We start from the raw sequence: 46,814 nt of genomic DNA on the forward strand, positions 1-46,814 counted from the left end.
CTGTCTCGAGTGGTGTCATGCATCAATTCAAGGGCGCGTTTTTGTTCTGGTGTCAGATGAATTTTCATGGTCGCAAGCATGATCGGATTAGGATAAAAAATCAAGCATCTTCAATGACGATTGGTATATATCAGAAATATGGTATAGTACGCCCCCTGATTTTCCCTATCCGTCGGAATGTTATGTCTTATCAATGTCCTTTATGTCACACACCTTTACTGTTTACTCACCACCAATGGCGTTGCGAGAATAATCACCAATTTGATTGTGCAAAAGAAGGGTATGTCAATTTACTGCCCGTTCAGCATAAACGCTCAAAAGAGCCTGGGGATAGTGTGGAGATGATGCAAGCGAGAAGGGCATTTTTGCACTCAGGCCATTATCAGGCTCTGCGACAAAAAACGGTTGAGTTGCTTGGTGAATATTTACCAGAAGGCGCCAAAACTTTGCTGGATATTGGTTGTGGTGAAGGTTATTACACCGCTGCTGTTCAGGAACAGCTCAATCTTCAGCGGAAATTGACCGTGTTTGGATTGGATGTGGCGAAAGTCGCAATTCGCTATGGTGCCAGGCGTTATCCCGATGTTAATTTCTGCGTAGCATCTAGCCACAGGTTGCCATTTGCGGACAGTTCGCTGGATGGTATTTTGCGGATTTACGCTCCCTGCAAAGCGGCAGAATTGGCCAGGGTAATGAAAACAGAGGGGATCGTCCTGACAGTAACACCAGGGCCTCGTCATTTGTATCAATTGAAAGAGCTTATTTATCAGGAAGTGCATTTACATCCTGAAAATCAGGAACAATGGGGAGAATTTGAATTAATTGCAACCGAAACGTTGGCCTATACCATGTCATTAAATGGTGAACAAGCACATAATTTATTGCAGATGACCCCTTTTGCCTGGCGAGCATCAGAAGAAGTTAAAACACATTTGATATCGAGAGAACAGTTTGCTTGTGAAGCAGATTTTACATTAAAAGTATATCGACGTATTTGATAATAAGATGATTGCTGTCATCTTATAACCCCTGGAAGTATGGTGACAAGGGAACAAATCTCCGGAATATAACGAACTATACCAATCTAACTTCAAGATGCGTATATATATCCGGAGTAAATTGAGTTAATAAAACGACAACGTGAAAAACGTTAAATAATAGCCTTATTCCGCATACCAGAATAATTTAAGATGCTCGAATAATATATTGAAGCCAATGGCAATTAAGACCAATCCCCCAACCAACTCGGCTCTTTTACCCAATAGCGGGCCAATATAACGACCAATTAACATGCCTAATGTGGCCATAATCATAGTCATCAGGCCAATTGTCATGGCTGTGTGGAGAATATCAACCTGTAAGAAGGCAAGGCCGACACCTATTGCCATAGCATCCAGACTGGTTGCAATTGCAGTGAGAACCAATGCCGCTGAACTATGGCGTTGAGGGGTAGCTTGACAAGAAGTTTCAGGTTCACGTTTGAAGCTATCAATTATCATGCGGCAGCCAAGGAGCAGGAGCAAGAAAAAGGCAATCCAATGATCCCATTCCATAATATATTGGCTGGCATACAGGCCCAATGACCAACCGATTAAAGGCGTACAGGCTTCGACCAAACCAAAGATGATACCAGTGCGGATGGCCTCACGAAAATGAGGGCGGTGAAGGGCGGCACCTTTTCCTACAGCAGCGGCAAAAGCATCCATGGAAAGGGCAAGCGCGAGAATAAGTGTTGCATAGAGATTCATCAAAATAGCCTCGGTTGGGTGATTCCATACACACACAACACACCCCCAACCAACGGCGCTGTTATGTGTCTATGGTCTTGCCAACCGATTTATCCCCGTATCTTTCAAGCTGCGACTTTGTTAATCGTCACTTGAAATATAACGGGAATATAAAAACCTGGATGTTATTAGGTTCTTTAGGTATTCGTACCACGTTTTATTTTAAACGAGTATGTTGATACGAATTTTCCAGAGATTTTCTGGAACAGGCTACTCCCCAATGACTGCGACGGACAATATCATATTAAGAATAAAAGGCAAAAAATATTTTGCCACAATTTAAATATGAAAATGATAATGCTTATCGTTATCTGTATCTGTTTTAGGAGGGAAATAAGACCAATATGAATTATTGATCTTATTTAATCGAATCTGCCAATTGCAATCATCTGTTGTTAACCAGAAATTGATAAATTTTTTCTAAGTCATCCAGTTTTGTGACGGATACATATATTTTATTTTGCCCTAAATCCATCATCAGAATGCCGTCTTCAGATAAATTCATTGCGTTAATGCTTTCATAAGAAAAGAAACGGTTGGCATAATAAAAACCCTGTTTTTTGAATATTAGTTTTGGTGAGCGAATATAACCTAAATACAATGTCACCAGGATGATAAAAGTTAATAAATAGGTCGTGAACTGACTGCCATGTGATGTGACATTATTGTAAATAATAATAGCAATCAAAATGATAAATATCAGCGCATCAAGCCGCTGTTTTCTTTTGAGTTTGATATTTAACAGCGTTTTTCCTTTGAGCTGATTGATAATAAATTCATCATAAATCGCAAAAGCGAGCATTAATACAATTAAAACTATTAGAATAATATCATTCAAACTCATTTTTAATCTCTATTTTCTCACAAAGAAAGGGGAGGCAAAACCTCCCCCGAATATTCAAGTCATGCAGGAATATCAGCTCTAACCGAGGAAACCAAAACGGAAACCGACAATCCCCAGCACGAAAAAGCCGACGATAATCCATAACGGATTGACTTTCTTCCGCAGTAGCCACATACAGCCAAATGTTAACAACAATGGCATGAGGCCAGGCATTAACTGGTCAAGGATGGTTTGAACAGTAGTCACTTTCATCTCACCCGTGATTGGATCAGGCACTTCAGAAACCACGAGCGGAATATTTACTTTGGTCCATTTGTTGACGAGGGCACCCATGACAAACAAGCCGAGAATGGACGCGCCTTCCGTCATTTTCTGCAAGAAGCCACCTCCCATATCTTTAACGATATCTAACCCTTTTTTGTAGCCATAAGCGACACCCAAGTAACGGGTAAGTAATCGCACTAAATTAAACAGGATGAAAAACAGAACAGGGCCTAACAGACTACCACTCATGGCAATACCTGCTCCCAGAGCGGCAAATACCGGACGAACAGTTCCCCAGAAAATAGGATCACCAACCCCCGCTAAAGGCCCCATCAAACCCACTTTGATACCGTTGATAGCCCCGTCATCAATGTTGGCTCCATTGGCCCGTTGCTCTTCCATTGCCATAGTGACACCCAGGATAGGTGCTGCAACATAAGGATGGGTATTAAAAAATTCCATATGTCGTTTGAGAGCTTGCTTCCTTTCTTCAGTATTCTCCGGGTACAGACGACGAATGGCAGGTATCATCGAAAAACAGAAACCGAGTGCCTGCATCCGTTCAAAGTTCCACGACCCTTGAAATAGGTTAGAGCGGAGGAATACACCACGAATATCGCTTTGTGTCAGCTTCTTCTGACCCATATTTGTTGCTTCTGACATGTTGTTCATCCTCTTAATCTAATTCGTTATCAAGGTCGTTTGGCGTATTGCCAGCAGAAGCGGCTGCCTGTGATTGATTATATTTAGGGCTAAGCTGGATATACAGGATTGCCATAACAATACCAATCACACCCAATGCCACAAGGTTGAAGTTAGTGAAGGCTGCCGTAACGAAACCAAGGTAGAAGAACGGCATCAGATAACCTGCGCGCATCATGTTAATCACCATTGCATAACCGACAACCACGATCATACCACCGGCGATATTCAGGCCGCTGGTGACCACTTGTGGAATGGAGTTCAACATATGCTGAACTTCAGATGTTCCTACTGATATTGCAACGATCAGGGCCGGGATGGCGATTCGCATAGCTTGAAGCAGCAAAGCTGAAATGTGAATGACGCTAATTGCACGAAGATTACCGTTTTCTGCGGCTTTATCGGCTGCATGTTGGAAACCCACAGTCAAGGTACGGACGATGATAGTCAGAACCTGGCCTGCTGCTGCCAGTGGAATAGCCAGTGCGATACCGGCACCGACATCTTGCCCACCGGCGATAACCAGGATGGTTGAAATGATGGAAGCTAATGCTGCATCGGGGGCGACTGCTGCACCGATATTCATCCAGCCAAGGGCGATCATTTCCAGTGTACCGCCGATGATAATGCCGGTTTTCATATCGCCAAGCACTAAGCCGACTAATGTACAAGCAACTAATGGACGGTGGAATTGAAATTCATCGAGAATTGACTCCATGCCTGCAATACAGGCAACGATGAATATCAACACAAGTTGAACAACGGTAATTTCCATTGTTTTTCTCCTGTAACCAAATGTAATTTGGTAAGAATTTTGTTATTGACTAATGGTTAATAAAATGACATCTGTTCTGATGGTTAAACTTTTTTCAGCAGATCCATCATGTTCAAACGGGTATCACTGGCAACTTTACGGGCTTCAAGTTCTATGCCGCGTGAGTTCAGTTTTTCAAAGGCTTCAATGTCTGTTTTATCAACGGAAATCGCGTTGTTGATTTGGGTTTTTCCTTGGCGGAAAGCCATGCCACCGATGTTGATGGATTCGATAGCGACGCCACCTTCGACAATACGCAGAACATCTGTTGGATTGGTAAAGAGCAACATGACGCGTTCGTTAGCATATTTGGGGTTGTTATAAACCCGAACGCACTTAGCAACATCTATGACATGTGCGCTAACGCCGGGAGGTGCAACTTGTTTCAACAAGGTAGAACGAACCGTATCCTGGGCAACTTCATCACTGACGACAATGATACGTTTGACGTTAGTTTCTTTAGTCCAACGAGTAGCAACCTGGCCGTGGATAAGGCGATCATCAATACGCGCGAGGGCAATCTTCATATGGCCGCCCGCAGAGGTTGTTGAAGCTGAAACAGCGGAAACAGGTGCAGCGGGTTGTTTTACGGGTTCAGGTTTGGCTGGCTCTTCATCTTGTTTTGCTTTAAGGGCTCGAATGCCTTCTTTGCCGGTTTCCAATGCAACAGCAACCAGCTCTTCCATCGTTGGATCATCGTCACGGCACATGAAAGCTTCAACCAGCATCGGAACATTGACACCTGTGACGATTTCGTAGTTGTCTTTATCAACCACGATGCGGTTTGCGGCATTGAATGGGCTGCCACCCCAGGTATCGACGAAAAACAGTATGCCTTGTTCTGTATCAAGCGATTCCAGCTTTTGGTTGTATTTCTCGAATAACGTATCAGCATTTTCACCGGGCACAAAGTCGATATAAGAAACATTTTCCTGCTCCCCAATCAACATCTCTGTGGTACGAAGCAGCTGTTCCGCCGCAGCCCCGTGTGTGCCAATCATAATGGCTATACTCACTTGTTTTCCCCTTTCTATAACAATTGCACTCAGACTACTGCAAATTCATACTCAATATTTCTAATGTATTTAACTTCCTATCAATCAATAGGATAGTCGTGAACATAAAACTGTCATGGTTTTATATTTTGTTACATAAGTAAATATATAGTTAGAATATCATTTGCTGCCTTCAAGAAAGTTGCTATCAGTCAGAAAAATTAAGATAGACTATTTTGATAGGTTAAAACAATATTTTATTCCACAATATAAGAATAATTTTTTAAAAAATTCTGATTATTTCTTATGGTTTAGTGTTTTCTTTTGTTTCCGGTAACATTTTCTTAATTTTATTATAAAAAAATTGTGATGTTTTTACCGTAGAATGGAAAATAATGTACTTTAGTAACTCGTTTCAGCCAAAAAAATATCCCTGCCAACTGGCAGGGATACGATTTCAGCTAAAATTTAAATGTAGAAAAAGGAGGCGATAATATCGTTTCTGTCTAATGAGTGAGCAATGCTTACATTAGTCACACTGAACTTTTATCGCCAAACCACCGCGTGAAGTTTCACGGTATTTTGCGTTCATATCTTTGCCTGTTTCGTACATAGTCTCAATAACTTTATCGAGAGAAACACGAGGTTCACTGGTACGGCGAAGTGCCATACGGGCAGCATTGATCGCTTTAACGGAAGCAATAGCATTGCGTTCAATGCAAGGAACTTGCACCTGGCCTGCAACCGGATCACACGTCAAACCAAGGTTATGCTCCATGCCAATCTCTGCTGCGATGCAAACCTGTTCAGGGCTTGCGCCAAATAATTCGGCAATGCCGGCTGCTGCCATCGAGCAAGCTACCCCAACTTCACCCTGGCAGCCAACTTCAGCACCAGAAATAGAGGCATTCATCTTATATAAGATACCAATGGCACCCGCAGCCAGGAAATAGCGGGTGTATAGTTCCGCTGTCACAGGCTCAATGCAATGGTTGTAGTAGGCCAAAACAGCAGGAACAATACCACACGCGCCATTGGTTGGGGCGGTAACAACACGGCCACCCGCTGCATTTTCTTCATTGACGGCCAATGCAAACATGTTGATTAAATCAACAACATTCATTGGGTCATTAGACAATTTGTTTGATGATGTCAGCATACGCTGCAATGCGGCGGCACGGCGAGGAACACGCAATGGGCCAGGCAAAACCCCTTCTGTATTCAGGCCACGCTCAATACAAGCTTGCATAGTTGCCCATACGTCTGCGAAATACTCAGCAATTTCTTCTTTGCTGTGTAAATCCAATTCATTTTTCATCATCAAGCCAGAAACAGACAAGCCGGTTTTATTACAGTTCATCAACAGCTCAGCCGCAGAGCTGTAAGGGTAAGAAACCGGTTTGGAATCCTGGGATGGCTTGCCAAAGTGTTCTTCATCAACAATAAAACCACCACCGATGGAGTAGTAGGTTTTGCTGTAAACCTTTTCGTCACCTGCAAATGCATGAATTTGCATGCCGTTTTCGTGCAGTGATAAGTTATCGCTACGGAAGTTCATACCGCCATCGCGAGGAAAATCGACTTCGTGTAAACCATTTGCCAGCGGCAAACGTTCAGTTTGCTCAACATCACGAATAAAACCTGGAATTGAATCAATATCAACAGTTGCGGGCATGTTACCTGCCAGGCCCATGATGATAGCGATATCCGTATGGTGACCTTTCCCGGTTAATGAAAGTGAGCCGTATACATCGACAGCTACACGCGTGATAGAGGACATTACTCCTTGGTTTACAAGATCATCGACAAATTGTTTGCCTGCTTTCATAGGACCAACAGTATGAGAGCTGGATGGGCCAATACCCACCTTAAACATGTCGAAAACGCTAATCACGCCAGACTCCTTTAAAGAAGAAAGAAATATAGTTATTTATATAAAGCGCGCTACTTTACTGTTATTTGGTAGTGTTGATAAAGGAGTTTACAGTTTTTTTTTAATTATAATAGCAATTGATATGATTATGGATAAGTAATGCACAGTTTTGTGGTGTTTTAGAACGTTTTTTGTACTTGCTGGGCTAAGCGATAAATAATAGCGGCGGTTAATCCCCAAATCATATGCTCTTGGTGCCAATAAAAATAGACTCGGCGCTGTTGATTACGGCGTTTTATATCCAGATACCGATAATGGGGAAGGGAAAGTGCCTCAAGCAGCGGGATTTCAAAAATGTTTGCGACTTCTGCGGGATTGGTGCGAAAAGAGATGGGTTCGGCAATAAGCCCAATTACCGGCGTGACACGATAACCGCCAATGCTATCCAAGGGGGCTAATTGCCCCAGTATTTGTACCTTATCTTGCGGTAGGCTGACTTCTTCTTCTGCCTCACGCAACGCGGTGGCAATCAGAGATGCGTCTTCAGGATCTGCCGCTCCGCCCGGAAAAGCAATTTGCCCGGCGTGGGAGCGGAGGCTTGCGGAGCGTTGGGTGAATAACAGCGTTGGTTCTGGCTTACATATAATCGGTAATAATACCGCCGCATTCCGTTGGTTGCTGGCTAAATATGCTGGTTTTGCAGGAAGCTGCAATTGAAACCGATGAATGAAGTCAGAGAGCGATGTCATGATAGAGCGAGTTCCCCTAATTGAGGTAAGATCCGTCCAAGTTTATCAAATGTTTCCTGATATTCTTTTTCAGCGATGCTATCTGCGACGATACCACCACCGGCCCAACAGTAAATTTTTCCTTTTTCTGTCAGTAAGGTACGAATAGTAATATTGCTGTCCATTGTACCGCAGAAACTAATATAGCCAACAGCACCACAATATCCATGTCTGCGATGTGGTTCCAGTTCTTCAATGATTTCCATGGCTCGAATTTTAGGGGCACCCGTAATTGATCCGCCTGGAAAACAGGCGCGCAGTAAATCTGTAGCATGATATGTGTCAGGCAGGGTTGCTGTGATGGTGCTGACCAGATGGTGTACGGCCGGAAACGGTTCAACCACAAATAATTCAGGGACTTTGACCGAGCCTGGCGTGGCAACTCGCCCAATGTCATTTCTCAACAGATCAACAATCATCAGGTTTTCCGCACGATCTTTGCGTGAGTTTGCCAATTTTTCTGCTTGTAATTGATCCTCTGCGGGGGCTTGCAATCGGGGCCGTGTTCCTTTTATTGGGCGCGTCTGAATGTGGTGATCTTTCAAAAGGATAAAACGTTCAGGTGAAACGCTGATAATGCAGTGCTCAGGCAAGCGGATAAAGGCAGAAAAGGGAGCCTGGTTGCTTTCATTGAGCTGGATAAATGCCTGCCATTCATCTCCCTTATAATTAGCATGGAACCGTTGGGATAAATTAACTTGATAGCAATCCCCTTCTCGCAGGTAGCGGTGGATATGAGCAATTTTTTCGTGGTATTGCTGTGCTGTCATATTGGATTGCCACGGACTTGTCAGGGAAAATCCTTCTTTCCTGTGTTCTCGCTGAGACTCTAACCATGTCAGCCGTTCGTCAATATTGTGGTAGCTCAGTAATGTCACCTTCTGTAACTGATGATCAATAATTAATCCCCAATCGTAGATCCCTATAGCCATATCAGGAAAGCTCAGTTCATGGGTGGCTAATTCAGGTAATTTTTCGATACGTCGTCCGAGATCGTATCCCCATATCCCTAATGCTCCTCCTTGAAAAGGGAGGTCCGGATCAAATTGAGCCTCAATATCCCAGGCGTGAAGATGGTTTTTTAATAGCTGGAAGGGATCTTCTTTGGAAAGAGAAACCTGACCATTGCAATGAATTTCGGTAGAAGCTCCTTGAGTGACAAGGGTTGTTACAGGTTCGGCGACAATAATATCAAATCGATTATGCGGATGTTCGGCGGTTCCAGAATGTAACAGCATGGCCCAGGGTAATGCAGACAGAGGGGCGAAATAGTGAATGGCGAGATCAGGAGAATACGGTAATTGTCGTTTTTGTAATGCAATTTTCATGGCGGAATCAATATTGGTGTTGAGCAATCCACAAGGAATAACATATTAATCCACGGAGATTATCACACAATCTTGCTCCTGACTTGAGATAAAACAGGCTATAATCGCCGTTTGCCATTAAGTGCTATGTTTTGTTTGAGGTTATAACGATGTTTTCAGGTATGCCAGCATTATCCCATGAAGAGCAACAAGCGGCCGTAGAGAGGATCCACCAGCTTATTTCCGAAGGAATGGGCAGCGGAGAAGCCATTGCTATTGTTGCTCAGGAATTACGCGAAAAGCACCGAAACCATGAGCAGATCCCTGTTTTATTTGAAGATGATGAAGACTAGTTGCAACGCATTTTTAACAAAACTCACATAATTGCTTTCTACGACATGTTAATTTATCGCAACTTTTAATCCATACTGTTTGAATGGTAATAGGAGGGTAACATGAAAGAAAGTCAATTTATTCGTCGTATTAGTTTATTGAGTGCGGGTGTTCTGTTGTCTGTTTCGTTTATTGCCAGCGCTGCTGATAATGAGCGTGTGGCGAAGTTTATTTCTTGTAAAAATTTAACCAAAGATCAAGTGGCAGCGCAGGTTAAACAAGATTTTTTACAAAATCGTATTAATCGTTGGGATAAAGACAGAAAGCAATTAGGCACGGCAAAACCGATTGCGTGGGTAAATGTCAATGATATTACGGGTGATAAGGACGCATTGCAGGTTCCGTTAATCGTCCGCGGTACGAAAAAAGATAAAAGTTACAATGTCATCATTGATTGTCAACAAGAAACGATCAGTTATGGTGAAATAAAGTAAATAATTTGTCATGCTATCTTTTCTTTAAATATGTACGGGATACTGGAGAGTATCCCGTTTTGTTTAAACACTGAGAGGGCTTTATGACGGAACAACGGAAACTCTATCCCGCTTATGATGCATATCAAACAGGGTATCTGGATACGGGAGATGGGCACCAAATTTATTGGGAATTGTGCGGTAATCCAAAAGGTAAACCCGCGGTATTCATACATGGTGGCCCTGGTGGTGGGATAGCAAACTATCATCGTCAGTTATTCGATCCTGAACGCTATCATATTATGTTATTTGATCAGCGTGGCTGTGGGCGTTCTAAACCCCATGCTAGCTTGGAAAATAATACAACATGGCATTTGATAGCGGATCTTGAACGGCTGCGCCATCTTATGGGCGTTGAAAAGTGGTTGGTTTTTGGTGGCTCATGGGGATCAACGCTGTCTTTGGCCTATGCTGAAAAACACCCGCATAGCGTGTCAGAATTAGTGCTAAGAGGGATTTTCTTGCTCCGTCCACAAGAGTTGCACTGGTATTATCAAGAAGGCGCTTCTCACTTTTTCCCGGAAAAATGGGAACGGACCTTGTCGATCCTGTCAGAAGAAGAGCGTAAAGATGTCATCGCCGCCTATAACAAACGGCTGACCAGTGAAGATTTGCAAGTCCGGTTGGAAGCGGCCCGTTTATGGAGTCTTTGGGAAGGCGAAACGGTAACACTGCTGCCTTCTGCAAGTTCAGCGACTTTTGCCGAAGATAATTTTGCTTTGGCGTTTGCACGCATTGAAAACCATTACTTTATCAATCATGGTTTTATGGATGAAACTCAGCAATTACTGGATCATATTGATGTGATCAGACATATCCCTGCGGTGATTATCCATGGTCGCTATGATATGGCATGTCAGATACAGAATGCATGGGATTTGGCAAAAGCGTGGCCGGAAGCAGAATTGCACATTGTGGAAGGTGCTGGCCATTCTTTTGATGAAGCCGGTATTTTACACCAACTTATTAAAGCGACTGATAAATTTGTTGGAAAATAAATTAGCTGGAATAAGATAACCACCAGAAAAGTGGTGGTTATCTTTGCTCATCGCATTCCCTTAGCGGTTTTTAGGCTCATAAGGCAGGCGTGACAGTACTCTTGATTGCTGGCGATAGTGCTGTAAACGTTGTTGGAAATATTCCCGCAGATGGGCTGGTTGTGATTGTTCAACCGTGTCAGGAATAACAGGCATGTTATAACGTTCTTTGAAAGCAACACCGGATGCTGCTAAATCAACATTGACTTTATCCATCTCATCTTTAGATAATTTGGCTAAGTTATGTTCCATTTTGGCCTCTCTGAAAACTCATTTTAACTTTCTCTAATAGAAAATTAATCGACTCTTTTTTGTTTAGCAAGTTGCAATCCGCAAGACGAGGCGGGGAAATATAACACGCATCTTGAAGTTGGATTGATATAATAAACATAAATAATATCAATTCTCATTTTTATTAAAAATGTTTTTTTTGAATAAAAAACTAATCAAATAAAACTGATTCTTATTTCCTGATATTTAATGAGATTTATTCTTGTTGGGATTGATAAATAAATTGTTATTTATCAATCAATTATGTGTTTTTATTTTGTTTTTGTATTATGTGATTTTAATTGGCATAATACGCCAAATTTAATAAATTATTAGGAGAGTTGGCCGATGTTAAAACAAGAAATGATCAAAAAATTAAATGAGCAATTAAATCTGGAGTTTTATTCTGCGAATTTATATCTGCAAATGAGTGCATGGTGTAGTGATAAGGGATATGAAGGCGCAGCAGCGTTTTTAAAGACTCACTCACAGGAAGAAATGCAACATATGCAACGCTTGTTTGATTATTTGGGTGACACGGGTTCAATGCCTGTATTAGGCGCTATTCAGGCTCCTCCTGTAGAGTTCAAGTCTATCTCTGATGTATTTAATCAGACTTATGAGCATGAAAAACTGATCACAGAAGAGATTAATAAGCTTGCCCATGTAGCGATGACGACACAAGATTACTCTACTTTTAATTTCTTGCAGTGGTATGTTGCTGAACAGCATGAAGAAGAGAAATTGTTCAAATCCATTCTGGACAAATTGGATATGGTGGGTGAAGGCGGAAAAGCGCTGTTCCTGCTGGATAAAGAGCTTAAGGGATTGTCTATGGCACCGGCACACGCCTGATATTCAATTTGATTGTTTTTCTACCGTAACACCCGTTTCTTTGCGTATTTTTTCATGCATTATGAAACTGGGGTTACGGCTCTTCCTTTTTTATCTCCATGATCTCCATTTTTTGCGTAGTGTCTCACAGGTCAGGACATTACTCGTCAATTACCGCAGATTAAACAGATTTTTTGGTATAGAATCTCCCTTCAAGCATAAAAATTCATCTACATATTAAAGGGTTATCTATATGTTTATTCTTAACCTCCGCTCATTCTGGACCAAATTATCGGCGCTTGTGGTTCTGTTTGTCGGCATATCTTGTCAGCAGGCTTTGGCCCATGCACATTTGAAAGATCAGACTCCCGCAGAAAATACAACGGTTGAAGCTGCTCCACAAACTATCACCTTGAACTTCTCAGAACGTATTGAACTGGGATTTAGTAAGGTAAAATTGATTGGTCCAGAAAAAGCTGTAGTTAAAACAGGTAAGTTGGAACTCGATCCTGAAACCAAAACCAAGTTAATCCTGCCAGTTGAAGGTAAACTTACTGCGGGAAAATACAATGTTGACTGGAGTGTACTCTCTGTCGATGGTCATAAAACCAAAGGCGTTTATAGTTTTACCGTAAGATAATGATCTCTCTAGAGGCGCTATACATATTCTGCCGTTTCTCTCATTTTGTGGTCGTCATGTTGATGTTCGGCCTTAGCTTATTCACCGTAATTGTTTCCGGGCATTTTTCGATCCTAATGGGAGAACGGTTAAAAATTGGAGTATTAATCAGCACCGTGCTGGCTTTGATAACTTCAATTATCTGGTTTATTGTGCAGACTGGATTAATGGGGGATGGCTGGCACGATATTTATGCTCTGGATATTTGGCTGGCAGTCTTGGGAACCTCTTTTGGGCAAGTCTGGAGATGGCAGTTATTAATAGCTGTACTGGCCGTGGGGGGATTGTTCCTTTCCAATATTAAGGTCAGAAATTTCCTGTTGTTAGGTTGCTCGATTATTTTACTTTCAAGCCATGCTTTCATTGGACATGCAGCTATGTATGAAGGAAGCATAGGGCTATTACTTCAAGCCAATCAGGTTATCCATTTACTCAGTGCAGGTTACTGGTTTGGCGGATTGTGGCCATTCGTAGTGTGTCTGCAATTCTTGCGATTACGGCCACCAGCAGAAACAAACTTATCGCCTAATGCGACTGACTTATATGCAGATAGTGTAATAGCCATGCGGAAATTCTCTCTTTATGGGCATTTTGCCGTGTTTCTGGTGATTGTGACAGGTATTGTGAGTAGTGTGATTCTTATTCCAGATTGGCCCATTTTCAGTCGGGATCTGTCAGAATACCAATCCATGTTATGGTTAAAAATAGTGCTGGTTATTGGAATGGTTCTTTTGGCTTTGATTAACCGCTATATTCTCGTTCCCAAATTAAAGCAGAAAAGGAGCTATCAGCAATTGATAATCAATAGCTGGTTGGAAATTATTCTGGGTACAACGGCACTGTTATGCGTAGCGATTTTTGCAACGCAACCGCCTGCGTAATGTTTGGTGCAGATCTGGGTACATAAACAGGAAAATTAACGATAAAATCGCGGCACGTATCTATCAGGGGAAAGATAATGAAACGACTATTTTGGGCTTTGCCTCTTTTGCTTCTCTCTTTTCAGGGAGTGGCTGCACCAATAAAAACCATTAGTAAGCTACAGTTTGGCAAACAGTGGGCATTTACTCGCGAAGAGGTCATGCTTGATTGTCGGGCAGATGGCGCGTTGTTTGTGATAAACCCCAGCACGTTGATGCAATATCCGTTGAATGATCGCGCAACACAACTGATGCAAGCTAATAAAGTGATTGCATCATCACTAGAGACAATCCTCTTAAATGACCCCGATCATCCCAATCAAAAAATGAGTGTTGAACCTTTCCAGAAAGCGGCATTGGCTCTATGTGACCATCCATCCCACCGATAATGGTTAAAATTTGGTAAATCATTGTATGTCAACTACGCTTTAAGTCGTAAGTTGTTCTACGTCTCAATAGCAACTTTTAGCGCAAGGCTCTTTAATAGAGCTATTTTCCCTGGGCCGAGTAGAGGAGTAAACTCGGCCTTTTTTTGCGTGTGCTTAAAGTCACAAGACACGATCCTGATCCTGGTGCAAGTCACGTTAGTTTTTAAATAAGCTGTGATATCTCCCTAAATTTTATCAGTGAATACTGGTAAAAATAATTAAAGAAAATTTAAATTCAGGAAGAGAGACGGTATTCTGAAAGAAAATTTAAATCATAGTGGCAGATTATGCTTAGAAATAGTCTGTTAAATATGGTAAAAATTTTGCGTGAAATAATTGTTTCTATTTTGTTAAATATTATCTATTGCGTAGGAGCTTATGGATAAGAATGAATTTTATCAAGAGCTAGCAGATAGTCTGATGGCCTTGCTATCAGGGGAATACGATCTTATCGCTTCTCTTGCTAACACAAGCGCGTTGTTATACGAACGTTTGAGTCATGTTAATTGGGTTGGTTTTTATTTAGTTGATGATGATACCCTAGTATTAGGGCCATTTCAGGGTAAGATCGCCTGCGTTCGTATTCCTGTAGGAAAGGGTGTATGCGGAACGGCTGTTGCAAGTAAGCGTATACAGCGTATTTCTGATGTGCATGCTTTCCCCGGTCATATAGCCTGCGATGCCACCAGTAATGCTGAAATTGTGCTTCCTTTAGAAGTTAATGGGCAAGTTATTGGCGTTTTGGATATTGATAGCACGGTTTTTGATCGGTTTGACGAGAATGATGAAAATGGCTTGAAAGCGCTAGTTATCAGGCTTTGTAACCATTTGGAACAATGTGTTGTGTCAAAATATCAACAACAGAACGTAACTTAACATACGTATAACGTGGCATTTATCAGCAACGCTATTATAATGTCGCCTGTTCATGCCTGCGCTGGTTGGCAAAACCGTTGTAATCAGGAAATTTCATGGAAAATCAACCTAAGTTGAACAGTAGTAAAGAAGTCATTGCTTTCTTGGCTGAGCGCTTCCCGCTTTGTTTTGTAGCAGAAGGTGAAGCACGTCCTTTGAAGATCGGGATCTTCCAGGACATCGTTGAACGTATTAAGGATGAGGAGTGTTTGAGTAAAACACAGCTTCGTTCTGCTTTGCGCTTGTATACCTCCAGTTGGCGTTATCTTTATGGTGTAAAAGAAGGAGCCCAGCGTGTTGACCTTGACGGAAACATGTGTGGCGAGCTGGAAATTGAACATATTGAACATGCGCGTCAACAACTGGCAGAAGCGAAAGCACGAGTACAGACTCAACGATCTGAACAGCGTGCCAAGAAACGTGAAACTGAAAACGTATCTGACAAGAAAACCGAACGCCCTGTGAATAAAAAGTCGGCTCCTCGACATCAAAAGAGAGCTGGTGATAGTGAAAAACGTCCAGTGCGTTCGCAAAATCGCTCGCAACAATCGCGTAAACCGGCAGATAAAACCATAAAAAAAATTGCACAACCTGAGTTAAACTCAGTCACTGACGTATCCTCTTTGACAGTCGGTCAGACTATCAAAGTAAACGTAGGAAAAAGCTTAATGGATGCATCTGTGCTTGAAATTGCAAAAGATGGTGTCAGAGTGCAGTTACCCACTGGTTTAGCAATGATTGTACGCGCAGAACACTTAAAGTTCTGATACGGAGGCCAACTTGGGCATGAACAAACTCATTACATTGGCTTTCGTTTTAGGTCTATCATTTTCTAGTATAGGTTATGCAGATACTATTAATGATAATGTTGCGAGTGGTAGCCACGCTACTAACGCCAATGACAATACGGCTGTTATCAGTCTGAGCCAACTGCCAGATTTAAAACCGGAACCACAGCATTCCACTGTAAGTAAGCGGATTGTTTCCCGCTTCCTTCGTTCTCATTATCGCCAGTTTTATCTGGATGCAGATTTTTCAGGAAAAATTTTTGATCGTTACCTGAATCAACTGGATTATGGACATAATGTTTTTTTGGCATCTGATATCGCTCCATTCGCGCCTCAAAAGGGAAAATTAGGAAAAGAGCTTGAAAATGGCGATCTAAAACTTCCTTATGATCTCTTTAATCTGATGCAAAAGCGCCGCTTTGAACGTTATCAATATGTGCTCTCCCGTTTAGAACAACCCGTTGACTTAAACGGTCATGACACTATTGAAACTGACCGCATCAAAGCACCATGGCCAAAGAGTGTTGAAGAGTTGGATAAGCTTTGGGATGCCAAAATCAAATTTGATTGGATAAACCTCAAGTTATCCGGCAAAAAAGATGATAAAGAAATTAAAGAAACCCTGACTAAGCGTTATCGGACGTTATTAAAACGCCTCACACAAACCAAGAGTGAGGATGTTTTTCAAAGCATCATGATGGCTTTTGCCCGTGAAATAGATCCGCATACCAATTATCTCTCCCCTCGTGAGACAGAACAGTTTAATTCAGAAATGAGCTTATCTCTCGAGGGCATCGGTGCTGCTTTACAATACGATGATGAGTATATTGCCATTAATTCATTGCTCGTAGGCGGTCCGGCAGCCAAAAGCAATTTATTGAAAGTTGGAGATAAAATCATTGGTGTTGGGCAAGCAGGTAAGCCCATTGTCGATGTTGTTGGATGGCGTTTGGAAGATGTTGTTGCTCTTATTAAAGGGCCGAAGGGGAGTAAAGTTCGCCTTGAAATCATACCAAGCACAAAAGGGGCAAAAAACCACATTGTCACCTTAACCCGCGAGAATATCCGCCTTGAAGATCGTGCTGTCAAGATGTCGGTGAAAACAGTAGGGAAAGAGAAGGTTGGTATTCTGGATATACCAAGTTTCTATGTCGGCTTGACTAACAATGTAAAAGTGCAGTTGCAGAAACTCTCTAAACAGAGGGTTTCCTCGATTGTTATTGATTTGCGTGGCAATGGTGGCGGAGCATTAACCGAAGCTGTATCGTTATCTGGCTTATTTATTCCTACTGGTCCGGTTGTCCAGGTTCGGGATAATACTGGTAGAGTGAAAGTGGAGGCAGATACAGATGAAGCCGTATATTATAAAGGTCCTTTAGTGGTTCTGATTGACAACAGAAGTGCTTCTGCCTCTGAAATCTTTGCAGCGGCCATGCAAGATTATGGCCGTGGACTGATTGTGGGAGATCCCTCTTTCGGTAAAGGTACAGTTCAGCAATATCGCCCTTTGAACCGTATTTATGATCAGATGCTACGGCCTGAATGGCCAGAAATTGGTTCTGTGCAATATACGATCCAGAAATTCTATCGGATAAATGGTGGTAGTACCCAGATTAAGGGGGTAACGCCTGATATCATTATGCCGACAGGAGAAGAACCTTCTGAAATAGGGGAAAGCCAAGAAGATAATGCGTTACCTTGGGACAGCGTTCAGCCTGCGCATTATACTTCCTTGAAAGTGATTTCAGAGTTAACGCCACTATTGACTAAGCTGCATAATCAACGGATTGCTAATGATCCTGAATTTAAATATATCAAACAGGATATTGCTTACTATAAAGTCATCAAAGAACGTAAGGGCGTTTATTCCTTGAACTATGCTCAAAGAGAGAAAGAAAACAAGGAATACGAAACGATCAAATTGAATCGCCTTAATGAACGCTTTAAACGGGAAGACAAAAAAACGCTCAAGTCGCTTGATGATTTGCCAAAAGATTATAAAGGGCCAGATCCTTATTTAGATGAATCTGTAAAAATTGCCCTGGATTTGGCGCATCAGCCTGCTGAAATGGCTGTAACAAGGTAGTTTTAAACTTCGTTATAGATAAAAGGTCGGCTTGTTAGTCGGCCTTTTTATCATATTGTAAAGTTATGTTGATTCTATCGCTTAACGTCTTAAAAAACTTGAATAATATGGGATGAATCCCCATTTTATGGCTTAACTCTTAGTTGAACTGTTTGATAATTAAAGGAAGCAAATTTATATGATGAGAATTGCCTTGTTCCTTCTCACAAACCTTGCTGTCATGGTGGTGTTTGGAATAATACTTTCACTTACAGGAGTTCAGCGGAGCAGTGTTGCTGGCCTCATGATTATGGCTGGTTTGTTTGGTTTTGGTGGAGCATTCATTTCTTTGTTGATGTCGAAGTGGATGGCTTTGCGTTCTGTTGGTGGTCAGGTTATTGAAAAACCTTCCAACGAAACTGAAGCCTGGTTGATGGAAACTGTACGTCGTCAGGCGGATCAAGTTGGAATTACTATGCCACAAGTGGCTATCTATGATGCCTTGGATATTAACGCATTTGCTACAGGGGCGCGCCGTAATGCTTCTCTGGTTGCTGTTAGTACGGGGCTACTGAACAATATGAGCCGTGATGAAGCTGAAGCCGTCATTGCTCATGAAATTAGCCACATTGCTAATGGTGATATGGTAACAATGACCTTGTTGCAAGGTATCGTGAATACATTCGTCATCTTTATTTCACGTATCATTGCACAGGCTGCTGCGAGTTTCCTTTCCAGCAGCGATGATGAAAGTGAAAGTAGCAATAATGGTAATCCCATCGTCTACATGGTGCTTTCCATGGTGTTGGAGATCGTATTTGGTATTTTGGCTAGTATTATTACTATGTGGTTCTCCCGTTACCGTGAATTCCATGCGGATGCAGGATCAGCGAAATTGGTTGGTCGCGAAAAGATGATTGCTGCATTGCAACGTCTTAAGACCAGTTATGAACCTCAGGAAGAGGGCAGCATGATGGCATTCTGCATTAATGGCAAAGGTAAGAGTTTCAGTGAGTTGTTCTTATCTCATCCGCCGTTGGATAAACGTATTGAAGCCCTTCGCAGTGGTGAATATTTAAAATAGGCCAAACTATACCAATCTAACTTCAAGATGCGTGTGATGTCTCCCCATGAAGCGGGGAGACATCACGTTTCATATCGTGTTTAAATGGCAACTTAAAGTTTAATGTGTATATATCTTAATTTATATGGTGGCATAAGCCGCCATATTATTTATATTTCATTGCCGCGATAACCGGTTAGAATCCGTTCCCATTCTTGTTGGGCGAACCAGGTTTGGGTTTCGCCATTATAATGCATTTCATCGGATAGGAAGACACCATATTCAGAAGCGATGCCCGTGTAATTTGGCGAATTCCTTGCATCAATTAAAGTACGATAGTTAGGTGCCGCGGCAATAACGTCTTTAATTGCTTCATGCACATAGCTGGTATTGATGGGATCAAAAGCGACTGAGAGTGGGTAATATAACCGCCACGGAATATTGTGCGAGCCGATGGCATTGTTAATACCGGTAATAATGCGGGTAAAATTCATCTCTGATGCTTTGGCTGCATCTAAACTCTCTGTTTCTGCTTCCCATTGATTCCAATGAATAGCCAAAATACGCGGTTTTTTGCCCATATTACGCAATGATTGAATTGCCATGCGTAAGGTTCTAATTGCACGAGGATAGAGGGATTCAACATCTCTGGCATCACGCTCCGGTGCCCAGCGGTTATCAGGGTAATTATCTAGATACATTCCTTGTCCTCCCCAGCCCATCAAAATCACGTAAAGATCGGGTAAATCCAGAGCATTGCCCTGATTGATATGATCTTGCCAAAATTTAGCAAAGCGGTTGGCCGCGTTATAAGGATGATCCTGATTACCGCGAGGTAAGCCAGCAGGAGCACCAATATTGGCGCTTCCGAAGCTGGTTAATCCTATCCAGTGAATTTTGGAAAAATGAGTGTTATAAACCTCTGGCAGGGATAGTGTGAATACATTATTTAAACCTTGAGTAATCCTTTTATTTGGTGGCAATTGTGTGCCATGACCATAGCTATTGGATTGTCCAAGGATAATAAATAATGGAGCATCATTGGATTTCCATGATGGATATTTTGGTTCGGGAGAGTGAAGCTGTTTGTATGTCATCATTTTCCCCTTAAAGTAGGCGAATTAATTAGGTATTGCGCTCCTTGCGAAAAAAATTATTTATATAAGATAAAGTGTACATGGTGAATCAATCTAATTTATTTTTTGCACCTAAAACAAGCATCAATATATATTCGATAAACTTCAGGGTTCATATCGTGTTGTAAATTGCAACTTGAAGTTTAATGCGTATATAAATAAGTACATTATATTTAATATTAAATAAGTAATATTTTATATTGTGGCTAACTAATATAATTTTGTTGAGGGAAGACGCTGGTATTTTATAGTAACCGGTAAGCTTTAAAAATATATCAATAAGGATAATAAAATGATTCGATTTGAGAATAAAGTTGTCATTATTACTGGCGCAGGCAGTGGTATTGGTGAGGCTACAGCGAAACGTTTCTCACAAGAAGGTGCCATTGTGGTGTTAGCTGGGCGGGACACAGAGAAGCTTAATCGTGTATTAAGTGAATTGTCATCAAACAAAGCGCTAGTGATTCAGACAGATGTCGCGGATCGGGAATCGGCTAAAAATATGGTTGATGAAACAATCAGGCATTTTGGCCGGATAGATATTTTGGTGAACAACGCAGGTTTGTATGTGGTTGGTGATTTATTGAGCACATCACAAGAAGACGGTAATGCCGCGCTGGCGACGAATCTCAATGGTGTACTCAATTGTAGTTATTTTGCTTTGCCTCATTTACTGAAAAGCAAAGGATGTATTGTCAATAATGCCTCGGTATCTGGCTTGGGGGGGGATTGGGGTGGCGCTCACTATTGCGCAGCTAAAGGCGCTGTCGTAAATTTAACCCGCGCAATGGCATTGGATCATGGTTCACAAGGGGTCCGTGTCAATGCTGTTTGCCCAAGCTTAGTATTGACGCCAATGGTTGCTCGCTTTGATGATGAAACCCTTGCGCATTTCGATAGCCGTATTCCGTTAAAAAGAGCGGGCCAACCTTCTGAAGTGGCAGCAGCCATTGCATTTTTGGCCAGCGAAGACGCCAGTTTTATTAATGGGGTGAACTTGCCGATAGATGGCGGGGTTAATGCATCCAATGGTCAACCTAATTTTAACTAAGTCTGCCGAAAACATTGTCTGTTAGATAATCGGCTGAAAAGTGGCTCCACGAGGTGTGGAACCACTTGATTTCGTTTTGGTCAATGGTATCAATTTGGGCTTATAACGCTGGCCAGTTCACACAGTGTAGGATGAGTGAACAAGGTTGCTAATGGAATTTCCATATCTTGCTCACGTATACGAGCCAGCAATTGTATTGCTATCAATGAATGACCTCCTAATGCAAAGAAATTGTCATAACGACTGATCTGTTCTCGTTTCAGCAATTTCTGCCAAATTTCAGCCAGTGCAGTTTCCACATCACCAAGGGGTGCTTCGTAACCGGAAGTTGTTCCAATAGTAGATTGTGATGTCAGTGCATTTTGCGGCAATTCAGCCTGAATAGCGTTGAAACCGGTTAATAGCTGCTGGCGCTCTGTGGCAGACAGGGTAGCAATACTCATGATTGGTTTTTGAGGTTCGGTTTCTAATGTTTTTACCAGATCTGCTAAAGCAGATGTCACATCAGCAATCAGGCGTGCCGGATCGATTTCCGATATCGTCTGAGCTGTCAACAGGAAGCCTTTACCCAAATCATCTATAGCCAGATAGATGGGATAGTTAGTCCTTTCTCGTCCTGTTACCAGACGTATACCTTCCCATAGAGTATTGGTAACATCCGGTTGGCTATGGCGATAATTGAGGAGTGTATTAAAAAGCGGCAGAGGATGTGCTACTCCGCTGCAACGTTGAGCCAGCGCCAGAGGCGCCTGTTCATGTTCAAGTAACTGCGTCAAACTGCGGTAAGTTGTTTGCACGGTTTCTTGTGTACTGTTCCCCGCAAGTGTGATCCGCACGGGCAAGGTATTGATAAACAGTCCCAGAATTCGCTCAATATCGGCACTTCCTTGCATACGCCCTGACAAAACTGTTCCGAAGACGACATCATCTCGCCCACTTATTTTTGCCAGCACTTGTGCTAACGCAACATGGAACAGGATCCCAGGGCTAACACCTTGACGGCGAGCCTGTTTGCGAATAGCGCGAGTCAGTGCTGCACCAAGTGGCTTGCTAGTCTCAGTGACTGGTCTGTCTCCACTGTGCACATCCAATATGCCGAACGGTGTTGTTGGCGTATCTACATCCGCGAGCACTTTCCGGAAATAGGCTGCGTGATCGGGCATCGGCATATGCAAGGATTGGGCGATAAAATGGCGGTACGGTAATACAGGCGGTAATCGCTCCGTACGATGATGCAGGAGTTCATTGATTTCGGCAACGATAATATCCAAAGAGATATGGTCATTAAGGATATGGTGACAACACAACGCTAACAACCACTCGTCCTGATCCGGATCATGTGCGATATCAGCAGAGAGTAGCGGAGCCTGGCTGATATCGAGGCGGTGTTGGTACGGATCTGTCTGTGCCAACAATTGAGATGGCACGTCTTTATCGTTATCGGGCACAAAGGTCCTGATGCGCAGAGAAGCCTGACGCCAAACCACCTGAACGGGCTGTGTTAAGCCCTGCCAGCAGATGGCAGTACGCAAAATATCGTGACGATTAATCACCTGTTGCAAAGCAGCCAGAAAAGCATCGAGACGCTCGCGAGTATTGAAAGCAAGCAGAAGATGTAACAGATAAACATCTCCTTGTGGTTGCAGTAGATGATGGAACAGCATACCTTCCTGTAATGGTGCAAGCGGATAGATATCCTGAATATTGTTGACACCATGAGGCGTAGTTGCAGCGATAATATCAATCTCGCGTTGTGTCAGAGAAACCAGCGGCAGCATATCAGGCGTGATGGCGGTGCAACCAGCCGGGATAAGGTTGGGCGGCACGGTGAGCGAAGGGGCATCATCCTGAATTACCTGTATTATTTTCGCCATTTCAGCCAGTGTTGGTGTGGAAAATACAGTACGAATATCAAGGTGGCAACCTCGATTGCGCAGCCGCTCAATCAGGTTGATAGCCATCAGAGAATGCCCACCAAGTTCAAAGAAATGATCATAACGCCCAACTTTTTTCAGTCCTAATAAAGCTTGCCAAATTTCAGCCAGGGCAATTTCCATTTCACTGAGCGGCTCTTCATAAGTATGGGTTGCAATGGATGTCTGATCCGGCATCGGTAGTGCCTGGCGGTTAATCTTGCCATTAGGAGCCAATGGAAAAGCATCCAGTGTCACAAATGCACTGGGCAACATATAGTCGGCGAGATATTGTGCGAGTTGCTGGCGCAGCTCTGTTGGTGCCAGTTTTATATTCGGTTCGGCGATCAGATAAGCAATCAGGCGCTTATCACCCAGCTTATCTTCACGGGCAAGCACGATAGCTTCACGCACGCCGTGGCATTGCATCAATCTGGTTTCAATTTCCTCCAGTTCGATCCGGTAGCCGCGTAGCTTGATCTGAAAATCATTGCGACCAAGGTACTCGATATTGCCGTCAGATCGCCAGCGAGCCAAATCCCCGGTCTTATACATGCGAGCGTTGGGATGTTCGCTAAAGGGATCGACAATAAATTTCTCTGCTGTCAGCGCCGGTTGGTTGGAATAACCACGGGCGACCCCCATTCCGCCGATATAGATTTCACCACTTACGCCAACAGGCACTGGCTGACAAAATGCATCCAAAATATAGATACGTGTGTTGGACAGTGGCCGGCCAATCGGAATATTGTTAGTGATAGGTGGAGCATATTTTTTATCTATCACCATTTCTTTATCTATCTGTATGGCCGTAGCAGTGATGGTAATTTCTGTCGGACCATAAGCGTTGAACCAGCGGCAGGATTGGGTTTCCGGGCACGACAGCCAATCTATTAAATAGCGGTATTCCACTTTATCCCCGCCAACAATCACAGTGTGTATATAGGGGCTGAAACCGACACGTCCTGCCTTCATTTCTTGAGCCCAATGATGCCAGAAAGCCGTCGGTATATTGATAATCGTCACTTTCTGTTCACGTAAAAAATCAACAAATGAGCTATTCGGTATTTTGATAGAAGGTGGACGCAAAACCAGCGTGGCACCCGATGCCAGGGTAGGAAAAATATCTGACACTGAAATGTCAAACGCGAAAGTCACAAATTGCAGAATACGATCCCCCAAACCAGGTTCACTGATCTGGCAATGAGCATGGATAAGGCTGACAACATTGCGATGTTCCAGCATGACGCCTTTGGGGTTACCGGTTGAACCCGAAGTGTAGATGATATAGGCCAAATGATGCGGCTGAACGCCTGTTTGCCTGCTGTCAGGGTTATAAACAGGCTGTTTTTGCAGATTATCTTGGTAAGTTTCATCATCCAGCAGCCAGATGGGAATATCTTGTATTGGTAAGCGTGTCTGTAAATGTTTCTGAGTCAGCAATATGGCAGGCTTGCTGTCTGACAATTGATAAATCAGCCGTTCGGCAGGATATTCTGGATCAAGCGGAATGTAACCGGCACCGGCTTTTAAGATCCCAAACAGCCCAATAATCATGTCCAAACCCCGTTCAACCTGAATTGCTACGCGGTCATCGGAACGTACACCAAAAGCAATCAAACGATGTGCCAGTTGGTTGGCACGGCAGTTCAGTTCTTCATAACTTAAGGTTTGTTCTTCAAAGATCACCGCCGTAGCATCTGGTGTGCGTTGTACCTGAGCTTCGAACAGTTGGTGAATCAAGGTATTATGCGGAAAATCAGCTTGAGGCGTATTGAAATCAACCAATAATTGTTGGCGTTCTGCAACGGATAACATCGGCAGGTGAGCAATAGCCTGTGTTTCATTCGTTGTCATAGCAGTCAGTACATTATTGAGATAACTGACCATGCGTTCAACTGTCGTCCGGTCGAACAGGCTTGATGCATATTCCAGATAACCACTGAGACTATCCTGGTTTTCGGTCAGTGACAGTGTCAGGTCAAAATACGCGCTGCGATGTGGAGGCACCATCTTCGAGACAGATAAACCCGGTAACTCAAGGGATTGAGTGGGGGTATTGTTCAGGGCCAGCATAACCTGAAAAATCGGGTTGTAGCTCAAGCTGCGTTCGGGTTTTAGGGTTTCCACCAATTGTTCAAATGGTAGATCTTGATGTGCATAAGCTGCCAGCGTCTGTTTACGAACGTGAGCGAGTAGATTTGCCACCGAGTTGCATTGTTCCAGTTCGATACGTACAGGCAGGGTATTGGCAAAAAAGCCGATCAAGCCTTCAAGTTCATTCAATGAACGGTTGGCAACGGGGGTGCCAATGACAATATCATCTTGTCTGCTCAAACGGGCAAGTACGATGCTCCAGGCTGTAAGCAAGGTCATAAATAATGTGGCATCCTGCCGTTGTCCGAGCGCTTTGAGAGCCGACAATAAATCAGCATTCAAGTGAACGGGCACATAAGCGCCGGTGTAACTTTGTTCTGGCGGGCGTGGGTGATCAATCGGGAGAGTCAGCAATGTCGGTGCGTTTTGCAGTTGTTTCTGCCAGAAATCCCGTTGTGCAGTCAGAGCCTCATCTCGTAGCCATTTTTGTTGCCAGACGGCATAGTCTGCATACTGGATAGGTAAGTGAGGTAAAGGATCGCCACATTTCCCTTGTGCGGTACGGTAGAGGGCACTCAGTTCGCGGAACAAGATCCCTACTGACCAGCCATCGGTAATGATGTGATGCTGGGTAAGGATCAACACATGTTCTTCATCAGTCAGTTGCAGTAAATGACCTCGAATCATTGGCTCATTAGCGAAATCGAATGGGGTTTGTGTTTCAAGTTCCGCTAATTCGTTAATACGGCTCAGACGAGACGTTTCGTCTAGCCTGCGCAGATCATGGCAGGTGAGAGAAAAACCCGTGTCTGCATTATCGATGTGTTGGTAAGGTTGGTCATCAAGCAGGACAAAACGGGTGCGCAAACTTTCATGCCGGCTAACGAGTTGGTCAAGTGCAGCCGTAAACGCAGTATAATCGAGCTTTCCGCTGAGATGCAGGATTATCGGAATATGATAGGCCAGATTGGCTTTGCTGTTGAGTCTGGCAAGGAACCACAAGCGTTGCTGGGAGAAAGAAAGCGGTAACGGTTGATTGCGATCGGTAACGGGAATAACGATTTGCGCTGTGACAGGCGTGTCGATGAGCAAGGCAGCTAAATCGGCCAGAACCGGATGGGAAAAAAGTTGCTGCAAGTGCAGTTCTCGCGCCAGTCTCTGGCGTATTCGTGCGGCAAGCTGAATGGCGAGCAAAGAATGACCACCAAGGTCAAAGAAATGATCATGACGACCGACTTGTGCCAGTTTCAGCAATTCTTGCCAAATTCCGGCCAGCGCTGTTTCTATGTCTCCGATGGGCGCTGCATAATTGCGTGTCGCGAGTGCTGTTTGATCTGGCATTGGCAGGGCCTGACGGTTGATTTTGCCATTGGGTGTTAATGGAAAAGCATCAAGCGTGACAAAGGCACTAGGCAGCATATATTCGGCAAGGTGTTGTGCCAGTTGCTGGCGTAGTTCTGCGGGGACCCGTGTCGCATTGGGTTCGGCGAGCAGATAAGCAATCAGCCGCTTTTCATTGGGTGTCTCTTCGCGGACAACCACAACCGCGTCCCGCACACCGCGACATTGCGCTAATGTCGTCTCAATTTCACCAAGTTCGATGCGGAAACCACGTATCTTGACCTGAAAATCATTACGGCCAAGATATTCAATATTGCCATCAGGCAACCAACGCGCCAGATCACCACTTTTGTATAAGCGGGCATCAGGATCTGAAGAAAAAGGATCAGCAAGGAAGCGTTCAGTGGTTAACTCTGGAAGGTTCAGATAACCGCGGGCAACACCGATGCCGCCAATGTAAAGTTCGCCTGTAACACCGATTGGCACGGGTTTTTGGTGACTATCAAGCAAATAAATTTGGATATTGGCTATGGGCTTTCCAATCGGTACTCGTCCGATATACCGTTCTGGCACGCATTGCCAGGCGGTGACATGGATCGCAGCTTCAGTTGGGCCATATAAATTGTGTAACTGGCAGTGAGCAAAATGGGACAGACATTTCTGCTGCAAGACATAAGGAAACTCTTCACCACTGCATAAAATATGACGCAAGGAAGGACAACAACCGGCAGGAATAGCATGGACAAATTGCTGGAGCATGGCGGGCACGAAGTAGATAAGCGTAATCCGATGTTTTTCTATTTCAGACCGTAAATAGTGCGGATCTTTATGACCATCGGGACGAGCCAGAATCAATTTGGCCCCAAACATCAGGGGCGGGAATAGCTCCCAAACAGAAACATCAAAACTAAATGGTGTTTTCTGCAAGATCCGATCCTGCGGAGTTAATTGATAAGTCTTCTGTGACCAGAGCAGACCATTCACGACACTACGGTGTTCGTTCATAACCCCTTTGGGCAAACCAGTTGAACCAGAGGTATAAATCACATAAGCCAGATGGTGTGGGGTTAGGCCAAGCACTTTGGGATCTGGGTTGCTACTTGGCATGTTTGTGGTAAGGAATGTAAGGTTACTGAGATCGACAATGGGTACGTTGGTCAGTTGATTAACTAACATTGTTTGACTGAGTAAGGCAACGGGAGCGGCATCTTCAAGTATATAAGCCAGTCGTTCGGCCGGATAGCCTGGATCGAGCGGGACATAAGCCCCACCAGCCTTAAGGATAGCGAGTAATCCCACCATCATGACGGGACTGCGATCAGCACAAATCGCTACCCGATCATCCGGACGGACACCCAAGGTAATCAGATAATGCGCTAAACAATTGGCTTGACGGTTCAGTTCAACATAACTCAATGATTGCTCTTCAAAGATGACCGCAATCGCATCGGGATTTTGCTGTACTTGCTTTTCAAACAGTTGATGAATAAATGTGTCTTGTGAGAAGTCGGTTGCTGTATTTTGAGAGAATACAAAGTCTGGAGACGGTGGAAGCGTGTTGAAATCCACCAACACTTGTTGACGTTCTGCGCTGGGTAAAATCGAAATAGCCAAAATGGGCTGGTGGGGTGAGGTTTCCAGCGCTTCGACCAGTCCCGTCAGGGCAGTCGTCATATAGCCGATCAGCCGAATCGGATCGATGCCCGATACGGTTTGCGCAACTAAACTAAATCCATCGCCCCAATCATCCACAAATAAACCAATAGGGTAATTGATTCTCTCTTCTACCATCAGCAGACGTACACCTTCCCATTTAGCCAGGGTCGTATCCGCCTGGCTATGCCGATAGTTGAGTAGTGTGTTAAAGAGCGGCAAAGGGGGGATCACGCTACTGCAATGTTGGGCCAGTGTCAGTGTCGCCTGTTCGTATTCCAGTAACCTCATCAAATTGAGGTAAGTTTCTTGAACGATCGCTTGTGCACTATTATCTGTCAGCCCGATCCGAATGGGTAATGTATTGATAAGCAGCCCCATCATTTGATCGACGCCGGTACGGCCCTGCATACGCCCCAACAATACCGTACCGAAGACGACATCGTCGCGGCCACTGGTTTTTGCCAGCACCAGCGCTAAAGCAACATGAAACAATATACTGGGGCTGACACCCTGACGTCGGGCTTGTGTGCGAATGGCTCTGGACAGCGCCATATCCAGTGGCTGTCTGGCCTCGGTTATCTGCTTATCCTCACTGTGAATATCCAGTATCCCGAAAGGTGCTGTTGGTGCATCTATGTCAGAGAGTACCTTATGAAAATAAGCTTCATGATCTGAAGCCGGCGTATGCAGGCATTGGGCGACAAAATTACGATAAGGCAATACTGGAGGTAATTTTTCAGCATGACAGTTGTCAGGATGTTCATTGTCGCTATGGTCAGGTAACAATGCATCAATTTCATCAATGATGCGTTCCAGTGCGACATGATCACAGACTAAATGATGGATGCACAAAACCAGTAACCATTCATCCTGATGCGGGTTATAGGCGATATCAGCGGAGAAGAGGGGGGCCTGACTCACATCAAGACGGTACTGCTGTGGATCGGTACGCGCCAGTAATTGGCAAGGGATATCCTGTTCGTCATTGGGTAAGTATGTATTAATGTTCAAAGCTGCTTGTCGCCAGACGACTTGGACTGGCTGTGCTAACCCCTGCCAGTAGATTGAAGTGTGCAGAATATCGTGACGGTCAATGACTTGTTGTAAGGTTGCCAAAAAGGTATCGAGCCGTTCGCAGGTGTTGAAGGCAAGCAACTCGCGTAACAGATAAGTATCGCCCTGTTTTTGCAACAGATGATGGAACAAAATTCCTTCCTGTAGCGGTGCGAGAGGATAAATATCCTGGATATTGGCCGCACCACCAGGGATCGTCGCGGCGATGGCATCAATCTCGTGTTGGGATAAGGACACTAAAGTCAACATGTCGGGGGTAATGGCAGTACAGCCGTCAGGGATAAGGTTGGGGGGTACAGTGAATATCGTGGTATTTTCTTGTTCTGTATTCCCTTGAACCGTGTCTTTTTGAACTGACAGTAGCGCTTTTGCCATCTCTTTCAAGACAGGTTTAGTGAAGATAACCTGAATATCAAGACACCATCCCAATTCACGTAGTTTTTCGATCAGGCTAACAGCTATCAGCGAGTGCCCGCCAAGCTCGAAAAAGTGATCGCAGCGGCTGACATATTTCACGCCAAGCAATATTTGCCAAATTTGACTCAGAAGGGTTTCTGCTTCACCTATGGGCGCCTGATAACTGCGTGTGACGATTGCCGTATGATCGGGTTTGGGAAGCGCCTGACGGTCAAGTTTGCCATTGGGTGTCAGTGGAAAGGCGTCAAGTGTCACGAAGGCACCGGGTATCATGTATTCTGCAAGCTGTTGTGCCAGTTGCTGCCTTAATGCCATGGGTTCCAGTTCAACACCGGTTTGCGGTAATAAGTAGGCAACTAGCTGTTTTGATACTGAACTGTTTTCATAAGGCAGCTTTTCACAAGGTAATACTACGGCTTCACGTACGCCGTGGCATTGCCGCAGTCTTGCTTCGATCTCTCCCAGCTCAATACGGAAACCACGCAGTTTGATCTGGAAATCATTCCGGCCGAGATATTCAATTTTGCCATCGGGGAGCCAACGTCCCAGATCACCGGTTTTGTACATACGAGCATTGTGCTCAGAAGCGAGCGGGTTGATGAGAAAACGTTCAGCAGTAAGTTCAGGACGGTTCAGGTAACCGCGGGCAACACCGACGCCAGCGATATATATTTCTCCTACAACTCCGCGCGGCACGGGTTGACCGTGCATATCAAGGATATAGATCTGAGTATTGGCGATAGGACGGCCAATCGGCGGGGCATGATTTCCCTGATTTTCACATCGACAAAGAGTCGCACAAACAGTGGCTTCCGTCGGGCCATAGGCATTGATCATCTGTCGTCCTTGTGCCCAGCGTTTGGTCAGCGTAGGCGGACACGCTTCTCCTCCCACGATTAAGGTTTGCAGGGTTGCCGGAAGCGAGTCCATAGTTGCCAGAGCCGTGGGGGATAAGAGGGCATGAGTAATGGCGTGAGTCTCTAAGTAGTGAGACAGCGTTGTTCCCGGCAGCAAGTTTTCCCGTCTGGCAAGATAAAGGCGAGCGCCCGCCAACAGAGCCATACAACATTCCCAAATACAGGCATCGAAACTGTTTGAGGCAAATTGCAAGATCCGACTGTCTGGAGAGATGGTGAGTATGTCTTGCTGAGTAGTAATCAAGTTACACAAACTGCGATGTTCGATCATGACGCCTTTGGGCTGCCCTGTAGAGCCTGAAGTATAGATAACATAAGCCAGATGACGGGAGGTCAGTCCTAAGGTTTGAACCTCTGGATTTACTTCCGATTTTTCATCCAAAACAGAATCGTCTGGAATATCAAGCAGAATGGTTGGCAGGTGACTATTCCCTATTTCTGTCATCGTTGTTTGAGTAATCAGCGCCACGGGAGCGGAGTCATTGAGCATATAGGTCAGCCGTGTGGCTGGATAAGTCGGATCAAGGGGAACAAAAGCTCCACCGGCCTTGAGGATACCTAATAAACCGATCACCATTTCCAGACTACGCTCAATACAAATTGCCACTCGATCATCAGGACGTACGCCGAGAGCAATCAGATGATGCGCCAGACGATTGGCACGTTTATTTAGTTCATCGTAGCTTAACGATTGCTCTTCAAAGACCGCGGCGATGGCATCGGGTGTGCGTCGTACTTGTGCTTCGAACAGTTGATGAATCAGAGTATCTTGCGGAAACTCGGCGTGGGTGGCGTTGAAATCCACTAATACCTGCTGATGCTCGATGTCGGGCAGAATTGGCAGATTGACTATTTTGGTCTGCGTAAGAGAAGGCATCTCCAGAGAAGTGAGAGCGGCATCAAGCAGGACAGCAAGACGGGAGCGGAGCGTCATAACTTCCGTGCTACTCAGATAATCAGGAGAATAATAGAACTCAATGGAAATCGGGGAACAGCTCTCTTCAGAACGGGCGGTGTTTGTGTATTGCTTCATTCTGATACAAAGAGGGTAGGGGACACCAGAATGTAGTTCTAATTGTTTGACGCTGACGTCTTTTCCTGCCATATGCAAATTGGCTTTAAAGGGTTCGAGAGATAAAGTTACATCAAATAATCGTGCATTTCCTGCTTGTTGGCGCGCGTGTATTTGTCGGTTAAGTTCTGCGATGGGAAAGCGTTGATGCTCATGGCAAAGACTCATTTCGGTTGCAGCTTTGCGCATGACATCACGAAATGTATCCTCTGGCGAAAGGGTGATGCCAATGGGGAGTACGGAGGCGAACATACCCATCGTGGATTTTTGTCGCGTATTTTTGCGGTTGTGTACAGGAATACCAATAACAATGTCATTGACATCTGCTGTTCGTGCAAAGTAGCAGGCCAGAATGGCATACATGAAATGCAGGAAAGGCAATCCCTGTCCGCCAGCTACTTTTTCGATACGTTTAAACAAAGCCTGGTCGATGGCCCAAATAACAGGTTTGGTTTGTTTATGGTTTGTCGTGTTATTGAAATTGGCCGGCTGGAGCAAGGGAGGAGGCTGGTTTTCATAGCGTTTTAACCAAAATTGCTGATCGTGTGAGTAGTGTTCAGAAGCCAGGTAATTGAGGTTATCCGTAATAAAATCCAGATAAGAGTGAGCAGAATTGTTCAGGATTTCTCCATTCATCAGGCGATTATAGGCATCGATAACCTGATTGATGAGTATGAACATACCTGTGCCATCAATGACTAAATGATGACAGCAAAATTGCCAGTACCGATAGCTATTGCTGACGCGCAATAAATTGGAGCGCCACAGTGTTTCATTCAGGCGAAATGGACGTATGAACTCGTCATCCATGTATTGCTTTGCTCTGGTTTCAGCATCTGGATGTAATGAAAAATCCTGTATATCCACGGCTACAGGGAGAGGACGAACAACCTTTTGCCTGGGTAAAGCGTGGGTGTTGAGAAATTGCAAACGCAGAGTGTCATGACAGTAAACAACAGATTCAAAGGCACGGGCAAATAATGTTTCATTCAATTCCCCTTCAATGCAGATAAAAATGCTGAGGTTGTAGTTGGAAGAATTGGGATGAATTGCCTGATCAAACCAGATGGCCTGCTGGGGAGAACTGAGGGGATAGGTAGACAAGGAGAGAGAATGGTTATTACAAGCGACTGAAGAAGTTTGTGAAGCGTTTTCGTGTAACATTTTCATGACTCCTTTGTGTAATTATTTGGTTTTTATTTGTTGCATCCGTTTGAAAATAAATGAAGTTATGCCTATAACTGTTTCTCTGTAAACATGAACGAGTTGTCGATGATTGGGTGTATTTCTGCGCTAAATACACACTTGATAGTAACATCTTGAAATTAAATTAACTGAAATAAATACCGTGTGTCGATATTTTTTTGTTACTTAAATGTTGATAATGAATGCGGGCGTTATAGCGGATGGTTAAAGCGGAATATCAGGACAAGATGGAAATTATCCCACCAGATTGGTGGGCTTATCAGAAAAATAACAGCTACCGTACCAGTTCATGAATAATTATCGCTAACTGGTCAAACATCTCTCCAAATAACCGCTCAGTGAATGGCACCAATGTTGGAAATAACAGGGAAAGCGTGAAAATCCCCACTGTCAGAGTTAATGGAAAACCGACTACAAATACAGAAAGTTGTGGTGTCATGCGGTTTAACATACCCAGAGAAAAGTTCAGGACTAAAAGCAGGGTAATCATTGGCATTGCCAACATCATGCCATTAATAAAAATCAGGCTGGCACTTTGGGATAGCAATAAAAACCCCTTTGGATTCAATTGGGTTGATTGAACAGGAATAGAATAAAATGTATCGGCCAGAATCGATAATAGCCATAAATGCCCGTCAAAAGCCAGGAACAGCAACATCATCATCATATTGAGGATGCGGGCTAAGATAGGCATATTCGGCCCACCCGTGGGATCAAAAAATATGGCGAATGACAGTCCCATTTGTAAACCGAGCACTTCACCAGCATGACGCACTACGGCAAAGGCGATCTGCATGGTCAATCCCAGGGCCATACCAATCAATACTTGTTGGATCAAAACCCAAATGCCGGCAACAGAAAAAATCGGAATTTGAGAGGAGGGAAGGGTTGGAACCAGTAACGCGGTGATCGCTAACGCCAAGCCCATTTTAACTTTTATCGGTATCTGTTTTTCACTGAAAATAGGGGCTGTGCTGAACAAAGCCAGCAGGCGCACCAATGGCCAGAAAAAATCACTGACGAGGCGGGAAAGTGTTTCGCTATCAAATGGGATCATAACTAACCGATAATAGCCGGAATACTGCTAAACAGGGTACGCATGTAATCCAGCAACAAATTTAACATCCATGGTCCGGCAGTGACGATAGTCACGAAAACGGCCAGGATTTTTGGAATAAACGATAAGGTCATCTCGTTTACCTGGGTTGCCGCCTGTAATAAGCTGATGATCAAGCCACTAATTAAGGCCGATAAGAGAGGAGGGGCGGCCAGTGCTAACGCCACTTTCATTGCTTCAACACCGAGGGCCATTACCGATTCTGGAGTCATAATTTCCTCAAACCGCTTTTTGATCTTTATTCCAATAAGATTTAGGTTTCACGCTAAACATAAAAACTTTGTGCTAATGAACCCAGCAAGAGTTGCCAACCATCAACCAAAACAAACAGCATAAGTTTGAACGGCAGTGAAATGGTCGCAGGCGGAACCATCATCATCCCCAATGCCATCAAAACACTGGCAACAACCAGATCGATGATCAGGAACGGAATGAAAAGCGTAAAGCCAATCTGGAACGCGGTTTTCAATTCACTGGTAATAAACGCGGGAACGAGCACGCGCATTGGAACAGAATCTGCGGTTTCAAATGCACCCTGATCGGCAAGGCGGGCAAACAGTGCCAGGTCATTTTCCCGTGTCTGGCGTAACATGAATTGGCGCAAAGGCTTGGCTCCCTGATCCAGTGCGACTTCCAGGGTGATTTTATCCTCACTGTAGGGCAGGTAAGCGTTCTGGTACACTTTGTCGAACACCGGCGCCATAATGAAAAAAGTCATAAACAACGCCAAACCCAACATCACCTGATTAGGGGGAGCTGAAGGTGTTCCCAGCGCATTGCGCAGCAAACCCAGTACAATGATGATGCGGGTAAAACTGGTCATCATTAGCAAGGCTGCAGGGATAAACCCCAGTGCCGTGATGAAAATCAGGGTTTGGACTGGCAATGACCAACTTTGTCCGCCATTGGCCAGAGGCTGACTGATGATACCAGGAAACTCAGCCGCCGCGTTCATGGGGAACAGTGGCAGCAGGAGCGCCATAAACAGAGTTGTCAAACGCATTGCGTAACGCCGTGAAACAAATTTCTTGCCTGTCATAAAAACGCTATTTTTCATCATCGTCCTTGTTATTTTCGCTTTTTCTGGAGTGTATTTTTTAGCATCTGCCCAAATGGTAGCGATTTGAGTGCAGTTTCCTTGTCCACGTTGTCAGGCGGTGCCGGCATTTGATGCAGCATACTGATCTGTTGGGCGGTGACTCCCAAAACCAGCCAGTTATCCTCGACTTCTACCACCACAACCCGTTCTTTCGGTCCAAGGGCGCAGCTTGCCTTAACGTTTAGCAAACGATGATTTCTGCTTTTGGCAGGGGAAAAACCCAAACGACGAACTAACCATGTTATGAAGAAAATCAGCAATAAAATCCCCCCCAGGGCACTGCTGACTTGCATCAACGTTTGGCTGGCTGGAAGAGGATCACTATTGCCGGTCTGTTTGATCATATTCACATGGGCATGGCTGGCTGCCGTGTTAACAGGTGCAGCATCAGATGCCGCACCCAGTTGAAAAGAAGTATGAACGGAAGGCTGGTTCGCCATCATAGTTAACGACTCAAGCGACGCATGCGTTCAGAAGGAGTGATGATATCTGTGATACGGATACCGTATTTATCCGATACGACAACCACTTCTCCCTGCGCGATCAAATAACCATTAATCAGAATATCCAATGGTTCTCCCGCTAAACCATCAAGGGGAACGACCGAGCCTTGTGACAGTCTCAACAGTTGTTTGATGGTCATTTTAGTACGGCCTAGCTCGACAGAGAGCTTGACAGGAATATCCATGATCAAATCAATATCGGAAAGTTGGGCCAACGCATCCTGCGCTTCCAGATTCTCAAATATTGACGCGCCGCCGTCAGAGGTTTGCTGTGCGGCCTGTTGTTCCAGCGCTTCTGCCCACATATCTTCAGTCGAGCTGGTATCTGTAGGTTGTTTAGCATCACTCATTGGGCTTTTCCTCATCCAGAGCAGTTAAAACAGGGTTAATCAGGTGTTCAACACGCAGGGCATATTGCCCGTTCAGTGTTCCATATTGACTGGTGAGCACAGGCACACCATCAACGTGAACGATCAGACGTTCAGGTTTTTCAATCGGCAAGATATCGCCTCTTTTCAATTGAAGGATTTTTGACAGCCGCAGAGGAATATCAACAAAGTTCGCCACCAGTTCTAATTCTGAATGTTGAACTTGCTTCACTAAACTTTCACGCCACTGGCTCTCTTCCTGACGCACATTTTCCACCGGGGGATTGGTCAGGCGCTCGCGCAGAGGCTCGATCATGGCAAAAGGAATACAGATATTGAATTCCCCGGTCAATGCACCGATCTCTACCTGGAACGGTGTTGTTACCACGATGTCATTCGGTGAAGTGGTGATATTGGTGAATTTCACCTGCGTCTCGGAACGCACGTATTCCACTTCAAGTTTAAAGATAGAATCCCAGGCATCACGATAGGCATCCAGTGCCAGTTTCAGCATCCGGTTAATGATCCGCTGTTCGGTATAGGTAAATTCACGACCTTCCACTTTGGTTGGAAAACGGCCATCCCCCCCAAACAGGTTATCAACGGCGATATAAACTAAGCTAGGTTCGAAAGCGAATAGCGCCGTTCCCCTCAATGGTTTCAGGTGAACCAGATTGAGGTTGGTTGGCACTGCCAGATTGCGGGCAAATTCGTGGTAAGGCTGAACCCTGATAGCGCCAACCGTAATATCCGGGCTACGGCGCAGCATGTTAAACAGCCCCATCCTGAATTGGCGGGCAAAACGTTCATTGATGATTTCCAGTGACTGCAAACGTTCGCGTACAACACGGCGTTGCGTATTGGGATCGTAAGGGCGAACCTCACTTTCTTGGGACGCAGTTTGTTCTACGTCATCAGCAGAGGCACTGTCACCATTGAGCAGAGCGTCGATCTCCGCTTGTGAAAGAATATTGTCACTCATTGTGATTATCGCAGAATAAACGTAGTAAACAATACATCGGTGATTTCCTGATCGGGTTCACCGGGTATTAGTGTCGGGTGTAGTGTCTGTTTGATATCTGCCACCAAATTCATTTTGCCGTCATCTTTTGCCAGATCAGCGGCTTTCTGACGAGATAATAACAGCAACATACGACTACGAACTTCTGGCAGATATTCATGGAAGCGCTGACGGATTTTCTCGTCAGTCAAACGCAATGTGATGCCAACGTAGAGAACACGATCGAAATGCTCTTCGTTGTCAATCAAATTGACGGTAAAAGGCTCCAAAGTCATAAATACGGGAGCATCAATGGCTTTGGTTTTTTCTGTACTGTTATTGGCTGACTGATTCATTACCCACCAGCTATACCCTCCGATGGCAACACCAAGAACAGCAATCAATACTAACAGTATCATCCAAATTGGATTTGTGCGTTTATGCTCGTAGCTATAATCAGACATGGACAGATAAATTCCTGTTTTCTGTTGCGAATAAGTCTCCGCGCATTCCGTGGCGAAACCCTTATCCATCAAATTCGAGATCAATTATCCCGCGTCTTTGTTTCGGCAATGGCTGGAACAAACGGGGAAAAAACCATTAACTCACACGTTTGTTATCGACCTGTTTTCGTTTTATGCGGATGTCTCACGAAATTAGGCGAATGTTTAGGTGGTAATTAGGCAAAAATATCAATACCTCCTCTGGCCAAGGTGAGTTGTTGAGGTGTCACCTTGATGGCTGGTACAGAGGAAGCGGTGATCTCGGTTGTAGCGGTTAAACCAGACTCTTGCGTTTCAGCATGGGGATCAGAATTGCTGTTCGGGTTATTGGCAAAATACGCTTGTTGGCCGTTTCCGTGAGCATCACTGTTAACACTGCTTTGTGCCAATTGAATACCATTTTCAGCCAGTGCATGGCGTAACCCGGGTAATGCCGCTTCCAGAGCCGCACGCACATTCTGATGGGCGGAAACAAAATGCAATTGTGCCTGATTGTCTTCAACGCTCATGCGGATATGCAACGCGCCCAGCTCTTGAGGATGTAAGCGAAGTTCTGCCTGTTGCAGACCGTTACGATGAAAGAACAGCACATGTTGATTGAGTTGTTGCTGCCACTCTTCGTTGCCAAGATGAGCATTTAATAAAGGCGTAGTGGTAGCGCTACTGTTGAGCTGAAACTGCTGTCCGGCTGAAAGCAGGGAAGGACTTGCCAATACAGGTGAGTCGATAGAAGCTGTTTCTGCCGTCGAAGATGGCAATGCAGACGCTGCTGGAATTGCCATCTGGAGCAGATTTGGATCTTTGCTATTGCCTGAAACTGTCTCTTTGAGAAGAGTCTTGTCAGATTCAACCTTATCATTGGTGGCAAGATGATTGGTCGTTAGTTTGAGTTGTCCAGTGAGCGGCGCCAATTCAGTTTGAAGGCTGACGGGATCCGCTGTCTTATTGTTCAGAGGGATCGCCGTCTGTTGAGCCGAGAGTTGGATGTTTTCACCTTGCTCACCCGCTTTAGACCGTTCAACAAAATTAGTGTCAGTTAATCTGCTATCTTTAGCGTTGCTAACCAGCAGTGTATTAGCAGGGCTGTTTTCGCTATCCAGCCAGAGCGTTTCCGACAAGGCGTCTTCTGGTGAAGGGTTTTCCAGCAATGTATTTTCTAACGCTCCCTTGCCCATCAAACCCGGTGAGTTTTCAGCAAGCACCGCGGAATGGGTATGAGAAGTCAGCAGTCCAGCAAGCTGGATGGGTATCGCCGCACTTAATGCTTCGGCTGATAAGAGATCTTCATCTTTTAATACAGCAAATTCAGCACGGTTTTCTTGCGGTGCTGCTTCTACCGATGATTTATCCTTGACCGTACTGTTATCTGACACTGCTGCCAATTGTGGCCAGCCGCTTTCTGCTGTTTGATCAGAAGTGGATTTTTCCTCTGTCAGACTATTTTTATCTGCCTGAGTAATGGGCCTGCGCATAGAGGCTGTTTCTGCATTGAGAAGTTGGCCAAATTGAGAAGAATTATTATTTAAAGTCGGCTGACTTTTATCTGTACCTTTGTCCGTGAGTTTTAAATCAGTAGGCAAAAGAGTGATATTCATTGTTTCATTCTCCGTTGTGCACCGCGTTGTGCGTACTCGTCCATTTGTTTTTGCTCCATGCGATTTTGGTGTAACTTCAAATTATGCTCTGCCCGCTGTTGCAGTGTGTCGAAGGCGTTCAGGCGTTGTTGTTTTTCCTGCCATTGTGACATGGCTTGTTCAAGACGCTTTTTCCATTGATTGAGTTGTAATCTGTGCTGTTCAATTGCCATTTCCAGCGTTTTCATAAACTGCTGGTAATTTTGCCAAGTCGAGCAGGACATACCATTGCTGAGCGTATCATTCAGGCGGGTACGATACTCATCCTGATAATTCATTAACGCTGTGAGTTGTTGCTCCATTTGTTGATGACTTTGCCGAATCTGCGCAAGCTGCGATGCTGCTTTTTCTGCTGCATCCTGGGCAAGTTCACGCAAAGTCATAAGAGGGGAGTGTTGTTGCATGTATTTCCTCGTGTTAATCACCAAACAGACATCAGCGTTACTGAATGACATTAATAGTAAACTTATATCGGCACCGTATTGATAAATGTTATACCTCTTGGCAAAAGTATTTTTGAGTTAAATTCCCATAGACAAAATATTATGTTGGCAATAATTGTTGAAGCTGAGTACAGGCTTCATCGTATTCGCTGCGCTCGTCAATACCTTGTTGCAGGAATTGGGACATATGAGGATAAAGCTCAATCGCTCTGTCAAGCAGAGGATCACTGCCCGCCGCATAAGCACCAACGTTGATCAAATCTCGGTTGCGTTGATAGCTGGAAAGCAACTGTTTGAAATGTTGCACTCGACGATAATGGGTATTGTCGATCAGCGCGGTCATGGCTCGACTGATAGATGCCTCGATATCAATAGCAGGATAATGGCCAGATTCCGCCAGTGAACGGGAGAGCACGATATGACCATCAAGGATGGCGCGTGCAGCATCGGCAATCGGATCTTGCTGGTCATCACCTTCTGTCAGCACGGTGTAAAATGCAGTAATGGAACCGCCATCACTGACACCATTGCCGGCTCTTTCCACCAGTGCTGGTAACTTGGCAAATACAGAAGGGGGATAACCTTTGGTTGCTGGTGGTTCGCCGATAGCCAGTGCGATTTCACGCTGTGCCATGCTGTAACGAGTCAGGGAGTCCATGATCAACAAGACATGTTTGCCTCTGTCGCGGAAATCTTCGGCGATACGCGTGGCATAAGAGGCACCTTGCATCCTCAGCAAAGGTGAAACATCGGCTGGAGCGGCAACGACGACCGAGCGTGATAATCCCTCCGCACCCAAAATATTTTCAATAAAGTCTTTAACTTCACGGCCACGCTCACCAATTAATCCCACAACGATCACATCGGCTTGGGTATAACGAGCCATCATGCCAAGCAGCACGCTTTTACCGACGCCGGAGCCGGCAAATAATCCCATACGTTGCCCGCGTCCCACTGTCAGCAAGGCATTGATGGCACGAACGCCAACGTCCAGTACATTGCTGATAGGAGTTCTTTGCAGGGGATTAAATGGCGTTGTTGTCAAGGAGGCACGATAACCTGTGTCGGGAGCAGGTAAACCATCAAGGGGGCGGCCTGCACCATCCAGAACCCTGCCGAGTAATTCCGCTCCGAGAGGCAAGCGGCGTCCGGCGCCCGCATCTTCGCCATAAGAACGGGCATAAACGCGAGCGCCTGGCACAATACCTTCCAATTCTTCCAGTGGCATTAGCAGCAGTTTTTCGCCATTGAAGCCGACGACTTCACTTTCAACCTCTTCAATAGTGTTGCCATTTTGCCGCTCGATCAGGCAGGTCGCGCCGAGCGGCATATGTAAACCAGTGGCTTCCAGTACCAGGCCAGTGGCGCGAGTCAGGCGCCCATAGCGACGTACTTTGGGGGTTTTTTCCAGTCGCTTTTCCAATGAATCCAAAGTTGCCAGCCAGCGGCCCAATCTTGCCGTCATCACAATTCTCCTGGTGCTGCCAGACGACACATTTCATGCCAGCGGGTAGCTAAACTGGCGTCCATATCCCCTTCATCGGCGCTGACTTTACAGCCGCCCGGATGCAGTTTGTTATCCGCAACTAAACGCCAGCCGTGCAGTGCTAAAACCTCCCCCAGTTGCTGCTCAACCAGCGGAATATTTTGGGGATGGATACGTAATTGGGGTTTACCGCTGAACATGGGTTCTTGCTGAATAAATTCGCGGATTTGATTCAGCAGGGCGGTGCCATCACAAACCGCAGGTTGCCCCAGAATATGATGAGCCGCAGTCAATGCAAGTTGCATCAGGCGGGAAGCAATAACGGTATCTAATCCATCCAGTGAATGGCTAAAATCCGCTAGCAAAGCTTTCCACTGATCAGTAATCACTTGCTGTTGTTGTTTGGCTTCCTGCAAACCTTGTTCCAGTCCGGCTTGGCGGCCTTCCTGAATCCCTTGCTCATAGCCTTGAGTCTGACCTTCTGCAAACCCCTGCGCATGACCAGCCTGACGTGCCTGCGCTTTTAGCTCGTCCAGTATTCTTGCCTGTTCCAGCAGCCGTTCTTGTTCGCTTGGCTCCTGTGCTTCATCTATGGGTTCGAGTTTTTCCCGCAGGGTTTCCCACTGAGTCAATTCGCCCGGCTGCCACGGCCGCCAGTTGCCATTATTCGACTTATCAGACATAGGTATCGTCACCACCGTTGAGGATCATTTCGCCACTTTCTGCCAGACGACGAACAACAAGCAAGATGGCTTTCTGTTCGGCTTCCACTTGAGACATCCGCACAGGGCCACGATTTGCCAAATCATCGCGCATGATTTCAGCAGCACGCTGCGACATATTGTTGAGGAAGTGATCGCGCAATGCCTGATCGCAACCTTTCAATGCCACCAGCAAGGAATCGGTGGAAATTTCCTGCAACAAACGTTGGATACTGCGATCGTCCACGTTGATAAGATTTTCGAACAGGAACATTTCATCAATGATTTTCTGCGCCAGTTCGTTATCGTAGGAACGAACCGCTTCAATGACACCTTCTTCCTGCTGACTTTTCATCAAGTTGATGATCTCTGCGGCAGTACGAACCCCACCCATTTTGCTGCGTTTCAGGTTCTGACCATCCAGCAGGTTATTCAGGACTTCTGTCAATTCCGCCAACGCCGAGGGTTGTACACCACCAAACGTGGCGATACGCAACATGACATCGTTACGCAGACGGTCATCAAACAGGGCGAGGATATCCGCTGCCTGACCACGGTTTAAGTGAACCAAAATGGTGGCAATGATCTGCGGATGTTCATCGCGGATCATATCGGCCGCCATTTGCGGCTCCATAAAGTTAAGCGTTTCGATGCCTGTTGTGGTGTCACGGGATTCAAGGATATCCTCAAGCAGGCTGGAAGCCCGTTCTTCTCCCAATGCCTTGATCAGTACGTTGCGCAGATAGTCGTTGGCGTTGATGCTGAGGGCAGCAAACTGCCCGGCATCTTCTTCAAATTCTGCCAGCACTTCAACCAGTTGCTGGTTGGAGACTTGTTTCATCCCCGCCATCGCGACACTCAGTTGTTGTACTTCACGGGAATTCAGGTGCTTGAACACCTCGGCCGCCTGATCTTCTCCCAGGGTCATTAACATGACGGCACTTCTTTCTGTTCCTGTCAGGCTCATTGTTCGTTACTCATCCATTGACGGATCACCAGCGCGACGACGCGAGGATCTTTTTCTGCAAGTTCACGCAGACGCTGGCTTTGAAGCTCAACATTGACACGTTGACGAGCTAGCTTACGGCGCATTTTTTCGTCCAATTCAGCATTGGTTTCTGTTTGCTGTTTCGGCGGGTTCTTTTGCGCTTCCAGCACAGCTTTTTCCGCAGCACGTTTTTTGGCGATTTGTGGCACGACCATCTTACGCCACAGTAGCCATGCAACCAGTACCAACAGTAACCAACGACCTGCTTCTAACAGTTTTTCCAGCAGGGTAGGGTGCTGCCAGAATGGCAAAGGCTCTATCACTTCGGTGGTGTCATTGAACAGTGTGTTAACCACATTCAGGCTATCGCCACGGTCAGCAGAGAAGCCCATGGCTTCACGAGTCAATGCTTCAATTTGTGATAGCTGTTCTGGTGTTAGCGCTTGTGTTTCAGGACCATTTTCTCCCTTCACGGTGGCATAGTTGACCACAACTGCAACCGAAAGGCGTTCCACTGCGCCAGCCTGCAATTGGGTATGACGAATAGTACGATCCACTTCATAGTTAGTGGTTTCGTCATAACGGTTATTGCGGTTGTTGCTTAACATACGCTCGTAGCTATTGTTTTTATTAGCGTTACTGCGCTGTTGGTCAGATTTTTCGTCACCGTTGCCTTTGGCATTTGCGTTCGGTTTCTCGATTGGTGCACTTGGTGCAGCACTTGGCTGATTTGACAACGCCCCCGGTACACCACCAACCAATGGCCCGCCGCTTTGCTCGCTGGTGCTGCTCTGTTTAGAGCGGACAGCAGCCTGATTCGGTGGCTGGTTAGGTTTATATTCTTCTGCGGTTTCTTCGCGACGGGAGAAATCAATTTGTGCAGTGACTTGTGCATGAACGTTGCCACGACCAACCACAGGAGCCAGAATGGTTTCAATTCGATGTTGGAAACGATTTTCTACTTCTTGGGTATATTTCAACTGCGTGGTATTCAAATCACGGCTGGTCGCATCGCTTTGTGTCAGCAAACGCCCAGATTGATCCACAATCGTGACATTACTTGCCGGTAAGCCGGCAACACTACTGGAAACCATATGCACGATGGCATTGATTTGTCCTTCATCCAGCACTCGGCCTTGTAACAATCCCACAGTCACTGAGGCTGATGGCGATTTCTGTTCACGGACGAACAAAGAAGGTTTAGGCAAGGCCAGATGGACACGGGCGCTCTGGACTGGACCAAGGGATTCCACGGTACGAGCCAATTCGCCTTCCAGCGCGCGTTGGTAATTAACCTGCTCACTGAACTGGCTGATACCGAATTTTTCTTTATCCAAGAGTTCGAAACCCGCGGCTCCCCCTTTGGGTAACCCTTGTTGTGCCAGTTTCAGACGCGTTTCATGTACCTTATCGGTCGGTATCATGATAGCCGCGCCGTTCTCAGCAAAACGGTAAGGGATATTCATTTGGGTTAATTGCGTAACAATCTCGCCACCATCCTTATCGCTCAGATTGCTGTAAAGCACCCGATAGTCGGGGCTACGCAAGTAGAGAAACAGGGCGATAACAATAGCGATGGCAGCAGAGCCAGCAACTAATAACGGAACTTTTGGATCAGCTTTTATCCTGCTGATGATAGCGTTGAAGCCTTTATTTTGGTTTTCAACGTCGGTTGTTGCTGCACTCATAGACGATCCTTGCCTTGCTGGTCAACATGAATACTAAAAGCGTGGCGTAACAAAACAGACTCCCCATACGCAAGCGAAAAGATTCTTCCTATTATTAATCCCATCATTATTCGCTGTTCACACCCCTTTTAATGGCACAATAAGCTTCGAATTTTTACTTCAATTACCCGCTTTAGTTTAGAAAGGCTATGTTACGGTGGCATCTCATAATCAATAGGGTGATTTAACGCGAGGTTTTTATGCCAATTCCGGCAATTGAAGGTGTACTGCAACAGATGCAGGTTCAGGCGTTACAAGCTGCAAATATTGCTAAGCCCATGCCAATACAAGGCAGTTTTGCCAGCCAGCTGACTACGGCAGTGGAAAAAATAAACCAAACTCGCTTACAGGCGACGAAGCAGGCACAGGATTTCACGCTGGGAGTACCTGGTGTGGAGCTAAATGATGTCATGGTGAATATGCAAAAATCGAGTATTTCCCTGCAAATGGGTATCCAGGTAAGAAATAAACTGGTTAGTGCCTATCATGAGATTATGAATATGCAGGTTTAGATATTTATCTATTTGAATTTAAATTAATATTTATTGTTCATTGCTATTTTCACTCATCCACGCACCGTAAACACTGTGAACCATTTGTGACGAAACATGTCCCATTTGAGTTGCAATAAATGAAGGATTGGCGCCAGCGGAAAGCATCCAGCAGGCGTATGTATGTCGTGTTTGGTAGGATTTTCTGTGTCTGACGCCTGACCTTTTGATTAGGAACTTCCAGATTTGCCCGAATCCCCCAGGGGAATAGAATTGCGTTTTTAACCCGTTGCAGGCGGTTACTGATGGTTGAAAAACGAATGTACAGGAATCTACACGTTTTCTGCCATATTCTCTGGTGGAAACCTCAACATCGACAGATTGAGTCATTTTTGTGAAAAAAGCTTGAGATCTAAGATCTCTCGATAACCGGGTCTAACATATGTATAGTTCTATTTGTGCCAGAGAATCTATCCTCAATGTAATAATATAACCCTGTAATGGGCTATTGTTTTTTTGGAATCAAGAAATATTATTCATTGCCAGAATGAAAGGGATAAAATGAAAAAGCTACTTATGGCATTAATGCTTATTTTAACAGGATGTGATACTGATTATAGCAAATATGACGGAGTATATACCTGTAAAATAGGTCGACTAATGAATTATGTAGCAACAGACAGAGGAAGTGAATATGTTTTTCCGTTGGGGATAGTAAACACCAGAATGACGTTTAGCAATGGGGTTATGATCATTCATGGAATGAAATCAGGTGATTATGTTGGACATGAAATGACTATGACCGTACCGTCAGTAACACCGGATGGCAGGAAGCTAATGTCAGAACCGATGTTTAAATATGATGATGGTGAATTCAATGAAACCTTTTTCCCTAAATACGCTATAGCTACACTTTCGGTTGGTAGCCCACGTGATGGCATAATGCAGCAGCTAACTAACTGCAAAAAAGAACAATAATAATTTGCTTGAAAGCCAAGAGAAGCCCCTTACGGGGCTTTTTTGTTGGTCAGGAACTGATTCTAGCGATTCACTATAATTAAGTAAAATCAGTGGTATAGTGAAATATGCACCTAACGAAGATGAATTGAGAATTTACAGAAAATACGGTCTAGGAACAGAGAAATGAGCAAACATACTGATAAGCGAACAAACCTGATAGCTTCCACTGATGAAGCATGGGATAACGGTGAGCTTGGTCGCAGTGAAGCTCACGTCAAAGTGTCTAATGATATAACAGATGAACTGATTAATGAGGCATTGGATTTGCAACCAATTTCAATCAGGTTGAATAAATCTCTGATTGAAGATCTGAAAATGATAGCTGACCTTAATGGCTTGGGCTATCAGCCATTAATCAGGCAAGTTTTAAATCGTTTTGCAAATAGTGAGAAAAAACGGATTCTGACAGAAGCTCACAAAAAGGCGATGAAAAGTGAAAATCAGCAAATAAGCGCCACAAGGCAGCTTGACTAAAGCAATAACTAACTCTAACCCGCTTCGGCGCTGAGGAATCCCCAGAAAATAGACAAGCATAGCGTTGTGTGATCTACTGATTGTTCCACCAAGTCAATAGGGTCACTGCTATGCCTGCACGTCAAGTATGCCATAACTTCT

41 protein-coding genes and 1 riboswitch are annotated in these 46,814 nt (G+C 44.8%); of the genes, 16 read left to right on the forward strand and 25 right to left on the reverse strand.

The genetic code is table 11. The annotated features are described in order from the left end of the window. The first annotated feature begins 182 nt into the window (after positions 1-182). Complete coding sequence (rlmA, locus tag IQ211_RS04650; RefSeq protein WP_189759220.1) at positions 183-998, forward strand: 23S rRNA (guanine(745)-N(1))-methyltransferase; 816 nt, start codon at positions 183-185, stop codon at positions 996-998. Between the two features lie 165 nt (positions 999-1,163). Here rlmA and mntP read toward each other — a convergent pair whose 3' ends face one another. The 8 genes from mntP to pabB all read right to left on the reverse strand — a co-directional run bounded on the left by mntP (position 1,164) and on the right by pabB (position 9,395). Beyond that, positions 1,164-1,748 carry a manganese efflux pump MntP gene (gene mntP, locus IQ211_RS04655; RefSeq protein WP_189759217.1) on the reverse strand — a complete coding sequence of 195 codons (585 nt, stop codon included), beginning with the start codon at positions 1,746-1,748 and terminating at the stop codon, positions 1,164-1,166. 129 nt (positions 1,749-1,877) lie between these two features. Further along, positions 1,878-2,020, reverse strand: a riboswitch (yybP-ykoY riboswitch). 152 nt (positions 2,021-2,172) lie between these two features. Then, entirely contained in the window at positions 2,173-2,631 is a 459-nt protein-coding gene (locus IQ211_RS04660) for a DUF986 family protein (protein WP_189759216.1), read from the reverse strand. Positions 2,632-2,709: 78 nt separating this feature from the next. Beyond that, on the reverse strand, positions 2,710-3,558 hold the full coding sequence (locus IQ211_RS04665; protein WP_189759215.1) for a PTS mannose transporter subunit IID: 849 nt from the start codon (positions 3,556-3,558) through the stop codon (positions 2,710-2,712). 13 nt (positions 3,559-3,571) lie between these two features. Continuing rightward, positions 3,572-4,372 (reverse strand): PTS mannose/fructose/sorbose transporter subunit IIC, encoded by an 801-nt coding sequence (locus IQ211_RS04670; protein ID WP_189759214.1) that lies wholly within the window; start codon positions 4,370-4,372, stop codon positions 3,572-3,574. An 83-nt stretch (positions 4,373-4,455) separates the two neighbouring features. Beyond that, positions 4,456-5,427, reverse strand: coding sequence for a PTS mannose transporter subunit IIAB (gene manX, locus IQ211_RS04675; RefSeq protein ID WP_189759213.1), 972 nt, complete (start codon positions 5,425-5,427; stop codon positions 4,456-4,458). 508 nt (positions 5,428-5,935) lie between these two features. Beyond that, positions 5,936-7,300 (reverse strand): L-serine ammonia-lyase, encoded by a 1,365-nt coding sequence (locus IQ211_RS04680; RefSeq protein ID WP_189759212.1) that lies wholly within the window; start codon positions 7,298-7,300, stop codon positions 5,936-5,938. 158 nt (positions 7,301-7,458) lie between these two features. Next, on the reverse strand, positions 7,459-8,028 hold the full coding sequence (locus IQ211_RS04685; protein ID WP_189759211.1) for a CoA pyrophosphatase: 570 nt from the start codon (positions 8,026-8,028) through the stop codon (positions 7,459-7,461). Then, on the reverse strand, positions 8,025-9,395 hold the full coding sequence (pabB, locus tag IQ211_RS04690; protein ID WP_189759210.1) for an aminodeoxychorismate synthase component 1: 1,371 nt from the start codon (positions 9,393-9,395) through the stop codon (positions 8,025-8,027). Before pabB ends, IQ211_RS04685 begins: the two co-directional genes overlap by 4 nt. 149 nt (positions 9,396-9,544) lie before the next feature. On the opposite strand from pabB, the gene IQ211_RS04695 reads away from it, so the two are divergent. The 3 genes from IQ211_RS04695 (at position 9,545) to pip (ending at position 11,238) form a co-directional block, all read left to right on the forward strand. Then, on the forward strand, positions 9,545-9,727 hold the full coding sequence (locus IQ211_RS04695) for a YoaH family protein (protein ID WP_189759209.1): 183 nt from the start codon (positions 9,545-9,547) through the stop codon (positions 9,725-9,727). A 102-nt stretch (positions 9,728-9,829) separates the two neighbouring features. Next, positions 9,830-10,201: a protein YebF gene (gene yebF, locus IQ211_RS04700; protein ID WP_189759208.1), complete on the forward strand. Its 372-nt coding sequence runs from the start codon at positions 9,830-9,832 to the stop codon at positions 10,199-10,201. An 83-nt stretch (positions 10,202-10,284) separates the two neighbouring features. Further along, positions 10,285-11,238 carry a prolyl aminopeptidase gene (gene pip / locus IQ211_RS04705; RefSeq protein WP_189759207.1) on the forward strand — a complete coding sequence of 318 codons (954 nt, stop codon included), beginning with the start codon at positions 10,285-10,287 and terminating at the stop codon, positions 11,236-11,238. 60 nt (positions 11,239-11,298) lie between these two features. On the opposite strand, the gene IQ211_RS04710 is transcribed toward pip, so the two are convergent. Further along, a complete protein-coding gene (locus IQ211_RS04710; RefSeq protein ID WP_189759206.1) occupies positions 11,299-11,529 on the reverse strand; it encodes a DNA polymerase III subunit theta in 231 nt (76 codons plus the stop codon). A gap of 366 nt (positions 11,530-11,895) precedes the next feature. Here IQ211_RS04710 and ftnA point away from each other — a divergent pair, with 366 nt between their 5' ends. The 8 genes from ftnA to htpX all read left to right on the forward strand — a co-directional run bounded on the left by ftnA (position 11,896) and on the right by htpX (position 19,260). Then, entirely contained in the window at positions 11,896-12,402 is a 507-nt protein-coding gene (gene ftnA / locus IQ211_RS04715) for a non-heme ferritin (RefSeq protein ID WP_189759205.1), read from the forward strand. 232 nt (positions 12,403-12,634) lie between these two features. Continuing rightward, positions 12,635-13,021 carry a copper homeostasis periplasmic binding protein CopC gene (copC, locus tag IQ211_RS04720; protein WP_189759204.1) on the forward strand — a complete coding sequence of 129 codons (387 nt, stop codon included), beginning with the start codon at positions 12,635-12,637 and terminating at the stop codon, positions 13,019-13,021. Beyond that, positions 13,021-13,941, forward strand: coding sequence for a copper homeostasis membrane protein CopD (copD, locus tag IQ211_RS04725; RefSeq protein ID WP_189759203.1), 921 nt, complete (start codon positions 13,021-13,023; stop codon positions 13,939-13,941). The genes copC and copD overlap by 1 nt, the downstream gene beginning before the upstream one ends. A 77-nt stretch (positions 13,942-14,018) precedes the next feature. Further along, positions 14,019-14,369 carry a YebY family protein gene (locus tag IQ211_RS04730; RefSeq protein WP_189759202.1) on the forward strand — a complete coding sequence of 117 codons (351 nt, stop codon included), beginning with the start codon at positions 14,019-14,021 and terminating at the stop codon, positions 14,367-14,369. 417 nt (positions 14,370-14,786) lie between these two features. Beyond that, positions 14,787-15,284 (forward strand): GAF domain-containing protein, encoded by a 498-nt coding sequence (locus IQ211_RS04735; RefSeq protein ID WP_189759201.1) that lies wholly within the window; start codon positions 14,787-14,789, stop codon positions 15,282-15,284. Between the two features lie 95 nt (positions 15,285-15,379). Next, entirely contained in the window at positions 15,380-16,090 is a 711-nt protein-coding gene (gene proQ, locus IQ211_RS04740; RefSeq protein ID WP_189759200.1) for an RNA chaperone ProQ, read from the forward strand. Positions 16,091-16,109: 19 nt separating this feature from the next. Continuing rightward, on the forward strand, positions 16,110-18,197 hold the full coding sequence (prc, locus tag IQ211_RS04745) for a carboxy terminal-processing peptidase (protein WP_189759199.1): 2,088 nt from the start codon (positions 16,110-16,112) through the stop codon (positions 18,195-18,197). A 178-nt stretch (positions 18,198-18,375) separates the two neighbouring features. Continuing rightward, positions 18,376-19,260, forward strand: a complete 885-nt coding sequence (htpX, locus tag IQ211_RS04750) for a protease HtpX (RefSeq protein WP_189759198.1) — start codon at positions 18,376-18,378, stop codon at positions 19,258-19,260. A 149-nt stretch (positions 19,261-19,409) separates the two neighbouring features. On the opposite strand, the gene IQ211_RS04755 is transcribed toward htpX, so the two are convergent. Then, positions 19,410-20,339 (reverse strand): sialate O-acetylesterase family protein, encoded by a 930-nt coding sequence (locus IQ211_RS04755; protein ID WP_223281660.1) that lies wholly within the window; start codon positions 20,337-20,339, stop codon positions 19,410-19,412. Positions 20,340-20,667: 328 nt separating this feature from the next. On the opposite strand from IQ211_RS04755, the gene budC reads away from it, so the two are divergent. After that, positions 20,668-21,426 (forward strand): meso-2,3-butanediol dehydrogenase, encoded by a 759-nt coding sequence (gene budC, locus IQ211_RS04760; RefSeq protein ID WP_189759197.1) that lies wholly within the window; start codon positions 20,668-20,670, stop codon positions 21,424-21,426. Between the two features lie 89 nt (positions 21,427-21,515). Here the strand turns inward: budC and IQ211_RS04765 are convergent, their stop codons facing one another. The 14 genes from IQ211_RS04765 to fliF form a co-directional block, all read right to left on the reverse strand. Then, complete coding sequence (locus IQ211_RS04765) at positions 21,516-33,083, reverse strand: non-ribosomal peptide synthetase (protein ID WP_399477972.1); 11,568 nt, start codon at positions 33,081-33,083, stop codon at positions 21,516-21,518. Positions 33,084-33,393: 310 nt separating this feature from the next. Continuing rightward, on the reverse strand, positions 33,394-34,176 hold the full coding sequence (gene fliR, locus IQ211_RS04770) for a flagellar biosynthetic protein FliR (protein ID WP_189759195.1): 783 nt from the start codon (positions 34,174-34,176) through the stop codon (positions 33,394-33,396). A 2-nt stretch (positions 34,177-34,178) separates the two neighbouring features. Further along, positions 34,179-34,448: a flagellar biosynthesis protein FliQ gene (fliQ, locus tag IQ211_RS04775; protein WP_047767907.1), complete on the reverse strand. Its 270-nt coding sequence runs from the start codon at positions 34,446-34,448 to the stop codon at positions 34,179-34,181. 53 nt (positions 34,449-34,501) lie between these two features. Beyond that, positions 34,502-35,239 (reverse strand): flagellar type III secretion system pore protein FliP, encoded by a 738-nt coding sequence (gene fliP, locus IQ211_RS04780; protein ID WP_189759218.1) that lies wholly within the window; start codon positions 35,237-35,239, stop codon positions 34,502-34,504. 65 nt (positions 35,240-35,304) lie between these two features. Then, positions 35,305-35,778, reverse strand: coding sequence for a flagellar biosynthetic protein FliO (gene fliO, locus IQ211_RS04785; protein WP_189759194.1), 474 nt, complete (start codon positions 35,776-35,778; stop codon positions 35,305-35,307). Between the two features lie 2 nt (positions 35,779-35,780). Beyond that, positions 35,781-36,188, reverse strand: a complete 408-nt coding sequence (gene fliN, locus IQ211_RS04790) for a flagellar motor switch protein FliN (RefSeq protein WP_047767905.1) — start codon at positions 36,186-36,188, stop codon at positions 35,781-35,783. Further along, positions 36,181-37,188: a flagellar motor switch protein FliM gene (gene fliM, locus IQ211_RS04795; RefSeq protein ID WP_189759193.1), complete on the reverse strand. Its 1,008-nt coding sequence runs from the start codon at positions 37,186-37,188 to the stop codon at positions 36,181-36,183. Before fliM ends, fliN begins: the two co-directional genes overlap by 8 nt. Before the next feature lie 5 nt (positions 37,189-37,193). After that, on the reverse strand, positions 37,194-37,670 hold the full coding sequence (gene fliL, locus IQ211_RS04800; RefSeq protein WP_189759192.1) for a flagellar basal body-associated protein FliL: 477 nt from the start codon (positions 37,668-37,670) through the stop codon (positions 37,194-37,196). Positions 37,671-37,885: 215 nt separating this feature from the next. Further along, the gene (locus IQ211_RS19995; protein WP_189759191.1) at positions 37,886-39,304 is read right to left on the reverse strand and encodes a flagellar hook-length control protein FliK; all 1,419 of its coding nucleotides are present in this window, start codon (positions 39,302-39,304) and stop codon (positions 37,886-37,888) included. Then, positions 39,301-39,747, reverse strand: coding sequence for a flagellar export protein FliJ (gene fliJ, locus IQ211_RS04810; protein ID WP_189759190.1), 447 nt, complete (start codon positions 39,745-39,747; stop codon positions 39,301-39,303). Before fliJ ends, IQ211_RS19995 begins: the two co-directional genes overlap by 4 nt. Before the next feature lie 139 nt (positions 39,748-39,886). Beyond that, positions 39,887-41,251, reverse strand: a complete 1,365-nt coding sequence (gene fliI / locus IQ211_RS04815) for a flagellar protein export ATPase FliI (protein ID WP_189759189.1) — start codon at positions 41,249-41,251, stop codon at positions 39,887-39,889. Next, positions 41,251-41,955 carry a flagellar assembly protein FliH gene (fliH, locus tag IQ211_RS04820; RefSeq protein WP_189759188.1) on the reverse strand — a complete coding sequence of 235 codons (705 nt, stop codon included), beginning with the start codon at positions 41,953-41,955 and terminating at the stop codon, positions 41,251-41,253. Before fliH ends, fliI begins: the two co-directional genes overlap by 1 nt. Beyond that, positions 41,948-42,940 carry a flagellar motor switch protein FliG gene (gene fliG / locus IQ211_RS04825; RefSeq protein ID WP_189759187.1) on the reverse strand — a complete coding sequence of 331 codons (993 nt, stop codon included), beginning with the start codon at positions 42,938-42,940 and terminating at the stop codon, positions 41,948-41,950. The genes fliH and fliG overlap by 8 nt, the downstream gene beginning before the upstream one ends. After that, on the reverse strand, positions 42,937-44,649 hold the full coding sequence (gene fliF / locus IQ211_RS04830; RefSeq protein ID WP_189759186.1) for a flagellar basal-body MS-ring/collar protein FliF: 1,713 nt from the start codon (positions 44,647-44,649) through the stop codon (positions 42,937-42,939). Before fliF ends, fliG begins: the two co-directional genes overlap by 4 nt. A 239-nt stretch (positions 44,650-44,888) precedes the next feature. Here fliF and fliE point away from each other — a divergent pair, with 239 nt between their 5' ends. After that, positions 44,889-45,200, forward strand: a complete 312-nt coding sequence (gene fliE / locus IQ211_RS04835; RefSeq protein WP_189759185.1) for a flagellar hook-basal body complex protein FliE — start codon at positions 44,889-44,891, stop codon at positions 45,198-45,200. Between the two features lie 30 nt (positions 45,201-45,230). Here the strand turns inward: fliE and IQ211_RS04840 are convergent, their stop codons facing one another. Further along, complete coding sequence (locus tag IQ211_RS04840; protein WP_223281659.1) at positions 45,231-45,569, reverse strand: tyrosine-type recombinase/integrase; 339 nt, start codon at positions 45,567-45,569, stop codon at positions 45,231-45,233. Between the two features lie 171 nt (positions 45,570-45,740). Here IQ211_RS04840 and IQ211_RS04845 point away from each other — a divergent pair, with 171 nt between their 5' ends. Together IQ211_RS04845 and IQ211_RS04850 are read left to right on the forward strand one after the other, a co-directional pair. Continuing rightward, positions 45,741-46,157 (forward strand): hypothetical protein, encoded by a 417-nt coding sequence (locus IQ211_RS04845; protein ID WP_189759184.1) that lies wholly within the window; start codon positions 45,741-45,743, stop codon positions 46,155-46,157. A 165-nt stretch (positions 46,158-46,322) separates the two neighbouring features. After that, entirely contained in the window at positions 46,323-46,673 is a 351-nt protein-coding gene (locus IQ211_RS04850; RefSeq protein WP_189759183.1) for a hypothetical protein, read from the forward strand. The last annotated feature ends 141 nt before the right edge of the window (positions 46,674-46,814 follow it).

Origin of the sequence: Xenorhabdus griffiniae, from assembly GCF_015163655.1 — a bacterium.
Taxonomy (GTDB): Bacteria; Pseudomonadota; Gammaproteobacteria; order Enterobacterales; family Enterobacteriaceae; genus Xenorhabdus; species Xenorhabdus griffiniae.

What these genes read in the sequence shown, in the direction of transcription:
- fliI (WP_189759189.1), bottom strand. Translation starts at nt 41,251, where the DNA reads ATGACGGCAAGATTGGGCCGCTGGCTGGCAACTTTGGATTCATTGGAA.
- rlmA (WP_189759220.1), top strand. Translation starts at nt 183, where the DNA reads ATGTCTTATCAATGTCCTTTATGTCACACACCTTTACTGTTTACTCAC.
- yebF (WP_189759208.1), top strand. Translation starts at nt 9,830, where the DNA reads ATGAAAGAAAGTCAATTTATTCGTCGTATTAGTTTATTGAGTGCGGGT.
- ftnA (WP_189759205.1), top strand. Translation starts at nt 11,896, where the DNA reads ATGTTAAAACAAGAAATGATCAAAAAATTAAATGAGCAATTAAATCTG.
- IQ211_RS19995 (WP_189759191.1), bottom strand. Translation starts at nt 39,304, where the DNA reads ATGAATATCACTCTTTTGCCTACTGATTTAAAACTCACGGACAAAGGT.
- fliQ (WP_047767907.1), bottom strand. Translation starts at nt 34,448, where the DNA reads ATGACTCCAGAATCGGTAATGGCCCTCGGTGTTGAAGCAATGAAAGTG.
- pabB (WP_189759210.1), bottom strand. Translation starts at nt 9,395, where the DNA reads ATGAAAATTGCATTACAAAAACGACAATTACCGTATTCTCCTGATCTC.
- fliP (WP_189759218.1), bottom strand. Translation starts at nt 35,239, where the DNA reads ATGCGTTTGACAACTCTGTTTATGGCGCTCCTGCTGCCACTGTTCCCC.
- budC (WP_189759197.1), top strand. Translation starts at nt 20,668, where the DNA reads ATGATTCGATTTGAGAATAAAGTTGTCATTATTACTGGCGCAGGCAGT.
- IQ211_RS04765 (WP_399477972.1), bottom strand. Translation starts at nt 33,083, where the DNA reads ATGAAAATGTTACACGAAAACGCTTCACAAACTTCTTCAGTCGCTTGT.
- fliO (WP_189759194.1), bottom strand. Translation starts at nt 35,778, where the DNA reads ATGATGGCGAACCAGCCTTCCGTTCATACTTCTTTTCAACTGGGTGCG.
- IQ211_RS04730 (WP_189759202.1), top strand. Translation starts at nt 14,019, where the DNA reads ATGAAACGACTATTTTGGGCTTTGCCTCTTTTGCTTCTCTCTTTTCAG.
- IQ211_RS04710 (WP_189759206.1), bottom strand. Translation starts at nt 11,529, where the DNA reads ATGGAACATAACTTAGCCAAATTATCTAAAGATGAGATGGATAAAGTC.
- pip (WP_189759207.1), top strand. Translation starts at nt 10,285, where the DNA reads ATGACGGAACAACGGAAACTCTATCCCGCTTATGATGCATATCAAACA.
- IQ211_RS04845 (WP_189759184.1), top strand. Translation starts at nt 45,741, where the DNA reads ATGAAAAAGCTACTTATGGCATTAATGCTTATTTTAACAGGATGTGAT.
- fliN (WP_047767905.1), bottom strand. Translation starts at nt 36,188, where the DNA reads ATGAGTGATGCTAAACAACCTACAGATACCAGCTCGACTGAAGATATG.
- fliJ (WP_189759190.1), bottom strand. Translation starts at nt 39,747, where the DNA reads ATGCAACAACACTCCCCTCTTATGACTTTGCGTGAACTTGCCCAGGAT.
- copC (WP_189759204.1), top strand. Translation starts at nt 12,635, where the DNA reads ATGTTTATTCTTAACCTCCGCTCATTCTGGACCAAATTATCGGCGCTT.
- fliF (WP_189759186.1), bottom strand. Translation starts at nt 44,649, where the DNA reads ATGAGTGCAGCAACAACCGACGTTGAAAACCAAAATAAAGGCTTCAAC.
- fliG (WP_189759187.1), bottom strand. Translation starts at nt 42,940, where the DNA reads ATGAGCCTGACAGGAACAGAAAGAAGTGCCGTCATGTTAATGACCCTG.
- mntP (WP_189759217.1), bottom strand. Translation starts at nt 1,748, where the DNA reads ATGAATCTCTATGCAACACTTATTCTCGCGCTTGCCCTTTCCATGGAT.
- proQ (WP_189759200.1), top strand. Translation starts at nt 15,380, where the DNA reads ATGGAAAATCAACCTAAGTTGAACAGTAGTAAAGAAGTCATTGCTTTC.
- fliH (WP_189759188.1), bottom strand. Translation starts at nt 41,955, where the DNA reads ATGTCTGATAAGTCGAATAATGGCAACTGGCGGCCGTGGCAGCCGGGC.
- IQ211_RS04685 (WP_189759211.1), bottom strand. Translation starts at nt 8,028, where the DNA reads ATGACATCGCTCTCTGACTTCATTCATCGGTTTCAATTGCAGCTTCCT.
- IQ211_RS04755 (WP_223281660.1), bottom strand. Translation starts at nt 20,339, where the DNA reads ATGATGACATACAAACAGCTTCACTCTCCCGAACCAAAATATCCATCA.
- IQ211_RS04840 (WP_223281659.1), bottom strand. Translation starts at nt 45,569, where the DNA reads ATGACTCAATCTGTCGATGTTGAGGTTTCCACCAGAGAATATGGCAGA.
- IQ211_RS04695 (WP_189759209.1), top strand. Translation starts at nt 9,545, where the DNA reads ATGTTTTCAGGTATGCCAGCATTATCCCATGAAGAGCAACAAGCGGCC.
- fliR (WP_189759195.1), bottom strand. Translation starts at nt 34,176, where the DNA reads ATGATCCCATTTGATAGCGAAACACTTTCCCGCCTCGTCAGTGATTTT.
- htpX (WP_189759198.1), top strand. Translation starts at nt 18,376, where the DNA reads ATGATGAGAATTGCCTTGTTCCTTCTCACAAACCTTGCTGTCATGGTG.
- IQ211_RS04850 (WP_189759183.1), top strand. Translation starts at nt 46,323, where the DNA reads ATGAGCAAACATACTGATAAGCGAACAAACCTGATAGCTTCCACTGAT.
- fliE (WP_189759185.1), top strand. Translation starts at nt 44,889, where the DNA reads ATGCCAATTCCGGCAATTGAAGGTGTACTGCAACAGATGCAGGTTCAG.
- IQ211_RS04670 (WP_189759214.1), bottom strand. Translation starts at nt 4,372, where the DNA reads ATGGAAATTACCGTTGTTCAACTTGTGTTGATATTCATCGTTGCCTGT.
- IQ211_RS04735 (WP_189759201.1), top strand. Translation starts at nt 14,787, where the DNA reads ATGGATAAGAATGAATTTTATCAAGAGCTAGCAGATAGTCTGATGGCC.
- copD (WP_189759203.1), top strand. Translation starts at nt 13,021, where the DNA reads ATGATCTCTCTAGAGGCGCTATACATATTCTGCCGTTTCTCTCATTTT.
- IQ211_RS04665 (WP_189759215.1), bottom strand. Translation starts at nt 3,558, where the DNA reads ATGTCAGAAGCAACAAATATGGGTCAGAAGAAGCTGACACAAAGCGAT.
- prc (WP_189759199.1), top strand. Translation starts at nt 16,110, where the DNA reads ATGAACAAACTCATTACATTGGCTTTCGTTTTAGGTCTATCATTTTCT.
- fliM (WP_189759193.1), bottom strand. Translation starts at nt 37,188, where the DNA reads ATGAGTGACAATATTCTTTCACAAGCGGAGATCGACGCTCTGCTCAAT.
- IQ211_RS04660 (WP_189759216.1), bottom strand. Translation starts at nt 2,631, where the DNA reads ATGAGTTTGAATGATATTATTCTAATAGTTTTAATTGTATTAATGCTC.
- fliL (WP_189759192.1), bottom strand. Translation starts at nt 37,670, where the DNA reads ATGTCTGATTATAGCTACGAGCATAAACGCACAAATCCAATTTGGATG.